At 65.2% G+C, this 56,513-nt stretch carries 53 protein-coding genes, 5 tRNA genes and 1 pseudogene (2 of these 59 cut by a window edge); 20 read left to right on the plus strand and 39 right to left on the minus strand.

All coding sequences use genetic code 11. The features are described from left to right. On the plus strand, positions 1-75 hold the end of the coding sequence (locus GFK26_RS03875) for a four-helix bundle copper-binding protein (protein ID WP_093298992.1). 255 nt of this gene lie to the left of the window's left edge; the window shows 75 of its 330 coding nt (coding positions 256-330); the start codon falls outside the window, past its left edge; the stop codon is at positions 73-75. A 76-nt stretch (positions 76-151) separates the two neighbouring features. On the opposite strand, the gene GFK26_RS03880 is transcribed toward GFK26_RS03875, so the two are convergent. From GFK26_RS03880 to GFK26_RS03890, 3 genes are all read right to left on the minus strand, one after another. Further along, entirely contained in the window at positions 152-1,414 is a 1,263-nt protein-coding gene (locus GFK26_RS03880) for a type II restriction endonuclease (protein WP_093298990.1), read from the minus strand. Between the two features lie 190 nt (positions 1,415-1,604). Then, a complete protein-coding gene (locus tag GFK26_RS03885) occupies positions 1,605-3,020 on the minus strand; it encodes a heavy metal sensor histidine kinase (RefSeq protein WP_228121901.1) in 1,416 nt (471 codons plus the stop codon). Beyond that, positions 3,017-3,700 carry a heavy metal response regulator transcription factor gene (locus GFK26_RS03890; protein WP_093299893.1) on the minus strand — a complete coding sequence of 228 codons (684 nt, stop codon included), beginning with the start codon at positions 3,698-3,700 and terminating at the stop codon, positions 3,017-3,019. Before GFK26_RS03890 ends, GFK26_RS03885 begins: the two co-directional genes overlap by 4 nt. Positions 3,701-3,891: 191 nt before the next feature. On the opposite strand from GFK26_RS03890, the gene GFK26_RS03895 reads away from it, so the two are divergent. The 14 genes from GFK26_RS03895 (at position 3,892) to GFK26_RS03960 (ending at position 14,702) form a co-directional block, all read left to right on the plus strand. Next, positions 3,892-4,287, plus strand: coding sequence for a hypothetical protein (locus GFK26_RS03895; protein ID WP_143042875.1), 396 nt, complete (start codon positions 3,892-3,894; stop codon positions 4,285-4,287). 67 nt (positions 4,288-4,354) lie between these two features. Next, positions 4,355-4,780, plus strand: a complete 426-nt coding sequence (locus GFK26_RS03900) for a hypothetical protein (protein ID WP_228121902.1) — start codon at positions 4,355-4,357, stop codon at positions 4,778-4,780. A 222-nt stretch (positions 4,781-5,002) separates the two neighbouring features. Next, the gene (locus GFK26_RS03905) at positions 5,003-5,266 is read left to right on the plus strand and encodes a hypothetical protein (protein WP_228121903.1); all 264 of its coding nucleotides are present in this window, start codon (positions 5,003-5,005) and stop codon (positions 5,264-5,266) included. Beyond that, entirely contained in the window at positions 5,263-6,687 is a 1,425-nt protein-coding gene (locus GFK26_RS03910) for a TolC family protein (RefSeq protein WP_093298979.1), read from the plus strand. The genes GFK26_RS03905 and GFK26_RS03910 overlap by 4 nt, the downstream gene beginning before the upstream one ends. Positions 6,688-6,723: 36 nt before the next feature. Further along, on the plus strand, positions 6,724-8,139 hold the full coding sequence (locus tag GFK26_RS03915) for a multicopper oxidase family protein (RefSeq protein WP_093298977.1): 1,416 nt from the start codon (positions 6,724-6,726) through the stop codon (positions 8,137-8,139). Between the two features lie 43 nt (positions 8,140-8,182). Beyond that, positions 8,183-8,674: a cupredoxin domain-containing protein gene (locus GFK26_RS03920; RefSeq protein ID WP_093298974.1), complete on the plus strand. Its 492-nt coding sequence runs from the start codon at positions 8,183-8,185 to the stop codon at positions 8,672-8,674. Positions 8,675-8,749: 75 nt separating this feature from the next. Continuing rightward, on the plus strand, positions 8,750-9,124 hold the full coding sequence (locus GFK26_RS03925) for a copper-binding protein (protein ID WP_176947362.1): 375 nt from the start codon (positions 8,750-8,752) through the stop codon (positions 9,122-9,124). A 49-nt stretch (positions 9,125-9,173) separates the two neighbouring features. Further along, positions 9,174-9,986, plus strand: a complete 813-nt coding sequence (locus GFK26_RS03930) for a methyltransferase, TIGR04325 family (RefSeq protein WP_176947361.1) — start codon at positions 9,174-9,176, stop codon at positions 9,984-9,986. Between the two features lie 132 nt (positions 9,987-10,118). Continuing rightward, the gene (locus tag GFK26_RS03935) at positions 10,119-10,457 is read left to right on the plus strand and encodes a hypothetical protein (RefSeq protein WP_093298969.1); all 339 of its coding nucleotides are present in this window, start codon (positions 10,119-10,121) and stop codon (positions 10,455-10,457) included. Between the two features lie 62 nt (positions 10,458-10,519). Continuing rightward, the gene (locus GFK26_RS03940; protein ID WP_093298967.1) at positions 10,520-11,179 is read left to right on the plus strand and encodes a c-type cytochrome; all 660 of its coding nucleotides are present in this window, start codon (positions 10,520-10,522) and stop codon (positions 11,177-11,179) included. A 139-nt stretch (positions 11,180-11,318) separates the two neighbouring features. Then, the gene (locus tag GFK26_RS03945) at positions 11,319-11,639 is read left to right on the plus strand and encodes a hypothetical protein (protein ID WP_228121904.1); all 321 of its coding nucleotides are present in this window, start codon (positions 11,319-11,321) and stop codon (positions 11,637-11,639) included. A 56-nt stretch (positions 11,640-11,695) separates the two neighbouring features. Beyond that, positions 11,696-11,887 (plus strand): heavy-metal-associated domain-containing protein, encoded by a 192-nt coding sequence (locus tag GFK26_RS03950; RefSeq protein WP_093298964.1) that lies wholly within the window; start codon positions 11,696-11,698, stop codon positions 11,885-11,887. Between the two features lie 235 nt (positions 11,888-12,122). Further along, on the plus strand, positions 12,123-14,441 hold the full coding sequence (locus GFK26_RS03955) for a heavy metal translocating P-type ATPase (RefSeq protein ID WP_416222538.1): 2,319 nt from the start codon (positions 12,123-12,125) through the stop codon (positions 14,439-14,441). A 45-nt stretch (positions 14,442-14,486) separates the two neighbouring features. After that, on the plus strand, positions 14,487-14,702 hold the full coding sequence (locus GFK26_RS03960) for a hypothetical protein (protein ID WP_093298959.1): 216 nt from the start codon (positions 14,487-14,489) through the stop codon (positions 14,700-14,702). 10 nt (positions 14,703-14,712) lie between these two features. Here GFK26_RS03960 and GFK26_RS03965 read toward each other — a convergent pair whose 3' ends face one another. Then, the gene (locus tag GFK26_RS03965) at positions 14,713-14,937 is read right to left on the minus strand and encodes a hypothetical protein (protein ID WP_093298956.1); all 225 of its coding nucleotides are present in this window, start codon (positions 14,935-14,937) and stop codon (positions 14,713-14,715) included. Positions 14,938-15,407: 470 nt separating this feature from the next. Between GFK26_RS03965 and GFK26_RS03970 the strand changes: the two are divergent. Then, positions 15,408-15,617, plus strand: a pseudogene (locus GFK26_RS03970) (IS3 family transposase); the annotation flags it as partial. Positions 15,618-15,796: 179 nt separating this feature from the next. Here GFK26_RS03970 and GFK26_RS03975 read toward each other — a convergent pair. The 26 genes from GFK26_RS03975 to trpE all read right to left on the minus strand — a co-directional run bounded on the left by GFK26_RS03975 (position 15,797) and on the right by trpE (position 42,029). Next, a tRNA-Phe gene (locus GFK26_RS03975) sits at positions 15,797-15,872 on the minus strand. Between the two features lie 18 nt (positions 15,873-15,890). After that, positions 15,891-16,592 (minus strand): response regulator, encoded by a 702-nt coding sequence (locus GFK26_RS03980; protein WP_153280864.1) that lies wholly within the window; start codon positions 16,590-16,592, stop codon positions 15,891-15,893. A gap of 77 nt (positions 16,593-16,669) precedes the next feature. Beyond that, a complete protein-coding gene (locus tag GFK26_RS03985; protein ID WP_153280865.1) occupies positions 16,670-19,000 on the minus strand; it encodes a sensor histidine kinase in 2,331 nt (776 codons plus the stop codon). Next, positions 18,997-19,644: a DUF4390 domain-containing protein gene (locus tag GFK26_RS03990; RefSeq protein ID WP_416222539.1), complete on the minus strand. Its 648-nt coding sequence runs from the start codon at positions 19,642-19,644 to the stop codon at positions 18,997-18,999. Before GFK26_RS03990 ends, GFK26_RS03985 begins: the two co-directional genes overlap by 4 nt. Further along, positions 19,622-21,010, minus strand: a complete 1,389-nt coding sequence (gene rsmB / locus GFK26_RS03995) for a 16S rRNA (cytosine(967)-C(5))-methyltransferase RsmB (protein WP_153280867.1) — start codon at positions 21,008-21,010, stop codon at positions 19,622-19,624. Before rsmB ends, GFK26_RS03990 begins: the two co-directional genes overlap by 23 nt. A 94-nt stretch (positions 21,011-21,104) precedes the next feature. Next, on the minus strand, positions 21,105-21,704 hold the full coding sequence (locus GFK26_RS04000) for a lema family protein (protein WP_153280868.1): 600 nt from the start codon (positions 21,702-21,704) through the stop codon (positions 21,105-21,107). Positions 21,705-21,819: 115 nt separating this feature from the next. Then, on the minus strand, positions 21,820-26,055 hold the full coding sequence (gene rpoC / locus GFK26_RS04005) for a DNA-directed RNA polymerase subunit beta' (RefSeq protein ID WP_153280869.1): 4,236 nt from the start codon (positions 26,053-26,055) through the stop codon (positions 21,820-21,822). 21 nt (positions 26,056-26,076) lie between these two features. Then, positions 26,077-30,201 carry a DNA-directed RNA polymerase subunit beta gene (rpoB, locus tag GFK26_RS04010; RefSeq protein ID WP_153280870.1) on the minus strand — a complete coding sequence of 1,375 codons (4,125 nt, stop codon included), beginning with the start codon at positions 30,199-30,201 and terminating at the stop codon, positions 26,077-26,079. Between the two features lie 301 nt (positions 30,202-30,502). Further along, complete coding sequence (gene rplL / locus GFK26_RS04015) at positions 30,503-30,874, minus strand: 50S ribosomal protein L7/L12 (RefSeq protein WP_153280871.1); 372 nt, start codon at positions 30,872-30,874, stop codon at positions 30,503-30,505. 45 nt (positions 30,875-30,919) lie between these two features. Beyond that, complete coding sequence (gene rplJ / locus GFK26_RS04020; protein WP_099794853.1) at positions 30,920-31,462, minus strand: 50S ribosomal protein L10; 543 nt, start codon at positions 31,460-31,462, stop codon at positions 30,920-30,922. A 246-nt stretch (positions 31,463-31,708) separates the two neighbouring features. Then, the gene (rplA, locus tag GFK26_RS04025) at positions 31,709-32,407 is read right to left on the minus strand and encodes a 50S ribosomal protein L1 (protein WP_101488432.1); all 699 of its coding nucleotides are present in this window, start codon (positions 32,405-32,407) and stop codon (positions 31,709-31,711) included. Continuing rightward, positions 32,408-32,839 (minus strand): 50S ribosomal protein L11, encoded by a 432-nt coding sequence (gene rplK / locus GFK26_RS04030; protein WP_056584627.1) that lies wholly within the window; start codon positions 32,837-32,839, stop codon positions 32,408-32,410. Positions 32,840-32,980: 141 nt separating this feature from the next. Then, positions 32,981-33,592, minus strand: coding sequence for a transcription termination/antitermination protein NusG (nusG, locus tag GFK26_RS04035; protein WP_099794852.1), 612 nt, complete (start codon positions 33,590-33,592; stop codon positions 32,981-32,983). Further along, positions 33,592-33,975, minus strand: a complete 384-nt coding sequence (secE, locus tag GFK26_RS04040; protein ID WP_062479313.1) for a preprotein translocase subunit SecE — start codon at positions 33,973-33,975, stop codon at positions 33,592-33,594. Before secE ends, nusG begins: the two co-directional genes overlap by 1 nt. A 102-nt stretch (positions 33,976-34,077) precedes the next feature. Next, positions 34,078-34,153: transfer RNA gene (locus GFK26_RS04045), tRNA-Trp, on the minus strand. Between the two features lie 21 nt (positions 34,154-34,174). Continuing rightward, complete coding sequence (gene tuf, locus GFK26_RS04050) at positions 34,175-35,368, minus strand: elongation factor Tu (protein ID WP_099793527.1); 1,194 nt, start codon at positions 35,366-35,368, stop codon at positions 34,175-34,177. Positions 35,369-35,441: 73 nt separating this feature from the next. Beyond that, positions 35,442-35,516: transfer RNA gene (locus GFK26_RS04055), tRNA-Thr, on the minus strand. A gap of 42 nt (positions 35,517-35,558) precedes the next feature. Continuing rightward, positions 35,559-35,632, minus strand: a tRNA-Gly gene (locus GFK26_RS04060). Positions 35,633-35,697: 65 nt separating this feature from the next. After that, a tRNA-Tyr gene (locus tag GFK26_RS04065) sits at positions 35,698-35,783 on the minus strand. Positions 35,784-35,877: 94 nt separating this feature from the next. Next, on the minus strand, positions 35,878-36,600 hold the full coding sequence (locus GFK26_RS04070) for a uracil-DNA glycosylase (RefSeq protein WP_153280872.1): 723 nt from the start codon (positions 36,598-36,600) through the stop codon (positions 35,878-35,880). Next, complete coding sequence (gene trpC / locus GFK26_RS04075) at positions 36,597-37,397, minus strand: indole-3-glycerol phosphate synthase TrpC (RefSeq protein ID WP_153280873.1); 801 nt, start codon at positions 37,395-37,397, stop codon at positions 36,597-36,599. The genes GFK26_RS04070 and trpC overlap by 4 nt, the downstream gene beginning before the upstream one ends. A 37-nt stretch (positions 37,398-37,434) precedes the next feature. Further along, positions 37,435-38,457: an anthranilate phosphoribosyltransferase gene (trpD, locus tag GFK26_RS04080; RefSeq protein ID WP_153280874.1), complete on the minus strand. Its 1,023-nt coding sequence runs from the start codon at positions 38,455-38,457 to the stop codon at positions 37,435-37,437. A gap of 35 nt (positions 38,458-38,492) precedes the next feature. After that, positions 38,493-39,551 carry a low-specificity L-threonine aldolase gene (gene ltaE / locus GFK26_RS04085; protein WP_153280875.1) on the minus strand — a complete coding sequence of 353 codons (1,059 nt, stop codon included), beginning with the start codon at positions 39,549-39,551 and terminating at the stop codon, positions 38,493-38,495. 5 nt (positions 39,552-39,556) lie between these two features. Continuing rightward, positions 39,557-40,141: an aminodeoxychorismate/anthranilate synthase component II gene (locus GFK26_RS04090; protein WP_153280876.1), complete on the minus strand. Its 585-nt coding sequence runs from the start codon at positions 40,139-40,141 to the stop codon at positions 39,557-39,559. Then, complete coding sequence (locus tag GFK26_RS04095; RefSeq protein WP_153280877.1) at positions 40,138-40,530, minus strand: GxxExxY protein; 393 nt, start codon at positions 40,528-40,530, stop codon at positions 40,138-40,140. Before GFK26_RS04095 ends, GFK26_RS04090 begins: the two co-directional genes overlap by 4 nt. After that, complete coding sequence (gene trpE, locus GFK26_RS04100) at positions 40,527-42,029, minus strand: anthranilate synthase component I (RefSeq protein ID WP_153280878.1); 1,503 nt, start codon at positions 42,027-42,029, stop codon at positions 40,527-40,529. The genes GFK26_RS04095 and trpE overlap by 4 nt, the downstream gene beginning before the upstream one ends. A gap of 329 nt (positions 42,030-42,358) precedes the next feature. On the opposite strand from trpE, the gene GFK26_RS04105 reads away from it, so the two are divergent. After that, positions 42,359-42,964, plus strand: coding sequence for a chalcone isomerase family protein (locus GFK26_RS04105; protein ID WP_153280879.1), 606 nt, complete (start codon positions 42,359-42,361; stop codon positions 42,962-42,964). An 11-nt stretch (positions 42,965-42,975) separates the two neighbouring features. On the opposite strand, the gene gph is transcribed toward GFK26_RS04105, so the two are convergent. From gph to GFK26_RS04135, 6 genes are all read right to left on the minus strand, one after another. Continuing rightward, a complete protein-coding gene (gph, locus tag GFK26_RS04110; protein WP_416222563.1) occupies positions 42,976-43,590 on the minus strand; it encodes a phosphoglycolate phosphatase in 615 nt (204 codons plus the stop codon). A gap of 217 nt (positions 43,591-43,807) precedes the next feature. Then, entirely contained in the window at positions 43,808-44,740 is a 933-nt protein-coding gene (locus GFK26_RS04115; RefSeq protein WP_153280881.1) for a LysR family transcriptional regulator, read from the minus strand. 57 nt (positions 44,741-44,797) lie between these two features. Then, a complete protein-coding gene (locus GFK26_RS04120) occupies positions 44,798-45,604 on the minus strand; it encodes an oxidoreductase (RefSeq protein ID WP_153280882.1) in 807 nt (268 codons plus the stop codon). 40 nt (positions 45,605-45,644) lie between these two features. After that, complete coding sequence (locus GFK26_RS04125) at positions 45,645-48,722, minus strand: efflux RND transporter permease subunit (protein WP_153280883.1); 3,078 nt, start codon at positions 48,720-48,722, stop codon at positions 45,645-45,647. Further along, complete coding sequence (locus GFK26_RS04130) at positions 48,719-49,834, minus strand: efflux RND transporter periplasmic adaptor subunit (protein WP_153280884.1); 1,116 nt, start codon at positions 49,832-49,834, stop codon at positions 48,719-48,721. Before GFK26_RS04130 ends, GFK26_RS04125 begins: the two co-directional genes overlap by 4 nt. Positions 49,835-49,918: 84 nt before the next feature. After that, positions 49,919-50,536 carry a TetR/AcrR family transcriptional regulator gene (locus tag GFK26_RS04135; RefSeq protein WP_153280885.1) on the minus strand — a complete coding sequence of 206 codons (618 nt, stop codon included), beginning with the start codon at positions 50,534-50,536 and terminating at the stop codon, positions 49,919-49,921. 96 nt (positions 50,537-50,632) lie between these two features. Here GFK26_RS04135 and GFK26_RS04140 point away from each other — a divergent pair, with 96 nt between their 5' ends. After that, the gene (locus tag GFK26_RS04140) at positions 50,633-52,102 is read left to right on the plus strand and encodes an efflux transporter outer membrane subunit (RefSeq protein ID WP_153280886.1); all 1,470 of its coding nucleotides are present in this window, start codon (positions 50,633-50,635) and stop codon (positions 52,100-52,102) included. 148 nt (positions 52,103-52,250) lie between these two features. On the opposite strand, the gene GFK26_RS04145 is transcribed toward GFK26_RS04140, so the two are convergent. Beyond that, positions 52,251-52,604 carry a DUF4148 domain-containing protein gene (locus tag GFK26_RS04145; RefSeq protein ID WP_228121905.1) on the minus strand — a complete coding sequence of 118 codons (354 nt, stop codon included), beginning with the start codon at positions 52,602-52,604 and terminating at the stop codon, positions 52,251-52,253. A 166-nt stretch (positions 52,605-52,770) separates the two neighbouring features. Here GFK26_RS04145 and GFK26_RS04150 point away from each other — a divergent pair, with 166 nt between their 5' ends. Next, the gene (locus GFK26_RS04150; protein WP_153280887.1) at positions 52,771-54,003 is read left to right on the plus strand and encodes an NUDIX hydrolase; all 1,233 of its coding nucleotides are present in this window, start codon (positions 52,771-52,773) and stop codon (positions 54,001-54,003) included. A gap of 6 nt (positions 54,004-54,009) precedes the next feature. Here GFK26_RS04150 and GFK26_RS04155 read toward each other — a convergent pair whose 3' ends face one another. Then, entirely contained in the window at positions 54,010-54,714 is a 705-nt protein-coding gene (locus GFK26_RS04155; RefSeq protein WP_153280888.1) for a response regulator transcription factor, read from the minus strand. A gap of 253 nt (positions 54,715-54,967) precedes the next feature. On the opposite strand from GFK26_RS04155, the gene GFK26_RS04160 reads away from it, so the two are divergent. Then, entirely contained in the window at positions 54,968-56,302 is a 1,335-nt protein-coding gene (locus GFK26_RS04160) for a DotU family type IV/VI secretion system protein (protein ID WP_153280889.1), read from the plus strand. 28 nt (positions 56,303-56,330) lie between these two features. On the opposite strand, the gene tssJ is transcribed toward GFK26_RS04160, so the two are convergent. Further along, on the minus strand, positions 56,331-56,513 hold the final stretch of the coding sequence (tssJ, locus tag GFK26_RS04165; protein WP_416222540.1) for a type VI secretion system lipoprotein TssJ. Its footprint extends 231 nt past the window's final position; the window shows 183 of its 414 coding nt (coding positions 232-414); the start codon falls outside the window, past its right edge; the stop codon is at positions 56,331-56,333.

The following is a 56,513-nucleotide window of genomic DNA, read 5'->3' on the forward strand; positions in this document are numbered from 1 at the left end:
CAGATGGCTCACTGCAAGGCGTGCGCCAAGGCCTGCAAGGATTGCGCTGCTGCATGTCGGGCCATGGCGCATTGATGATCGTTGGACTTGCGCAGCGGGCCGCGCTCTTGGCGAAGCGGCGCGCGGCTCTCCTCGTCACCATGGGTTTGGGTCACAGCGAATGAGAGATCTCGCTCAGCGGCTTCAAGCCCGAACCGAACCGTCCAATCGCTTCGCGGTGCGCTCCAAGCTCGCTGTAGGGCAGATAACGGATGCCGAGTTCGGCGACGCGCGAGAATGCCGGGCGGCGCAGCTGCAGCCGGACATCCTCGCGGCGTGCATCAGGTGCCACGAGAAACATCGAGACGCCCTTGCCCAGTTCGGTGCCCAGCGCGAGGTCTAGCATCCGCACGATGCCTGAGTAGATGGAGGTCGAATGCTCCACCTCGAAAGCCGCGGCGATCTTCGAGCCGTCGGACTCCGCCCAGATGACGTCGATCAACCGCACCGAGTCCAGGCCGGGCTGGGCGCCCGCGGGCAATTGCGTCAAGCAACCGTCGCCGAGCCGACCCCCCGCATAGCCGCGTCCCTGGTCGTTCGAAGCGATCCAGACGCCGAAGCCGAGCGACTTGCCCAGATCGCGCAGCCATCCTTGAATTTGCGTGTGGGTCGCCTCGCTCTCTCGATCTGCGGCCCAACGCTTGTGAGCGGCCGCTGAATCTTCGCGAACCTTCTCGAGGTCGGCCTCCCAGCCCTGAATGGCCGCGACATCATCGCTGCGCGGCGGCGGCGCGTACCGGCCCGAGCCGATGTCGAAGAGCAATCCGGCCAGTGCGCCCATGTCGTTGGACAGCAGCCGGCGGTGCTGCGCGTTCAGCCGAAGGCAGCCCTCGCGCATGGAAAGGTAGTGGTCCCACTTGCCAAGCTTGACGTTGCTGCCCGTGACGGCGTTGTAGCCTTTCACGATCGCCGTGTTGAAAGGCATCACGATCGTGGGATGAACGAAGTACAGCAGGTTCGCCACAGCCGGCCCAAGGCCCTTGATCCGATGCGCGTCAATGCGGCGGATGGCCTCGACCACCTCCTCGGCGTTGTCGCAGCAGTCGCAGGCATGCAGCAGTCGGGCAAAGGCACGCTGATTGGCATCGTTCTCGTAGATGTCGGGAATGCGCAGCTTCGGCTTCCAGAGAAACGCGTGGTCGGCGCCCTTGAAGATCTGGCGTTGCTCCGCCACCGAGCCGACGACGGTTTCGAGCGAGGAGCCGCGAAACGCGCTGCCGAATGTCCCTGCATCGATGTCCTTGACCACCTGGGCCAGGCCCCGGCGGATGGAGCGGAAATTCTTTAGCCGCTCGTCCCATAGAAACCAGGAGTTGTAGGTGCTCAATGAATCGGTCTTCCAGTGACCAATGAGAACTTCAAGACCAATGGACATGGGCGCAGAGGATTGAAATGCGCAAGGCGCGACACCGTCGATTGAAGCACGAGTCGATCTGGTCAAGTCAGCGTTTCGCGCAAGAATCCCTGGCGAGCCGACTCGCAGCCGAATCCAGCAATGGGGTCGCATGGGGCATGGCCGGCCCCTTGTCCCTACGCGAAGTGCGCGGCATGCCGAGCAACGCCTATCAAGTTTCCGGCGCTATCGAAAAGCTGATCTCAGTGACACCCGAGCGCGAGGTAGCGCGGGTTTGGCCGCCATGCATTCGTGCGATGGCGGCCACGATCGCCAAGCCCAGCCCATGGTGTTCGGACGAGTCGGTGCGAGACCGCTCTGCCCGGAAGAACCGTTTGAACAGATTGGGAAGGACGTCGTCCGGGACCGGCTCGCCGCGGTTGGCAACCTTGACCCAGACGCCGTCGGGCTGGGTGTCGATCACTACCGCGATCATGGAGCCGGGCGTCGCATAGCGGCTCGCATTACTCAGCAGGTTCGACAGGGCGCGGCGCACCAGCCCGGCATCGATGCCGATGTGCGCATCGCCGCTCACATGCACCTTCAATCCTGCATCTTCCAACGTGGCCTCGTGAAAATCCAGCACCGTTCGCACTTGGTCGACCAGACTGACCGGCGCGGATCGGCGCGCCGCCGTACCGCGGTCCGCCTTCGACAGGAAGAGCATGTCGATCACGATCGCCGAGACGCGTCTCGCCTCTTCCAGCGCCGACAACAACGCGTCTCGCAGTTCCTCGATTGATCGCGGTCGAGCCAACTCGACTTCGACCATTCCGATCAGGTTGGCCAGCGGCGTGCGCAGTTCGTGCGCTACATCCGCGTTGAAAGACTCCAGTTGGTGGTAGGCCTGTTCGGCGCGATCGAGCACCGCATTGAATTGAGCCACCCACGGCGTGATCTCTGAGGCATAGGGGGCGGGATCGATGCGCCGCCCCGGATACTCTGGACCGGTCGCGGCAGTCTGCCGAACGAGCTTCTGCAGCGGTTGCATCCCCCGATGCACCAGCAACGCACCGGTCAGTGAGATGACCACTGAGCCAAGGACGACCGCGCCCACGAGCGTCCAGGCCAGGCGGGCCAGGAGCTTGGCATCCTCCTGGACATCGATGCCGAGCTGCAGATGCATCGCGGCGTCTCCCGACGGCATCGGCTGCTCCTGCGTGGGCATCCACAGCCAACGTCCCGAAGCCCGAGCCGGCGTGGACGAATAGATGATCTCGTTGCCGCGGCGCAACACGAGACTGATCTCCGCGTGGGTCGAGAAGAAGTCATCGAGCTTGTGGCGCAGTCCGTCGCGCCCCGGGTCATCGCGCGACTCCTGGATCAGGTGCTTGATGAGCTCGGACTGGCGCTCGAATTCGCTGGCCTGCTTGACCTGGAAGCTCCACGCGGTGACGGCATAGATCGCCACACACACCAAACTGAGACCGATCAGGGCCTGCGCTGCAAACCAACGCGACAGCGCGGCCTGGATGGACCCTGTGTCCTGCGCATGCGCGGTGACGGGCTGCGCACGTCCCTCTGGGGAGACTGCCGTAACGTCGGCGGCCGTGCCCGGCCCTTTCACAACGGTCTTGGCGGGGCTCACGACATGCCGCCTTGCCGACTCTCCAGCACGTACCCCATGCCGCGCACCGTGTGCAGCAGCTTCTCTTCGAAAGGATCGTCGATCTTGCTGCGCAGCCGCCGGATGGCGACTTCCACGATGTTGGTGTCGCTGTCGAAATTGATGTCCCACACCTGCTCGGCCAACTGGGTGCGTGACAGCACGTTGCCCCGACGGCGCATGAGCAAGGTCAACAGTGCGAACTCCTTGGCGGTGAGATCAAGCCGCTGCCCATTGCGGGAGGCCCTGCGTGCGACCACATCCAGGTGCAAGTCCTTCAGCGCATAGTTGGACACCTCGTGCAGCTTGCCGCGGCGCAACAGCGCCTGGATGCGGGCAAGCAGTTCGGAAAACGCAAAGGGCTTGGCAAGATAGTCGTCCGCACCGCTTTGAAGTCCACGCACGCGATCGGCGACTTCGTCGCGGGCCGTGAGCATCAGCACCGGCACGGACTTGATCTTGCGCACGGCCTCCAGCACGGCGAATCCGTCGATTCCCGGCAGCATCACATCCAGCACCAGCAGATCGTAGTCGCCATCCAAGGCGAGGCTGCGCCCCTCAAGGCCGGAGCGCGCGAGGTCTACCACGAAGCCGCTCTCGGTGAGGCCCTTGACGAGGTAGTCGCCCAATTTGTGTTCGTCTTCGATGACCAGTATGCGCATTGCCAAATGCTACGGCGGTGGGTCGCGGGCGTGGATTACTTCTTTGTAATCCACGTGGCGGGTGATTGGCGGACTGGCTTCCTAGAGTCATTGCATGCCAGACAGTTGACTGGCATCGCCGGCTCGGTGGTCGATGCCGACGCGTCCAGTGCAGCTCGCGAAGTCGAACATTTCGTTGAAGGAGACCTATCATGAAGAACCGTCAAATCCTCTCGCTCGCACTTGCCGTGGGTGCAGGCGCTGCATTCGTTGCGCCGTTTGCAGCTTACGCGGAAGGGCCGTCTCACTTTGCGCCGAACGAAGCCGGCGTGGTCTATCACCCAGGTGAAGCGGGACAGGCTAAATCCCAGGCCCATGTATCAGCTGAACTCGCGGACGCGCAGAAAACCCCTGCCGGGGCCAGCATGCTGCGCTGGGGATCGATGAGCACGCCGAAGGTCGGAGCCGCCAAGTCGCGCGCCGAAGTGGTGGCCGAACTGGAAGCCGCGCAGAGGCAACCCAACTGGGATGCCGCAGCACGGCTCGGTGCGCCCCTGCCGGCGCCCAAAGGTGATGCGAGCAAGGCTCGCGCACAAGCGCAGCCCTGAGAGTCGCGCACAAATCTGGATGTCTATACAGGTCTCCTGACACACTGCTCGACTTAGAATTCGCCGCATGCACCGGGTTCGCCTGTTCGTCCTTTGGATCATGATGTTTGCCGTGCCCTTCCAGGGGTACGCGGCGGCAGCCATGGTCTTTTGCGGACCGGGTCACGCCGGTGAGGCGGGCGAAGTGTCGCTCGCACAGCCCAGCGCACACGACCACGCTCAGCACCCGCATGCGGATGGGCACGGCGATCATGAGCACAAGGCGGCACAGGCTGCCAAGCCTCCCGCAAAGGACAACACCGCCAAGGTAGCGAGTGCCGGGCCCGATGCGATGCACAAGTGCGGTACCTGCGGCGCGTGCCATGCCACAGCGCTGACCAGCACGATGGACTTGGCCGTTTTCCACGACCTTCCCAAAGCCGACTTGGCGGAGCCAGCCATCACGGTGGCCACGCTCGCGCCGCGCGTTCTCGACAAACCTCCTCGCGCTTAACGCGTTCGTGCGCCTGTGACTCGTCACGGGCCGCCGCGAACGCTCATGCATCGCCTGCGTCATGCCTTTTCGGGCAGCTCTGACGCACTCCGTTCATGAACTTGCGAGGACTCCATGTTCCATTCATCGCCGGCCCATTGGCTGGCAGCTTTTCCCGCTTCGGCTGCGTTTGCCGCGTTGGCGACCCTGAGTGCCGCTGTCGCGGTGGCTCAACCCGCGCCCGTGAAATCCGCTGAGGCTGCGGCGCCCACCGTCCTGACCTACAGGTCCGCGCTCGAGGGCTATCAGCCCTTTGCCGACGAAAAGCCCATCCCCTGGAAAGAAGCCAACGAGACGGTCTATCGCCGCGGTGGCTGGCAGGCCTACGCCAAGGAGACATCAGGCTCCAGTGCGGCCGAGGCCGAATCGCCCAAGGGCGCCGCCGCTGCGCCCGCCGCGCAGCCAGGCCATTCGATGCCCATGCCTGCAAAGAAGGAGAAGCCATGAAGCGCGCCCTTCGTTTGACAGCCATTGCCGTCGCGACGGCTGTCCTCGCCGGGTGCGCGTCAGTCAGTATCGACGACGCCCTGAGTGACACAAATACCAATGCCCAGCAGTTCACCGGTGGGAAGCTCGAACTCAGCCGAACTCAGGAGCAGCGTGACCGCCGCGCCGCACTGTCGCAGGAACTGCTCGCCAAACCGCTGTCGCAGAGTGATGCGGTGCAGCTTGCGCTGGCCAACAGTCCTTCCGTCCAAGCGTTAATCGCTCAGAGTTGGGGCGACATTGCCGCGACTAACCAGAGCAGCCGGTTACCCAATCCGATCCTCTCGTTCGCGCGCACGCGCCTGAACAGCGAACTCGAGCTTGAGCGCCTGCTGTCCTTCGGACTGGTGGATCTGATTCTGTTGCCGCAGCGTTTGTCGATCTCCAGAAGCCAGGCCGCCCAGGCCAAAGTCCAACTGACCGGTGCCGTGGTCGACCAGGTCACGCAGGTCAAGCAGGCCTGGGTGCGTGCAGTCGCGGCGCAACAGACGCTGAAGTATGCCGAGCAGGTCAACAGGTCGGCCCAGGCCAGTGCCGAACTTGCGCGCCGGATGCAGCTCATTGGGAATTTCTCCAAGTTGCAGCGTGCACGCCAGCAGGTTTTCTACGCTGATGCGACGACCCAGCTCGCCTCGGCACAGCACGCCACCACCGCTGCACGCGAAGAGTTGGTTCGTGTCCTGGGGTTGAACGATGACCAGGCCACCAGACTGGCGTTGCCCGAACGCCTGCCTGACCTGCCCAAGACTCCTCGCGAAGCGAAGGAGGTCGCAGCGACCGCTACTGAGCAACGCCTGGATGTCCAACTGGCACGTGCCCAGTTGGACGTGGCGGGCAAATCGCAAGGTATCAACTTGCTGTCGACCTTCATCGACGTCGAGGTGGGCGGTCGGCGCGACACGGTGTTCGACAACGCGGAGAACACCAAGAGCACCCGCCGGGGCTTCGAGCTCGATATCCGCCTGCCGCTGTTCGACTGGGGGTCAGCGCAGCGCGACATGTTGAACGCGCAGTCGTTGGCCGCGGCCAACCGCTACGACGCCACCGTGCGTGGCGCTTCCTCTCAGCTGCGAGAGGGCTACTCGGCCTACCGCACTGCCTACGACATCGCACGGCACTACCGCGACGAGATCGTGCCGCTGCGCCAGGCCATGGCCGATGAGAACGTGCTTCGCTACAACGGGATGTTGATCGGCGTTTTCGAACTGTTGGCCGAGGCGCGTGACCAGATCGCCAGCGTGACCAACGCGATCAATGCCCAGCAGCAGTTCTGGCTGGCTGATGCCGCGCTGGCGGCTTCGGTGATGGGCAAGCCCACGTCCGCAGGGGCCTCGATGGCCAGCTCGGGCGGCGAAGGCGCCTCCGCTGGTGCGGCGCACTGAGCCCGCCCTCTGAGTTCTCCAACCGATTTGAACGACATGACAAACAGACGCAATTTCTTGAGCGGTGCGGGTGCCATCACGGGCGCCATCGCCGCGGCCAGCGTGAGCAAGGTGGCCATGGCCGCGCTGCCTGAGCCCGTGCTCCAGACCACGCCCAACACCATGCCGCCCTTGATGCCCTCGAGCGGACGCCCCTACAACCCCGTGGTCACGCTCAACGGCTGGACCTTGCCCTGGCGCATGAACAACGGCGTCAAGGAATTCCACTTGGTGGCCGAACCCGTGGTGCGCGAAATGGCGCCTGGCTTCAAGGCCAACCTGTGGGGCTACAACGGCCAGTCGCCCGGCCCGACCATCGAGGTGGTCGAAGGCGACCGCGTGCGCATCTTCGTGACCAACAAGCTGCCCGAGCACACCAGCGTGCACTGGCACGGCCAGCGCCTGCCCAACGGCATGGACGGCGTCGCCGGACTGAACCAGCCACCGATCCGCCCAGGCAAGACCTTCGTCTACGAGTTCGTAGCGCGCCGCCCCGGCACCTTCATGTACCACCCGCATGCGGACGAAATGACGCAGATGGCCATGGGCATGATGGGCTTTTGGGTGACGCACCCCAAGGCCGAGCATCCGTTGATCGAGAAGGTCGACCGCGACTTCGTGTTCCTGCTCAATGCCTACGACGTGGAGCCCGGCAGCGCCACGCCCAAGATCATGACGATGCTGGACTTCAACCTGTGGTCCTGGAACAGCCGGATCTTTCCGGGTATCGATTCGCTCAATGTCCGGCTCAACGACAAGGTACGCATTCGCATCGGAAACCTGACGATGACCAATCACCCGATGCACCTGCACGGGCACGAGTTCCTCGTCACGGGCACCGATGGCGGTCCGACGCCCAAGTCTTCGCGGCAGTACGAGGTGACGGCCGACGTGGCGGTCGGACAGATGCGCCAGATCGAGTTCCTGGCCGACGAGGAAGGAGACTGGGCCTTCCACTGCCACAAGAGCCATCACACGATGAACGCCATGGGCCACGACGTGCCGACCATGATCGGCCTGGACCACAAGGACGTGGCCAAGCAGATCACAAGCCTGGTGCCCGACTACATGGTCATGGGCGAGCGCGGCATGGCCGACATGGCCGAGATGGAAATGCCGATTCCCGATAACACCGCGCGAATGATGACCGGCGAAGGCCCGTTCGGCTCGGTCGAGATGGGCGGCATGTTCAGCATGGTCAAGGTGCGCAAAAACCAGAAGGCGGGCGACTACTCGAACCCGGGTTGGTTCAAGCATCCGAAGGGCACCGTTGCCTACGAGCTGGATGGACCGCCGCCCGAGACCTCGCGCCAACGCGGCGCCGGCGCCGCAGCGATGCCCGCTCAGAACATGCCCGCCAAGAACATCGAAGTCCAGATTCGAAAGCCCGGCGGCGGCCATTCGAACCACTAGTTCTCCCCCTCCGTTCCAAACTCCAACTCTCAAAGGAAAACCCATGAAACACAACTTCCGCAACACAGCTGTCGCAGCACTTGTGGCCCTGGCCGCCGCCGGCGCTTCGGCATCCGGCACCCACGCAGGCGGCCACGGCCACGATGCCAACGAGGCGATCGGCAAGCCCGGCGTGGCCACCAAGGCCACCCGCACGATCAACGTCGACATGACCGATAGCATGCGCTTCACGCCGGCCGACATCAGCGTCAAACAGGGCGAGACCGTGCGCTTCGTCGTCAAGAACTCCGGCCAGCTCAAGCACGAGCTCGTGATCGGGACGGAGAAGGAGCTCAAGGAGCACTACGAAGTCATGAAGAAGAACCCGGAGATGGAGCACTCCGATCCGAACATGGTGACGCTGGCCGCAGGCAAGAGCGGCGAGATCGTCTGGCAATTCACCAAGGCCGGCAAGGTCGACTTCGCGTGCCTGCAGCCGGGCCACTACGACGCCGGCATGAAGGGCGCCGTGAACGTGACCAAGACCGGAAAGTAAGCGAGGCGCTCCCGCCGCCGGCTTCCATCGGAATGCGGCGGGACTCCAAATTCATTCATATCTCAGGAGATCCTCATGACCAACACCCGTATCGCACTCTTGGCATTCGTTGCCGCACTCTCGTTCGCTGGCGCCGCCGGCGCGCAATCTTCCAAATCCATGTCCGACATGCCGGGCATGTCCGAGAAGGCACCTGCGGCCGGCGGCTCGGATGCGGCCGCAGCGTCGGACCTCAGCGAAGGCGAGATCCGCAAGGTGGACAAGGACAACAAGAAGCTCACGATCAAGCACGGCCCGCTCAAGAACCTCGACATGCCGGGCATGACGATGGTGTTCGGCGTCAAGGACGACGTCATGCTCGACAAGGTCGAGACCGGCGCCAAGGTCCGTTTCCAGGCGGAAAAGATCGACGGCAAGATCGTCGTCACGAAGATCGAATCGGCCCGCTGAGCGCGTAAAGAATCAATGGGCGGCGACTATCGAAAGGATGGAGGAAGGAATGGCTTACTCGAGTGCTTCGCAAGTCGTTCGGCAGATCCTGGAGGGACCGGTTACCCGGCCAGCGTTGCGGCGCTGGCGGCGCCAGCAGTTCTTTTCCGAGGCCGGATTCGGTAGTTACTTCGGACTGTTCAAAAGCTTTTCCGAAGCCCGGGATTGGCTGCCTGACAGTCCGGAATTCGACCACGCGGCCTTGGCGCAAGAGTACGTGAATGTCCGCACGAAGAAGGTGTTTGCCTACGACTACCCCGTGATGTGGTGGCTCGAACGTGCGTTCAGAGATGGTGCCACCAAGCTGCTCGACATCGGTGGCTCGGTGGGGGTTCACTTCTATGCCTATCGCCGCTATTTCGAGATGCCCCAGGGCCTTTCCTGGCGCGTCGTTGAAGTGCCTGCGATCGCGGCCCTGGGGCGAGATATCGCCAGCGGGGCCAACGCCACTGGACTGAGCTTCGCCGAGGATCTTTCGCAGGCGCTGCCCGGCAACGATATCTGGCTGTCTGCCGGCGCCCTGCACTATGTCGAGAATTCGCGTCCCGGTGATCTGCTTCAACGGTGCGACACGCGGCCACGGCACGTCTTGCTGAACAAGCTCCCGCTCTACGACGGCGAGGACTACGTCACGGCACAGAACATCGGTGCCGGCTGCTTTGCGCCCATGCACGTCTACAACCGCGAACGCTTCATCAAGGAAATCGAGGCGCTGGGGTATACCTTGCGCGACCAGTGGCAGGTTCCTGAGCGTTCGTTGTATCTGCCGGGATTTCCCGAGCGCAGCATTCCGACGTTCAGTGGCCTTTACTTCGCCAGTTGAGCAATGCAAGCCAAAGCGTCCACGCGTGCTCGCCAGTCCTTGCGGGCTGCGCGTACGTTGTTCGCAGTGGCAATGGAGAAGAAGCCTCGCATCACCGCGAGGGCATATTCCGCTGCGGGCGGAATCCTCGGTATGGCGCTCTTCGCCGGTCTGACGGGGTGCGCCGATTTCTACCGGCAGTCTCGCGATTTCCAGGACGGCTGGCGCACCGGGGAAATTGTCGAAATCGGCCGCGCAAAAGAGATTCAACGAGGCGGGCGCACGGATTGCAGGAAGACCGCCAGCGCCGACGAACTTGCAGTACGACGCTTCGCCATCCTGGTCGATCGTTCCACGGGGCGGCGACATGCGCACATCGAGATGCTGGATCCTGCGACATCTGTCGCGCTGGGCGACGTCGTGTGGACCAACGTCGACAGGTGCGACACACCCGTTCGCGTGCTGTCGCATGCACGAGCGCTGCGCGGCTGACGCGGCCTTCCCACGATCTGCGGCCATCCTTGCAGCCGGCCCACCACAAACCTCGGCACCTTATGAACTCTTTCGCTTCCTTTCTTCTCCTCACCGTCGGTGGACTTGCTTCAGGTTTTTCATTCGCCGCCGATCCTGCCGTGCCAGCGCCGATCGAAAGGGTCTTGGCCCCTTCGTCGAAACCCGACATTGCGAATGGCGAAGTCGTCTTCAATGGCAAGTCATGCGCCGCGTGCCACAGCGCGGATGGCAACTCGGCCATCCCCGCCAATCCCAAGCTGGCTCAGCAGCATCCCGAGTACCTGGTCAAGCAGCTTCAGGAATTCAAGTCCGGGAAACGCAAGAGCCCGGTCATGAGCGGCATGGCGGCAATGCTGTCCGAGAAGGAAATGCGCGACGTCGCCTGGTTCCTGGGTTCCAAGTCCATCAAGCCGGGGTTTGCGAAGGACAGGGATCTGGTGGCGCTGGGCGAGAAGATCTATCGCGGCGGCATTGGGGAGCGAAGTGTCCTGGCCTGCGCAGGCTGTCACAGCCCCAACGGCGCCGGCATCCCGATCCAGTACCCGCGTCTGGGCGGACAGAACGCCGAGTACATCGCCGCTCAGCTGACCGCGTTTCGCGATGGGGTACGACTCAACAGCGTGCCCATGAGCGGCGTTGCAGCCAAACTCAACGATCGCGAAATCAGGGCCGTTTCCGACTACATCGCGGGGCTGCATTGAACGACGCCATGCCTCCAGAGCTGCTCTCGCCTTAGGAGCTAGGTATGTACGTGACGGGGCGATGGGTTTCAACCAATGTTGTCGGCACGATGTTCATCGCCTGGCTCGTTGGTGTGATCATCTTCGTGGCCGTTCTCGTGTGGCAACTCCGAAAACATCGAAAGGAAAATTCCACTGGCGACAGACGCCCAGGTTCGGCTCGACCGAGTGGCTCGAGGAAAACCAAGCGCCGCCGGCGGGGCAGATGACCGCACCGTCAATGTCGGACCCGGTCAGCGCTTACGACGTGATCTGGAAAGCCTTGCGGCCTGGTAGATGGCTGGTCCACTGCCACATCCCGCGCCAGACGACCAACAACGACCTCGAACAGGACGGGGGCGGCGGCCTGATGATGGTTCTGGAGGTGAAGAGTCGGAATGCGCAGAACCACACCACTGACGGACTGGCGCCGGTCGCTTGACCTTCACACGATGTCAAGCCTGATACTGGAATCACCTTTCAACCAAGGAGCCTCTCATGCAAGAGTTCGTCATCCAATCGATGTCCTGTGGCAGCTGCGCGAGCCGGATCGCTCAGGCCGTGAAGAACCTGGACGCCACGGCGAAGATCGAAGTCGATCTGCCGGCCAAAACGTTGCGCGTCGACAGCGCTGAGGACCGTGAGTCTGTGACTGCCGCCCTGACGGAAGCCGGCTACCCGCCGAAGTGATTCGCCGGCACGGGACAGCGGCCTTCATCGGCTGATGTGTATCGAGCTGGCCTGTGTGGACTGAATGCACCGCCATGTAAGGTGCATTCAGCCAATTTTTCGTTGGAGAACTTGAATGAACCCCACGCCTTCCAACCAGCATGAACACCATCTGGGACATCACGGGGCGCACCCGCCCGCCTCTGGAGAGCCTTCGCAGAAGACCGATGCGATTTTGAAGGATCCCGTTTGTGGCATGGCGGTGACCACGCGGTCCGCGCACGTCCTGCAGCACGAAGGCGGGCCGGTCTATTTCTGTAGTGCGGGGTGCAAAGCCAAATTCGAGGCCAACCCGGCCAAATACGCGAAACGCGGCACGCAGCAGACGGCCCCGCTCGTGCTTGCGCCCGCGCAGCCGGCTCAACCCGGTCCTCCAGGCACGATCTACACCTGTCCCATGCACCCGGAGATCCGGCAAGATCACCCGGGCAACTGCCCCAAGTGCGGCATGACGCTGGAGCCCGAGATGCCGACCCTCGACGAGGGCGAAGACCTCGAGCTGAAAGACTTCAAGCGACGCTTCGTCTGGACCTTGCCCCTCACCGTCATCGTCACAGTGCTCGCCATGGCCGGCCACCGCCTGCAGTGGTTCGAGATGGACACGCAGAGCTGGATCGAACTTGTGCTCACCATGCCGATCGTCCTGTGGGCCGGGTGGCCGTTCTTCGTGCGCGCGGCGCAGTCTGTGGCAAACCGCAGTCCGAACATGTGGACCTTGATCGGCCTGGGCACGGCCGCGGCCTTTGTCTATAGCGTCGTGGCCACGGTGGCGCCCGACGTGTTTCCCGCGTCGTTCGTGTCGATGGGGCGCGTGTCGGTCTACTTCGAAGCGGCCGCGGTGATCATTTCTTTGACCTTGTTGGGTCAGATCCTCGAACTCAAGGCGCGGTCGCAGACCTCCGCAGCCATCAAGTCGCTGCTGGGCCTTGCCCCCAAGACAGCGCGCCGCATCGACCCTGACGGTGCCGAGGAAGACATACCGATTGGCCACGTGCATGTGGGCGACAAGCTGCGCGTGCGCCCCGGAGAGAAGGTGCCCGTGGACGGTGTGGTGATCGAAGGCAACAGCGCCGTCGACGAATCCATGCTGACTGGGGAGCCATTGCCCGTGACCAAGCGGATTGGCGACAAGCTTATCGGCGCAACGCTGAACACCAACGGCGCACTTGTGATGCAGTCCGAGAAAGTCGGCTCGCAGACCGTGCTCGCGAGCATCGTGCAGATGGTCGCGCTGGCGCAACGCTCCAGGGCGCCGATGCAACGAATGGCCGATCACGTTGCCGGCTACTTCGTCATGACCGTCATCGGCATCGCGGTGCTGACCTTCTTCGCCTGGGGATTCTTCGGGCCGCAGCCCAGTTGGGTCTACGGCCTGATCAATGCCGTGGCGGTGCTCATCATTGCCTGCCCCTGTGCACTCGGCCTCGCCACGCCGATGTCGATCATGGTGGCCACGGGCAAGGCGGCCACGCAGGGCGTGCTGTTCCGCGATGCCGCGGCGATCGAGAACTTCCGCAAGGTCGATGCGCTCATCGTCGACAAGACCGGCACCCTGACGGAAGGCCGGCCGCAGTTCGAGCGCGCGGTGCCTGCGCCGGGCTTCACCGCCGACGAGGTGCTGCGACTCGCAGCCAGCCTGGACCAGGGCAGCGAACACCCGCTGGCCGACGCCATCGTGCGGGCGGCGCGCGAGCGCAACCTGGCGCTGGACACGCCCGACGGTTTCGAATCCAGCAGCGGCATCGGCGTGAGCGGCGGCGTGGGCAGCAGGAAGCTGGCGCTCGGCAACACGGCGCTCATGGACCAGCTGCGCGTGCGGGTCGACGACCTCAAGCCGCAGGCCGAGGCCATGCGGGCCGAGGGCGCGAGTGTCATGTTCCTGGCTGTGGACGGCCAGCCTGCCGGCTTGCTTGCGGTCTCGGACCCAATCAAGGCCACCACGATCGAGGCGCTGGCCGCGCTCAAGGCCTCGGGCCTGCGGGTCATCATGGCGACCGGAGACGGGCTGACCACGGCCCGGGCCGTCGCAGCGAAGCTGGGCATCGACGAGGTGCATGGCGAAGTGAAGCCCGCCGACAAGCTCGCGCTGGTGGACAAGCTGCAGCGTGAAGGCCGGATCGTCGCCATGGCGGGGGACGGCATCAACGATGCGCCCGCGCTCGCCAAGGCCGACGTCGGGGTGGCGATGGGCACCGGCACCGATGTCGCGATGAACAGCGCCCAGGTGACGCTGGTCAAGGGCGACCTGCGCGGCATTGCGCAGGCGCGCGTGATCTCCGAGCAGACCATCGCCAACATGAAGCAGAACCTCGGCTTCGCCTTTCTCTACAACGCTCTCGGCGTGCCACTGGCCGCGGGCGTGTTGTTCCCGTTCACGGGCTGGCTGCTGTCGCCGATGATCGCGGCGCTGGCGATGAGCCTGAGCTCGGCGTCGGTCATCACCAATGCCTTGCGCTTGAGGGGAGCAAAAAGCGACACCCACGGGCCACACGCCGACGCAAAGTCGCCCTCCTAGAGGCGCGTTGGATCGAGTGGCGTCACTCCGTGCGAAGGAGTTCCTATGAAGTCCGAACTGTTTGAGCAGCATTTGCTGGACGTCTACCAGGAGGCCATCCGATTTCGCAAGTGGGCGGTCGCGGAGCATCTGTTGTGCGCCATCGAGGCGTGCGCACCAGCGGAAGCACCAATCAGCGCGAGCGTGGCCAGTGCCTACAGTGTTCTGGCCGCCGAGGCGCAAAAGCCCCGGCGATGTGGAACGCGCTCGAAGCGTGATTGAGGCGCGACGGTCAGTCTTTGGCGCGGGGTTTGAGGAGATTGGCGAGGGCCTTCTGGTCTTCGGCCAACTGGATGCGCATGAGCTGGAGCACGCGCAGGGCGAGACCGGACAGGGGCTGCCCAGGGAGAAGCACCAACACACCCGCGAAGGAGACATCCAGGGACAGCGGACGGATGGTCAGGCCGCGTTGAGCGTATTCCATGGCGGTGACCGGATTGACGACGCCGATGCCCATTCCGCTCAGGGCCATTTCTCACACGCTCGCCGCGTAGGGCGTCTCGACCAGCACACTCAACCCGACGTTGCACTCCGCCAATGCCCGCTCCAGGCGCCGCCGAGACGCGTCCTCGGGGTTGAGCGCTAGGAATGGCTCTTCCGCGAGCTGATGCGGTTGGATGGTCCTCGCCTTGGGCCTTGGTCAGCCGGTGCCTCGCATGCATCACCACCACACCTGGGAAGCGCGCGAACTCGGAATGCTCCAGGACTGTCGTCGGCATCTCGTCGCCCATTAGCCCGAAGTCGACCTGCCGTCCCAGTACGGCCTCGTGCACCTCCCGCGAGCTGAGCACCTGCAGCGAAATCTGCGGCCGGGCTTCGTTGTCGCGGCGCTCGACCACCAGCCGCGACAGCACCCCGCAGGCCGAAGGCCGGATAGACCGCCATGCGCAGCGTGTTGACGCCGAAACACCCGCTCGATGTCTCGCATGCTCACCTGATAACGAAGCTTGCGAAGGCTTCTTCGGTCGGCTGAAGAACGAGCTGTTCCATCCTCGAGACTGGAAGAACGCCACCATCGAGCAATTCATCGAGGCGGTCGACTCAGACATCCGCTGGTACAACGAGAAGCGGATCAAGATCTCTCTTGGCTCTCTCAGCCCTATCGAATACCGGGTGAGCCTTGGACTTGCGGCATAAAACCAGTCCAAGTTTTTATCCGCACCCCTAGGGTCAGAGATCAGCGGAATTCAACACCTTGTGGAAAAGCATTGATTTGCGATGATCCTACTTGCCTACATGGTGCCTACACGACACCAGAAAGCAAAAAGCCCAACCTAGCAAGATTGGGCTATCTACTTGATCCTAAAAGGAAAATTTGGTGGCCTGGGGCGGAATCGAACCACCGACACGCGGATTTTCAATCCGCTGCTCTACCAACTGAGCTACCGGGCCATTGTGTGCAGCCTTAAATTATACAGCGCTTCTGCGGCCTCGGGAAAGATCCACACCAAGTTGTTTGAGTTTTCTATAAAGATGGGTGCGCTCGAGGCCGGTTTTCTCGGCCACGCGGGTCATCGAGCCGTTCTCCATCGCGAGGTGGAATTCGAAGTAGGCCTTCTCGAAACCGTCGCGCGCATCGCGCAGCGGGCGGTCGAGGTCGAAGCTCTGGGTCGACTGGGGGCCTGCGTCGGGCACCGGCACGGCCGCGAGCGACGCCATCAACAGGCTGTCGCCCGTGGTCGTGATGGCGGCGGCCTGGTGGGCGCCCGTGGGCGGCGGCACCACGCCGGCGGCGGTGCGGCGGGCGTTCTCGCGCGCCAGCCCCTGCTCCACCGCCTTGAGCAGCTTCTGCAGCGTGATGGGTTTTTCGAGGAACGCGAAAGCGCCGATGCGCGTGGCATCGACCGCGGTGTCGATGGTGGCGTGCCCGCTCATCATGATCACGGGCATGCTCAGCAGACCCGCGGTGGACCACTCCTTGAGCAGCGTGACGCCGTCGGTGTCCGGCATCCAGATGTCGAGCAGAACAAGATCGGGCCGGGCGCGTTGTCGGGCCGCGCGGGCTTCGGCGGCGTTTTCCGCGAGCTCCACGTTGTGGCCTTCGTCATTGAGAATTTCGAAGAGCAGGTCCCTGATGCCCAGCTCGTCATCGACCACGAGAATGTTTGCCATGAGTGCTGCTTGTTGTATGCGCTGGTGTGTATTGATCCGCTCCCGATCCAGCCCACGGGGGCTGGATTCGCCGGTACTCAGGCGGACGAAGATTTCGAATCTTCGGTGTGAGCGACCGCTGCCCGCGGTTCGCCTGCCAGCGCGAATGATAGCGAGACTTGCGCCCCTGCCACAGCCCCGTCCACGACACGGTTGGAAAGCTCGATGCGCGCGCCGTGTTCGTCGGCGATCTTCTTGACGACAGCCAGGCCCAAACCGGTACCTTTTGTTTTCGTCGTGACGTAGGGCTCGAAGGCGCGCTTGAGAATATTTTCGGCAAAGCCGGGCCCGCTGTCCTGCACCGTGAGACGCACGCGCTGGCCCGAATCGCCCAGCCGGGTGCGGATGACGACCTCGCCCACCCGGCCCGTGCCGCTGGCGGCGGCCTCGGCGGCGTCCTGTGCGTTCTGCAGCAGGTTGTGCACGACCTGTCGGATCTGCTGTTCGTCGCCGCGCACGGGCGGGCAGCGCTCGTCGAGCTCCGATCGCAGCGTGATGGGCAGGTTCTCGGTGTGGTACAGCTGCAGCACGTCGGCCAGCAGCGCATTGAGATCCACCGGCTTGAGGTCAGCCGCAGGCAGTCGCGCGTAGTCGCGGAACTCGTTCACCAGCCGCTTCATCGCATCGACCTGGTCGACGATGGTCTTGACCGACTTCACCAGAATGGCCTGCTCGGGCGGCGCCACCTTGCCCGAGAGCTTCATCTCGAGCCGCTCGGCCGACAGCTGGATCGGCGTGAGCGGGTTCTTGATTTCGTGCGCCAGGCGGCGCGCCACCTCGCCCCAGGCCTGCGCACGCTGGGCCGAGACGATTTCGGAGATGTCGTCGAACACCAGCAGCCGCGCCTCGCCCGGCAGTTCGGCGCCGCGCGCGACGATGTTGATGGCGTCGTCCTGCTGCGGCAGGTCGTTGCCGGTGGCGTGCAGCTCGAAGGCGTGCTGCCAGTGATCGAGCCCGTGCTGCATGCGCTCGACCAGGAACTCGTCGAACTGCTGCTGCACCTTGGCACCGAAGTCGGCCAGCCCCGGCACATCGACCAGCGCCTTGCCTTCGTAGGCGGCAAGCGGCGCGCGCAGCACGCGGGTGGCGCCCGGGTTGGTGGACAGCACGGTGCCCTTGGCGTCGAGGACGATCACGCCCGAGGTCAGGTTGTCGAGGATGGTCTGCAGGTTGCCGCGGGCGGCGTCGAGCTGGTCCATGGTTTTTTCGACCGCACCGCGCGCATCGGCCAGCTGCTGGGTCATGACGGCGAACGAACGCGTGAGGCCGCCCAACTCGTCCTTGCCCTGCAGCACGGCGGTGGGCCGCAGGTCGCCGGCGGCCACCTGGCGCACGCCGTCGGCCAGCACGAGCAGCGGGCGCGCCAGCTGGTTGCCGAAGAGCACGGCCAGCAGCACCGCGCCGAACACGGCGAGGAACAGGCTCAGCGTGAGCGTGCCGATGTACATGCGGCGCAGCCCCTCGCGCGCGAGCGCGCGCTCCTGGTATTCGCGGTTGGCCTCCTGCACGGCCAATGCATTGGCGACCACGGCGGGCGGCAACGGCCGCGTGACCTGCAGGTAACGTGGTGCCGTATCGAAATCGAAACCCGGCCGCTGCACCATGGCGAGCGCGCGCACGCTGGCGGTCGGCGGCGTGGCGCTGGGCAGCGCGGTTTCTTCCAGGCCCTCGATGTGCGCGACAGCGCGGTCGGGGCGCACCTGGCGAAACTGCTGCACGGTCGGCCGCTCGGGGTTCAGTTGGAAACGCGACGCGCCGGCGCTGGCCACCAGCTGGCCCGAGCCGGTCCAGAGGATCACGTCGCTGGCTTCGAGCTGGTCCCGGATGCGCTCCAGGAGCAGCCCCGCGCTCGCATCGGGCACCTGCGCCAGCTGGGCGCTGGCGGTGCGGGTTTTCGCGGCGAGGTCGTCGGAGAGCGAATCGAGCGTGGCGCGGCCCAGGTTCAGGCCGGCATCGAGCGCGCCCTCGACCTTGACGTCGAACCAGCTCTCGATCGAGCGCGCGACGAACTGGTAAGACACCACGTAGACCAGCGCCCCAGGCACCACGCCCACGAGCGCGAAGATGGCGGCGAGCTTGATCAGCAGCCGGCTGCCGAACTTGCCCTGCCGCAGCCGGCGCAGGAGGCGAAACGCGACCCAGCCGATCACCAGCACCAGCAGCACGGCCACCACCACGTTGATGCCGAACAGGCGCACGTAGTAGCGCTCGTACAGCGCGCGGTTGTTGGTGGCCTGCGCGAGCAGGAACATCAGCACCAGGCCGATGGCCGTGACCATCGCGGCGCCGACGCCCACCGCCCAGCGCAGCGCGCGCGAGCGGCGGGCGGCCGGCGTGGCCGCGGCGCCGCTGCGCGGCTTGCTGCTCACCGCTGTTTCTCCAGCGGCAGCCGGGCGGTGCGCTCGGCCGCGATGTTCCATTCGGCCTGCCCGACCATGCCGATCTGGAAGGGGCGCGGCAGCTGCGAAGTGTCGAGCCGGAAGCGGAAGGTGACCTGGTGCAGCGGCTCGTCGCCGATCTCGGCGGCGTCGCCCAGGCGCAACCGGCCGATGCGCTTGATGGCCTCGAGCGCGTCGCCGAGGCTGTCGAAGTTCTGGTTCAGCGAGATGCCGAAGCCGGCGGCGCCGGTGATCGGCACCGGCGACACGTTGAGCCGCCAGCGGCGCGTGAGGGGCTGGTAAGCCAGCCGCATGTGGCGCGCCACCTGGGCGACCTTGCGGTCGGTCCAGTACCAGCGCTCCTGGAAGACCTCGGCCTCGGCCACGAAGTAGATGGCGATGCCCTTGTCGAGCACGTCTTCCACCAGCGTGGGCAGCTCGAACTGCACGGCCGCGCTGAGGTACACGCCGTCGTCGGCCTGTTCCAGGCGCATCTGGGTGATGGTGGCGCCGCCGGCGGCCCGGGCCTGGGCGGTGGCGACGGCGGGGAACAGGGCCATCCACAGGGCCCAGACCAGCAGCAAGCCGGCCCACAGGATCGACCGGCGGCCGTCAGTGCGGCGCGGGTTTTTCAAGCAGGGCGTAGAAGAAGCCGTCGTGGTCACCAGAAGGATTGTCCGGGACGCCACGGGCATTCGCCCCACTTTGAGGCAGCAAGTGTCCCGGGGACGGCAGCAATCGGGCGTCGGTGTTGCGTACAAGAAACGCATCAATTTGTTGCGAGCCTTCTTCGCGGAACACGGAACAGGTGCAGTAAAGCAGCCGGCCGCCGGGCCGCACCAGCGGCCAGAGCGCGGCCAGCAGCGTCGCCTGCTGGGTCGCCAACTGGGCGGTGTCGCTCTCGCGGCGCAGCCAGCGCACGTCGGGATGGCGCCGCACGATGCCCGAGGCGGTGCACGGCGCGTCCAGCAGGATGGCGTCGAACAGCACGCCGTCCCACCAGTCGGCGGGGCGGCCGGCATCGGCCACCACGACCTTGGCCTTCAGGCCGAGGCGGGTGAGCGTCTCGTCGATGCGGCGGCTGCGCACGCCATCGACCTCCAGCGCCGTCACTTCGATGGCGTGGGTGCCGGCCCGTTCAATCAGATGCGCGGTCTTGCCACCGGGGGCGGCGCAGGCATCCAGCACACGCAGCGGCGCGGCGCCGGGCGTGGCCGGCAGCAGGCCGTCGAGCAGCAAGGGCGCGGCGAGTTGCGCGGCGGCGTCCTGTACGGAGCAGGCGCCGTCGGCGAAACCGGGCAATTGCTGCACCGGGCGGGCCCGCGTGAGCTGCAAGCCATCGGCGCCGACGCGCGTGGCGCCGAGGCCCACAGCCTCGAGTTCCAGCAGGTAGGCCGCCGGCGTCGATTGCAGCGCGTTGACGCGCAGGGTCATCGGCGCCTGGGCGTTGTCTGCCGACAGCACACGCTGCCAGTCGCGCGGATGGTCGCGCTTCAAGCGTTCGATCCACCAGCGCGGGTGGTTCCACTGCGCGACCGGTTCGCTGTCGGTGGCCGCCACGAGTTCGTCGCGCTCGCGCAGGAAGCGGCGCAGGCAGGCGTTGATGAAGCTGGCCTGCGCCCGCGTCGCCGGGTTGCGCTTGGCAGCCTCAACAGCCTGGTCGACCAGCGTGAAGGGCTCGTAGGGCGCGTGGTCGCTGTGCCAGGCCAGCGCGAGCGCGGTGCACAGCAAGGCGTCGGGCAACGGCGGCGGCGTGCGCTTGGCCAGGTGGCGGCGCAGCGCCTCGGCGCGACCGAGCCAGCGCAGCACCTGGAAGCCCAGGGCCTGCACGCCGGGGCGCAGCGCGGGCTCGACGGCCTCGAACGCGACGGTGCCCGAGGTGCCGGCGCGAATCGACGCCAGCGCCCCTGCGGTCAGTTGCAGTTGGCGCCAGAGCGGCGGTTGTTGCGGCGCCGAGGAGGCGCTGCCCGAAGAGGGGTCGGAGGAAAGATCTGCTGACAAGTTGGAGCCGATGGTAACGGGCGAGAAAGACAGCACGCCGCGCGGTGGAAATGGAAACGAAGGCGTTACCCGCCTGTCGTCGGATCGGGTCAGGTCAAAGCAGCGGGGCCGCGGGCCGCAGTCGCACGATCCAGGCCACCAGCAGCGCCGGGAACTGGGCAATGCCTGCGTTGTACTGCGCCACGGCCTGGTTGAACTGGCCCCGCGCAATTTCCGCTGCCGCCGACGGCTCGGGCCAGGCGATGGGCGCGGCCGGATCGGACGCGCCCCTCATGCCAGGCATCAGCGGCGCCGGCCGCGACAGCGTGCCGTCCGCGTCGAACACGGTGACCGCGCCCGGGTACTGGCGCCGCCACGCGGCAATGAGCACCTGCAGCGCGGTGGCCAGCGCCGCCATGCTGCCCGGGTCGAGCGGGCGCACGCGCGTCGCGCCGAGCAGGGTCGCGAGCTGCGTGGTGGCCGCCTGCAATGGCGCCACGGTGGGCGCGCCTTCGGGCGGCGTCTCGGGCCGCGGTGCGGCGGTGATGCTGGCCTGGACGAAATCGAGCTGCTTGCGCAGTGCCACGTCGAGCACGGCATAGGCCTGGAGCACGGCAGCGCGCAAACGCACGAGCCGGTTGTACGCACCCACGAACCAGAACAGCAGCAGCGCGACAACGAGCCAGCCGGCCAGCGAATCGGGCAGGACGCTCATCGGAAACAGAACCTCTTGGTCATCGGTCAAAACCCAGGAAACACAAAGAAAAACGCCCCCCGACCGGTTCGGTCGGGGGGCGTGGGCTACCGGTCATGCCGGTGATGCTAACCAATTACTCGGTCGCGGCGCCTTCGTTGGCGTCCACCGTGCTGGTCGTCGCATCGCTGTCGCTGGAGCCGGCCAGATCGGCGGCTTCCGACTCGGCGATGGCGCGGCGCTCGGCCTCGTCCATGGCGTCCTTGACCTTGCGGGCCTGGTGGTACGCCATGCCGGTGCCTGCGGGAATCAGGCGACCGACGATGACGTTTTCCTTCAGACCGCGCAGCTCGTCGCGCTTGCCCATGATCGCGGCTTCGGTCAGCACGCGCGTCGTTTCCTGGAACGAAGCCGCCGAGATGAACGAGTCGGTCGACAGCGACGCCTTCGTGATACCCAGCAGCAGGTTGGTGAACGTCGCGGGGATCTTGCCGTCGGCGCGCAGGGCGTCGTTGGTGTTGAGCATTTCGCTGCGTTCGACCTGTTCGCCGGAGATGTAGCTCGTGTCGCCGATGTTGTCGACCACGACGCGACGCAGCATCTGGCGAACGATCACCTCGATGTGCTTGTCGTTGATCTTCACACCCTGCAAACGGTACACGTCCTGCACTTCGTCCACGATGTAGCGCGCGAGTTCTTCCGAACCCAGCAGGCGCAGGATGTCCTGCGGGTCCGCCGGGCCGTCGACCACGCTTTCGCCCTTGTTCACCACTTGGCCTTCGTGCACCAGGATGTTCTTTTCCTTCGGCACGAGGTCTTCGTAGACGCCGCCTTCGGGATCGGTGATCTGCAGGCGAATCTTGCCCTTCGTTTCCTTGCCGAACGACACGGTACCGGTCATTTCGGCCAGCATGCCCTTGTCCTTCGGCGAACGGGCTTCGAACAGCTCGGCCACGCGCGGCAGACCGCCGGTGATGTCTCGGGTCTTCTGACCTTCGACCGGGATGCGTGCCAGCACTTCGCCGGGGCCCACGTCCTGGCCGTCGCGGATCTGCACCAGCGAGCCGATCGGGAAGCCGATCGTCACCGAGTGGTCGGTGCCGGGGATCTTCACCTCGAGGCCTTGGGCGTCGATCAGCTTGACCTGCGGACGCACGACCTTGGCAGCGCCGCGGCGCTTCGGGTCGATCACGACCAGTGTCGACAGACCGGTCACTTCGTCCACCTGCTTGGCGACCGTCAGGCCTTCCTCGACGTTCTCGAACTGCGCCTTGCCGGCGAACTCGGTAATGATCGGGCGGGTCAGCGGGTCCCAGTTGGCGAGCACGTGGCCGGCCTTGATCTGCTGGTCGGCCTTGACGGCCAGGATCGCGCCGTACGGCACCTTGTGACGCTCGCGCTCACGGCCGTGCTCGTCATGGATGACGATCTCGCCCGAACGCGAAATCACGACCAGCTCGCTCTTGCTGTTGGTCACGTAGCGCATCGTGGCGTTGAAGCCGATCGAGCCGTTCGACTTGGCTTCCACGCTCGAAGCGATGGCAGCGCGCGACGCGGCACCGCCGATGTGGAAGGTACGCATCGTCAGCTGCGTGCCGGGCTCACCGATGGACTGGGCAGCGATCACACCGACGGCTTCGCCGATGTTGATCAGGCCGCCGCGGCCCAGGTCGCGGCCGTAGCAGGTCGCGCAGATGCCGAAACGCGTTTCGCAGGTCAGCGCGGTGCGGACCTTGACTTCGTCGACGCCCTGGGCTTCCAGTGCTTCGATGTTGTCTTCGTCGAACATCTCGCCGGCCTTCAGCAGCACCGAACGGTTTTCCGGGTGCAGCACGTCGTCCGCAGCCGAGCGGCCGAGGATTCGGTCGCGCAGCGACTCGATCACTTCACCGCCTTCGACGATGGCGCGCATCAGGTAGCCGCCGTGCGTGCCGCAGTCCTGCTCGGTCACGACCAGGTCTTGCGTCACGTCGACCAGACGACGGGTCAGGTAACCCGAGTTCGCCGTCTTCAGCGCCGTGTCGGCCAGACCCTTACGGGCACCGTGGGTGGAGATGAAGTACTCCAGCACGTTCAGGCCTTCGCGGAAGTTCGCGGTAATGGGCGTCTCGATGATCGAGCCGTCCGGCTTGGCCATCAGGCCCCGCATACCGGCCACCTGGCGAATCTGCGCTGCGGAACCGCGGGCGCCGGAGTCGGCCATCATGTAGATGGAGTTGAACGACTCCTGCTCGACTTCCTTGCCGTGGCGGTCGATGACGCGCTGCTTGGACAGCTTGGCCATCATGACCTTCGACACTTCGTCGCCGGCCTTGCCCCAGATGTCCACCACCTTGTTGTAGCGCTCGCCGGAGGTCACGAGACCGGAGACGTACTGCTGTTCGATCTCCTTCACTTCCTTGGCCGAGCGCTCGATGATGCCGTGCTTTTCAGCGGGCACCAGCATGTCGTCGATCGCGATCGAGATGCCGGCCTTGGTCGCCAGACGGAAGCCGTTTTGCAGCAGCTTGTCGGCGAACACGACGGTCTCTTTCAGGCCGCACTTGCGGAACGAGACGTTGATGAGCTTGGAGATTTCCTTCTTCTTCAGCGCCTTGTTGATGTTCGAGAACGGCAGGCCCTTCGGCAGGATCTCGGACAGCAGGGCACGGCCCACGGTGGTGTCCACGAGCGAGGTCGACGGCGTGAAGACGCCGGTGTCCTTGTCCTTGGTGTACTCCGTGATACGCACTGCCACCTTGGCGGTGAGTTCGACTTCGTTGGCGTCCAGCGCGCGCTGCACTTCACCGATGTCGGAGAAGATCAGGCCCTCGCCCTTGCCGTTGATGCGGTCGCGGGTCGTGTAGTACAGACCCAGCACCACGTCCTGCGAAGGAACGATCGACGGTTCGCCCGACGCCGGGAACAGCACGTTGTTGGAGGCCAGCATCAGCGTGCGGGCTTCCATCTGTGCTTCCACCGACAGCGGCACGTGAACGGCCATCTGGTCGCCGTCGAAGTCGGCGTTGAAGGCCGCGCAAACGAGCGGGTGCAGCTGGATGGCCTTGCCTTCGATCAGGATCGGCTCGAACGCCTGGATGCCCAAACGGTGCAGCGTAGGCGCACGGTTCAGCATGACCGGGTGTTCCTTGATCACTTCTTCCAGGATGTCCCAGACCACCGGCGTGCCCGATTCGACTTCCTTCTTGGCAGCCTTGATCGTCGTCGCGATGCCCATGGCTTCGAGGCGCGAGAAGATGAAGGGCTTGAACAGTTCGAGCGCCATCAGCTTGGGCAGGCCGCACTGGTGCAGCTTGAGCGTCGGGCCCACCACGATGACCGAACGGCCCGAGTAGTCCACGCGCTTGCCCAGCAAGTTCTGGCGGAAACGACCGCTCTTGCCCTTGATCATGTCGGCCAGCGACTTCAGTGCGCGCTTGTTGGCGCCCGTCATGGCCTTGCCGCGACGGCCGTTGTCCAGCAGCGAGTCGACCGCCTCTTGCAGCATCCGCTTTTCATTGCGAGCAATGATTTCCGGAGCCTTCAGCTCCAGCAGGCGGCGCAGACGCGAGTTGCGGTTGATGACGCGGCGGTACAGGTCGTTCAGGTCGGAGGTCGCAAAGCGGCCGCCGTCCAGCGGCACCAGCGGACGCAGGTCCGGCGGCAGCACGGGCAGCACTTCGAGCACCATCCAGTTGGGCTTGATGCCCGACTTGCGGAAGGCCTCAAGCACCTTCAGGCGCTTGGAGTTCTTCTTGACCTTGACTTCGGAGCCGGTCAGGTCGCCGCGCAGGCGTTCGATCTCGCTGTCGAGTTCGATGCCTTCGAGCAGGTCCTTGATGCCTTCGGCGCCCATCTTGGCGATGAACTCGTCACCGTATTCCTTGCGCTTGGCGTCGTAGTCGTCCTCGGACATGATGCCGAACTTCTTCAGCGGGGTCATGCCGGGGTCGGTGATCACGTACGCTTCGAAGTACAGCACGCGTTCGATGTCGCGCAGCGTCATGTCGAGCACGAGGCCCAGACGCGACGGCAGCGACTTCAGGAACCAGATGTGGGCGCAGGGCGCGGCCAGGTCGATGTGACCCATGCGCTCGCGACGCACCTTGGTCTGCGTGACTTCAACGCCGCACTTCTCGCAGATCACGCCGCGGTGCTTCAGGCGCTTGTACTTGCCGCACAGGCACTCGTAGTCCTTGATGGGGCCGAAGATCTTGGCGCAGAACAGACCGTCGCGCTCGGGCTTGAACGTGCGGTAGTTGATCGTCTCAGGCTTCTTCACCTCGCCGAAAGACCACGAACGGATCTTCTCGGGCGAAGCCATGCCGATCTTGATGGCATCGAAATGCTCATCGGGCGTGAATTGCTTGAACAGGTCGAGTAGCGATTTCATAAGACTCTTTCCCTTTTCAACTTAGGAACGCTCGAGCTCGATGTCGAGACCCAGCGAACGAATTTCCTTGACCAGCACGTTGAACGATTCCGGCATGCCGGCTTCGATCGAGTGCTCGCCCTTGACGATGCTTTCGTACACCTTGGTACGGCCTTGCACGTCGTCGGACTTCACGGTCAGCATTTCCTGCAGGACGTAGGCGGCGCCGTAAGCTTCCAGCGCCCACACTTCCATTTCACCGAAACGCTGGCCGCCGAACTGCGCCTTGCCGCCCAGCGGTTGCTGCGTGACGAGCGAGTACGGGCCGGTCGAACGCGCGTGCATCTTGTCGTCCACCAGGTGGTGCAGCTTCAAGAAGTGCATGTAGCCGACGGTGACGGGACGCTCGAACTGGTCGCCGGTGCGGCCGTCGTACAGGTACGCCTGCGTGCGCGTATCCGTCAGGCCCTTGAGCTTGGCGATGTCGTCCGGGTAGGCGAGCTTCAGCATGCCGCGGATTTCTTCTTCCGAGGCGCCGTCGAACACCGGCGTCGCGAAGGTCGCGCCGCTTTGCAGGTTGGCCGCCATATCGAGCAGCTCGGTGTCGCTCAGCTGGCCGAGCTCTTCCTTGCGGCCCGAGCCGTTGTACAGCTGCTCCAGGAACTTGCGCAGCTCGGCCACCTTGGCCTCTTGCTGCAGCATGTCACCGATGCGCTGGCCGATGCCCTTGCCGGCCCAGCCCAAGTGCACTTCAAGCACCTGGCCCACGTTCATCCGCGAAGGCACGCCCAGCGGGTTCAGGCAGATGTCGCACGGCGTGCCGTCGGCCATGTGGGGCATGTCTTCGACCGGAACGATCTTGGACACCACACCCTTGTTGCCGTGGCGGCCGGCCATCTTGTCGCCGGGTTGCAGGCGGCGCTTGACGGCCAGGTAGACCTTGACCATCTTGAGCACGCCCGCGGGCAGCTCGTCGCCCTGCGTGAGCTTCTTGCGCTTTTCTTCGAACGCGAGGTCGAAGCTGTGGCGCGTCTGCTCGAGCGAGTTCTTGATCGACTCGAGCTGCGAAGCCACTTCGTCTTCCGCCGGGCGGATGTCGAACCAGTGGAACTTCTCGACCGACGAAAGGTAGGCCTTGTCGAGCTTGGTGCCCTTGGCCAGCTTGTTCGGGCCGCCGTTGGCGACCTTGCCGGTCAGCAGCTTCTCGATACGGTCGAACGCGTCGGCTTCGACGATGCGCAGCTGGTCGTTCAGGTCGAGGCGGAAGCGCTTCAGCTCATCGTCGATGATCTGCTGGGCGCGCTTGTCGCGCTGGATGCCTTCGCGGGTGAACACCTGCACGTCGATCACGGTGCCTTGCGAGCCCTGGTCCACACGCAGCGAGGTGTCCTTCACGTCGGAAGCCTTCTCGCCGAAGATGGCGCGAAGCAGCTTCTCTTCAGGCGTCAGCGTGGTCTCGCCCTTCGGCGTGACCTTGCCCACCAGCGTGTCGCCCGGCTGCACTTCGGCGCCGACATAAATGATGCCGGATTCGTCGAGGCGGTTGAGCTGCTGCTCGGCCAGGTTCGGGATGTCGCGCGTGATTTCTTCGGCGCCCAGCTTCGTGTCGCGAGCCATCACCACCAGTTCCTCGATGTGGATCGAGGTGTAGCGGTCTTCGGCAACGACGCGTTCGGAGATCAGGATCGAGTCTTCGAAGTTGTAGCCGTTCCAGGGCATGAACGCGATCAGCATGTTCTGGCCGAGGGCCAGTTCGCCGAGGTCGGTCGATGCGCCGTCGGCCACCACGTCGCCCTTGGCGATCTTGTCGCCGCGCTTGACGATGGGACGCTGGTGGATGTTGGTGTTCTGGTTCGAACGCTGATACTTGATCAGGTTGTAGATGTCCACACCGACTTCACCGGCAGCCGCTTCGGCGTCGTTCACGCGCACCACGACACGGGTCGCATCGACGTAGTCGACGATACCGCCGCGGGTGGCCGTGACCACGGTGCCCGAGTCGACCGCGGAAACGCGCTCGATACCGGTACCGACCATCGGCTTTTCGGGACGCAGCACAGGCACGGCCTGACGCTGCATGTTGGCGCCCATCAGCGCGCGGTTCGCATCGTCGTGCTCCAGGAACGGCACGAGCGAGGCAGCCACCGACACGATCTGCGCGGGCGACACGTCCATGTACTGGATGCGCTCGGCACCCACCAGGATCGATTCGCCGGCTTCACGCGCCGAGACCAGATCGCCGGTCAGCTTGCCGTCCTTGTCCAGGACCGCGTTGGCCTGGGCGATGACGTACTTGCCTTCTTCGATGGCCGAGAGGTAGTCGATGTCCATCGTGACCTTGCTGTCGACCACGCGGCGGTACGGCGTCTCGATGAAACCGTATTCGTTCAGGCGGGCGTACAGAGCCAGCGAGTTGATCAGACCGATGTTCGGGCCTTCAGGCGTTTCGATCGGGCACACGCGGCCGTAGTGGGTCACGTGCACGTCGCGCACTTCGAAGCCTGCACGTTCGCGCGTCAGACCACCCGGGCCAAGGGCCGACACGCGGCGCTTGTGAGTGATTTCGGACAGCGGGTTCGTCTGGTCCATGAACTGCGACAGCTGCGACGCACCGAAGAATTCCTTCAGCGCGGCCGAGATCGGCTTGCTGTTGATCAGGTCGTGCGGCATCAGTGGCTCTTGCTCGGCCTGACCCAGACGTTCCTTCACGGCCTTCTCGATACGTGCCAGGCCGGTGCGGTACTGGTTTTCGGCCAGTTCGCCGACGCAACGCACGCGGCGGTTGCCCAGGTGGTCGATGTCGTCGACTTCGCCGTTTCCGTTGCGCAGGTCCACGAGGATCTTGACCACGGCCAGGATGTCTTCGTTGGTCAGCACCATCGGGCCGGTGGATTCGTCGCGGCCGACCTTGGCGTTGAACTTCATGCGGCCCACGCGCGACAGGTCGTACGTGTCCGGGTTGTAGAACAGGCGCTGGAACAGGGCCTGCACGGCGTCTTCCGTCGGCGGCTCGCCGGGGCGCATCATGCGGTAGATGGCCACGCGCGCGGCGAACTCGTCGACGGTTTCGTCGATGCGCAGCGTTTGCGAGATGTACGCGCCCTGGTCCAGTTCGTTCGTGTAGATGACCTGGATGTCCTGCACGCCCGAGGTGCGCAGCTTCTTCAGCAGTGCTTCGGTCAGTTCATCGTTGGCCTTGGCCAGAATTTCACCGGAGTCGGCGTCGACGATGTTGCGGGCGATCACGCGGCCGATCAGGAAGTCTTCCGGCACGCTGATGTGCGTGGTGCCGCCCTGCTCGAGCTCACGCGTGTGGCGCGCGGTGACGCGCTTGTCCTTGGCGACCACGACCTTGCCCGACTTGTCGGTGATGTCGAAGCGCGCGACTTCGCCGCGCAGGCGCTCGGAGACGAACTCCATCTGCGCGCCGCTGTCCATCAGGCGGAAGTTGTCGTTCACGAAGAAGTTCGCGAGGATCGATTCCGGGTTCAGGCCGATGGCCTTCAGCAGGATCGTGACCGGCATCTTGCGGCGACGGTCCACGCGGAAGTACAGCATGTCCTTCGGGTCGAATTCGAAGTCGAGCCACGAACCGCGGTAAGGAATCACGCGGGCCGAGAACAGCAGCTTGCCCGAGCTGTGCGTCTTGCCCTTGTCGTGTTCGAAGAACACGCCGGGCGAACGGTGCAGCTGCGAGACGATCACGCGCTCGGTGCCGTTGATGATGAACGAACCCTTGTCGGTCATGAGCGGCACTTCGCCCATGTAGACCTCTTGTTCCTTCACTTCCTTGACCACCTTCGACTGCGACGTCGACGACTCGCGGTCATAGATGATGAGCTGCACCTTGGCGCGCACGGCCGAGGCGAAGGTCAGACCACGGGTCTGGCACTCACGCACATCGAACGCCGGCTTCGCCAGGTTGTACTCGAGGAACTTCATCTCGACGAAACCGTTGTGCGAGACGATCGGGAAGGCGGCGTCGAATGCGGCCTGCAGGCCTTCGACGGTGCGTTGTTTGGGGGCGATGCCGGCTTGCAGGAACGCGGTGTACGCGTCTTTCTGCATCTGCAGCAGGTAAGGGATTTCGACGACGCTGTCGCGGTTACCGAAACTTTTTCGGATGCGCTTGCGTTCGGTGTAACTGTACGCGGACGATTGGGCCATGAGAGCTCCGGTGCTTGAGATCTTCAGCGACTTGTCAGCGATGCCGGACGAACGGCATCACTGCTTGGCGGCTGGCCACTACCAGCCGTTGGCGGACGGCGATGCATTGCACATCGCCCGAACCAAGGGGTCTTCTGCAGTCGGGTTCAGAAGACACTCAAAAATCGTCTTGGCTTTTGCTTTTCCGTCGACCTTTCGGTCTTCGGGAAAGCCGGAACCAAGCCGCCTTTTGGGTGCGCTCTGAAAGCGGCAAAGGCTGGAGGGCCTTTTCAGGCACCTCCAGCCCTCTAGGGGGTCTGAATTACTTCAGTTCCACCTTGGCGCCGGCATCTTCCAGCTTCTTCTTGGCGGCTTCAGCGTCAGCCTTCGACAGGCCTTCCTTGACAGCCTTGGGAGCGGCTTCCACCAGGTCCTTGGCTTCCTTGAGGCCCAGGCCGGTGATTTCGCGCACGGCCTTGATCGCCGACACCTTGTTCGCGCCAGCATCCATCAGCATGACGTTGAATTCGGTTTGTTCTTCAGCGACTGCAGCGGCAGGGCCGGCAGCTGCGGGGCCTGCCATGGCGGCAGCGCTCACGCCAAACTTCTCTTCGATGGCTTTCACCAGGTCGTTGAGTTCCAGGACCGTCATGCCGTCAAGCGCGGTCAGAAATGCGTCTTTATCGAATGCCATTTTTGTTTCCTAACAATTGGGTTGAATATTTCGAACGCGGGCCGCTTACGCGGGCTGCGCTTCGGCTTCCGCCGGTGCATCGGTTGCGGGTGCTGCTTCGCCTTCGCCACGCTTCGCGGCCAGCGCCGCGAGAACGCGTGCCGTACGGGAAATCGGGGATTGCATCAAGCCCAGCAACTGCGCCAACAGCACTTCCTTCGAAGGGATGCTTGCGAGCTGCTTCACGCCGTTCACGTCCAGGGCCTTGCCGCCAAACGCACCACCGCGAATCACCAACTTGTCGTTGGTCTTCGCGAAGTCGGCCACCACCTTGGCGGCGGCCACTGCGTCTTCGGAAAAGCCGTAGATCAGCGGACCGGTCATCTGGTCGCCAATGACTTCAAATGCGCTACCAGCCACAGCACGGCGTGCCAGGGTGTTCTTCAGAACACTCAGGGTCACACCCTTGCTGCGAGCTTCGGCACGCAGTTTGGTCATGTCGGCAACCGAAATACCACGGTATTCCGCCATCACGAGCGTTTGAGCTTTTGCGGCGAGGCTGGTCACATCACTGATGACCGCTTCTTTCTCACTGCGATTCAGACTCAAGGTCTACTCCTTTTAATGCGACCTTCGGCCGGGGCCTCGGATCGCGCTTCATGCAGCGACCAACTGTTTCGGAACAAAATCAAATTCCTTGCAGTGGGGTCGCCATCTGCGCTGGATACCGGAAGGATCGATCCGGCCATTAAGTGCAGCGCCCTGCACACCAGCGGTCTTGGATGGCTCGCGGCAACCGAAGCTGCCGCGACCCACCACATTCGCCCTGCTCCTTTCGGAGCCGGGCCAATCTCTTCAGCTCGCCGAGATGGTTTGCGTGTCCACGCGGACACCCAGACCCATGGTCGACGACACAGCCACCTTGCGCAGGTACACACCCTTGCTGGTCGCGGGCTTGGCCTTGACCAGAGCGTCGATCAGCGCAGCGAGGTTGCCTTGCAGCTTGTCGTTGTCGAACGAGCGACGGCCGATCGTGCCGTGGATGATGCCGGCCTTGTCGACGCGGAACTGGACCTGGCCAGCCTTGGCGTTCTTGACAGCGGTTGCGACGTCAGGCGTCACGGTGCCAACCTTGGGGTTGGGCATCAGGCCACGCGGGCCGAGGATCTGACCGAGCGTACCGACGACGCGCATGGCGTCAGGGGCAGCGATCACGACGTCGAAAGGCATGTCGCCAGCCTTGACCATCGCAGCCAGGTCGTCCATGCCGACGATGTCGGCGCCGGCGGCCTTGGCTTCTTCAGCCTTGGCGCCTTGGGCGAACACAGCCACGCGCTTGGTCTTGCCGGTGCCGTTCGGCAGCACGACAGCGCCGCGAACCACTTGGTCCGACTTCTTCGCGTCGATGCCGAGCTGCACAGCCACGTCGATCGATTCGTCGAACTTGGCGGTGGCGGCATCCTTGACGATGACGATGGCGTCAGCCAAGGCGTACAGCTTGTTGCTGTCGACCTTGCCTTCGAGCGACTTTTGCTTCTTGGTGATCTTGGACATTTACACGCCCTCCACATTCACGCCCATCGAGCGGGCCGAGCCGGCGATGGTGCGAACTGCTGCGTCGAGGTCGGCGGCAGTCAGGTCCTTCATCTTGGCCTTGGCAATTTCTTCGAGCTGAGCGCGCGTGATCTTGCCGACCTTGTCGGTGTGCGGACGGGCCGAGCCCTTGTCCAGCTTGATGGCCTTCTTGATCAAGGTGATCGCCGGGGGCGTCTTGATGATGAAGGTGAAGCTCTTGTCAGCGAACGCGGTGATGACCACCGGCAGCGGCAGACCCGGCTCGACGCCTTGGGTTTGCGCGTTGAACGCCTTGCAGAACTCCATGATGTTCAAACCACGCTGGCCCAGTGCGGGACCGATGGGTGGTGACGGGTTGGCCTTACCAGCTGGCACTTGCAGCTTGATGAAGCCGACGATTTTTTTCGCCATGCTTTGCTCCTTGCGGGTGATATCGCCTGGGCTTTCGCCGCGGCTCCCCGGGGTTAAACGACTCTTCGATCAAGGCCGCGCGCCGAGTCGGACAACGCGCAGCCGGAAACTGGCAGGCCCACCCGAAGGCAGGCCAGGGGATCAGGTCTTCTCGACCTGACCGAATTCGAGCTCCACAGGGGTGGCGCGGCCAAAAATCATGACCGACACGCTGACCTTGCTCTTCTCGTAGTTGACGTCTTCCACCGTGCCATTGAAGTCGGTGAACGGGCCTTCCTTGACGCGCACGAACTCACCCACCGTGAACTCGACCTTGTGGCGCGGCTTCTCGGTGCCCTGCTGCATCTGGTTGACGATGTCCTCGACTTCCTTCTGCGAGATCGGGGCCGGACGGTTCTTGGCGCCGCCCACGAAACCCGTCACCTTGTTGGTGTGCTTCACCAGGTGCCAGCTCTCGTCGTCCATGATCATTTCGACCAGCACGTAGCCCGGGAAGAAACGGCGCTCGGTGGTGCGCTTCTGGCCGTTCTTGATCTCGACCACTTCTTCGGTCGGAACGAGGATGCGGCCGAACTTGTCTTGCATGCCGGCGCGGGTGATGCGCTCGGTGATGTTGCGCTCGACAGCCTTCTCCATGCCCGAATAGGCATGCACCACGTACCAACGCAGATCAGGGTTGGCAGCAGGCATCAGAAGGGGGTTTTTCTCCTCTTCCGGCGTGCTCGGCGTGGTTTCAACTGCGTCGTCGGTCATTATTTTCTCCAGCCCAGAATGAGGTCAAAGAACACCCATTCGAGCGTCTTGTCGGTGAGCCAGAGGAAGACGGACATGATCGCCACGAAGGCGAACACATAGGCCGTCATCTGCATCGATTCCTTGCGGGTCGGCCAGACAACCTTCTTGACCTCGCGCCACGAGTCACGACCGAAAGCCCACAGCTGACGGCCATTCTCGGAGCTGCCGAAGGCGCCCACGGCCGCGGCCAAGCCGACCAGCAGAGCAGCCCATTGCACCAGCGAGCCTTGGCGCGACAGCAGGTAGAACGCCACGATGGCGCCCACTGCCAGCACCACCGCCGCAGCCAGCTTGGCTTTGTCGGCGCCCGTGCTCACGGTTTCGATTTGAGAAGTGGCCATGTTCGGCTGGTTTCCTGTGGCCTTTCGGCCTTCAATTCAATGCATCCCTTGAGACGCCGAAGCCCATCGGATCGCGATGGGCTTGTCGGGGCGCCACCTAGGTGGCAGGGGCAGTAGGAATCGAACCTACAACCTTCGGTTTTGGAGACCGACGCTCTGCCAATTGAGCTATACCCCTCCGGTACTCTTTACGCTTGGCTTAGATGTCGAGGATCTTGGCCACGACGCCCGAACCCACGGTACGGCCGCCTTCACGGATGGCGAAGCGCAGGCCTTCTTCCATCGCGATCGGGTTGATCAGCTTGACGGTGATGCTGACGTTGTCGCCGGGCATGACCATTTCCTTGTCCGCGGGCAGCTCGATCGCGCCGGTCACGTCCGTCGTGCGGAAGTAGAACTGCGGACGGTAGTTGTTGAAGAACGGCGTGTGACGGCCGCCTTCGTCCTTGGACAGGACATACACCTCGGCGGTGAAATGCACGTGCGGCTTGATCGAGCCGGGCTTGCACAGCACTTGGCCGCGCTCGACTTCTTCGCGCTTCGTGCCGCGCAGCAGCACGCCGACGTTGTCGCCAGCCTGACCTTGGTCCAGCAGCTTGCGGAACATTTCCACGCCGGTGCAGGTGGTCTTGACGGTCGGGCGGATGCCGACGATTTCGATTTCTTCGCCGACCTTGATCACGCCGCGCTCGACAGCGCCGGTCACCACGGTGCCGCGACCCGAGATCGAGAACACGTCTTCGACGGGCATCAGGAACGTGCCGTCCACAGCGCGCTCAGGCGTGGGGATGTACGTGTCCAGCGCTTCGGCCAGCTTCAGGATGGCTTCTTCGCCCAGCTTGCCCTTGTCGCCTTCGAGGGCGAGCTTGGCCGAGCCGTGGATGATGGGGGTGTCGTCGCCAGGGAACTCGTACTTGTCGAGCAGCTCGCGCACTTCCATTTCGACCAGCTCGAGCAGCTCGGCGTCGTCGACCATGTCGCACTTGTTCAGGAAAACGATGATGTAGCCCACGCCCACCTGGCGAGCCAGCAGGATGTGTTCACGGGTCTGGGGCATCGGGCCGTCAGCGGCCGAGCACACCAGGATGGCGCCGTCCATCTGAGCGGCGCCCGTGATCATGTTCTTCACGTAGTCGGCGTGGCCGGGGCAGTCGACGTGTGCGTAGTGGCGGTTGGCCGTTTCGTACTCGACGTGCGCGGTGTTGATCGTGATGCCGCGGGCCTTTTCTTCGGGCGCTGCGTCGATCTGGTCGTAAGCCTTGGCTTCGCCGCCGAACTTGGACGACAGAACGGTTGCGATCGCAGCCGTCAGCGTGGTCTTGCCGTGGTCAACGTGACCGATCGTGCCCACGTTCACGTGCGGCTTGGTGCGGGTGAATTTACCTTTTGCCATTTTTCGACTCCGAAAAAAACGATTTCAACGCATGCAGATGGGTCGCAAGCCTGTCGTTGCAACCCCAGAAAACTGGTGCCCTTTGCGGGAATCGGACCCGCGACCTCTCCCTTACCAAGGGAGTGCTCTACCACTGAGCCAAAAGGGCTTTTGTTCTAACCAAATCGCTTCCGGCGCCGAACCGGGTCTCTGGAGCGGGAGACGGGAATCGAACCCGCGTCATCAGCTTGGAAGGCTGGGGTTCTACCATTGAACTACTCCCGCATCGGGGGCACTTCAAGGCACCCAAAGCGCTAGATCCAATCGCTCTTAGAAACCAAATTCATCGCTGGTGGAGAGGGCTGGATTCGAACCAGCGTACTCGTAAGAGGGCAGATTTACAGTCTGCTGCCATTAACCACTCGGCCACCTCTCCGGCGAACCTCGAAATATAGCACGATTTTGTGACTACACAGGATTCCCAGCAAAAGATGAAGCTTGGAAACCTGCTCGAGGTGTGTAGCCCCCGATTATGAGCGAAGTTCGGAGCCTCCTGGCTGCTGCGCCTCGCGCCATGCACGGGCTTGGCCAAAATGACCGCAGCCGATGAACGGGACGGGCGGCCGGAGCGCAGAAAGCGGCGAGGGATGATTCGACATCAGTACCTTATGGCGCTCTACGTCAATCAACGCGCGCTTACTTTGCGCGTGCGAGCCCCATAGCATAAAAACAACAGGCCGTTCGCCCTGCGCCACGTGGCGAATCACGGCGTCGGTGAGCACCTCCCAACCGCGGCCTGCATGGCTGGCCGGCTGGGCTTCTTCAACCGTGAGACAGGTGTTGAGCAGCAGCACGCCGTGCGTCGCCCACTTCACGAGACTGCCGCCCGGGTTCGGAAATGCCGGCGGCGGCGTGCCCAGGTCGCGCTGGAGTTCCTTGAAGATGTTGCGCAGCGACGGCGGCAGGGCCACGCCCGACGCTACCGAGAAGGCCAGCCCTTCGGCCTGCCCTCGCCCGTGGTACGGGTCCTGGCCCAGGATCACGACCCGCACGTCTTCCGGCGGCGTGAGTTCCAGCGCCCGCAACGGCTGCGGCGGAAAGATCACCGCCCCGGCGTCGAGCCGCTCGCGCAGAAAACCCTGCAGCTTCTGGCCGACTGCGCCCGCAAAGAAATCGTCGACCAGCGGCTGCCAGCCCGTCGCCACCGGCCAGTCGGCAGGATCGCTGCTCGACAGCTGATCCGGCCGGGTCATTTGAACAACGCAGCGAGGGCCTCGCCGGGTTCCTTGGCGCGCATGAACGCTTCGCCGACCAGGAAGGCGTTGACGCCCGCGGCGCGCAGCGTGGCGACGTCCTCGCGCGTGGCAATGCCCGACTCGGTCACCGGTAGACGGTCCGCCGGCAGCCTGGGCAACAAATCGATCGTCGCCTGGATCGACACCTCGAAGTTGCGCAGGTTGCGGTTGTTCACGCCGATGAGCGCCGTCTTGAGCTTCAGCGCGCGCTCCAACTCGGCCGCGTCGTGCACCTCGACCAGCACCGCCATGCCCAATCCACGCGCGATGGCTTCGTAGTCCTTCATCTGCGCGTCGTCGAGGCAGGCGGCGATCAGCAGGATCGCGTCGGCGCCCATCGCGCGCGACTCGTACACCTGGTAGGCGTCGATGATGAAGTCCTTGCGCAGCACGGGCAGGTCGCACGAGGCGCGCGCCTGCTTGAGGTAGTCGACGCCGCCTTGGAAGAACTGCTTGTCGGTCAGCACTGAGAGGCAGGCCGCGCTGACCACGCCGTCGCCCTCGGCATAGCTTTGCGCGATGTCGGCCGGAATGAAGTCTTCGCGCAGCACGCCCTTGCTCGGGCTGGCCTTCTTGACTTCGGCGATCACCGCCGCCTGGCCGGCCGCGATCTTGGCGCGCAAGGCGGCTTCGAAGTCGCGCGTGAGCACGCGGCTCTCGGCGTCGAAGCGCACGGCTTCGAGCGAGGCGCGCTTCAGCGCAGCGGCGACTTCCTGGCGTTTGACGGCGACGATCTTGTCGAGAATGTCTGACATGGCTTGCTCTGCTTTCGATGGCACGACGGCCTGATTCTCAGAAGGAAGTGGAGGCCTTGACCAGCTCTGCGAGCTTGGCCTTCGCCGCACCGGACGCGATGGCCTGGCGCGAGCGCTCCACGCCCGCCGGCACCGAGTCGACCACGTTGGCTGCGTACAGCGCCGCGCCTGCATTGAGGAGCACGATATCCAGCGCCGGGCCGGCCTGGTTGTCCAGCACGCCGATCAGCATGGTCTTCGACTGCTCGGGCGTCTCGACGCGCAGCGAACGGTTGCTCGCCATCTGGAAGCCGAAGTCTTCCGGGTGCAACTCGTACTCGCGGATTTCGCCGTCCTTGAGCTCGCCGATCATGGTGGCGGCGCCCAGCGAGATCTCGTCCATGCCGTCGCGGCCGTAGACCACCAGCGCATGCTCTGCGCCGAGGCGTTGCAGCGCGCGCACCTGGATGCCCACGAGGTCGGGGTGGAACACGCCCATCAGGATGTTCGGTGCGCCGGCCGGGTTGGTCAGCGGGCCGAGGATGTTGAAGATCGTCTTGATGCCGAGTTCCTTGCGCACCGGCGCGACGTTCTTCATCGCGGGATGGTGGTTCGGCGCAAACATGAAGCCGATGCCGACCTGCGCGATGCACTGCGCGATCTGCTCGGGCTTGAGGTTGATGTTAACGCCCAGCGACTCCAGCACGTCGGCACTGCCCGACTTGCTCGACACGCTGCGCCCGCCGTGCTTGCTGACCTTGGCGCCGGCCGCGGCCGCCACGAACATCGAGCAGGTCGAGATGTTGAAGGTGTGCGAGCCGTCGCCGCCGGTGCCGACGATGTCCACGAGGTTCGTGGTGTCGGCCACGGGCACCTTGGTCGACACCTCGCGCATCACCTCTGCCGCGGCGGTGATCTCGCCGATGGTTTCCTTCTTGACGCGCAGGCCGGTGATCAGCGCGGCCATCATCACGGGCGAACACTCGCCGCTCATGATGAGTCGCACGATGTGCAGCATCTCGTCGTGGAAGACTTCGCGGTGTTCGATGGTGCGCTGCAGCGCTTCCTGGGGGGTGATCATGAAGAGTCTCCTCGGTGTGTGCGTGTAGCCAGGCCTCAGGCCTTGAAGAAGCCGCGGATCGCCGCGACAGCGCGGTCGACGCCCGCGGCATCGACATCCAGGTGCGTCACGAAGCGCAGGCGATACAGCCCGGTCGCAAGGATGCCCTGCTGGTTGAGGCTGGCGAGCAGCTCCGAAGAACGCGCCTGCGCCGCGCCCGTGAGATCGACGAACACGATGTTCGTGTGCGGCGCCTCGACGGTCAGGCCTTCAATGCCTTCGAGCCCCTGTGCGAGCCGTTGCGCCAGCGCATGGTCGTCGGCGAGGCGGTCGATGTGGTGATCGAGCGCATGCGACGCGGCTGCAGCCAGCAACCCCGCCTGCCGCATGCCGCCGCCCGCCATCTTGCGGATGCGGTGCGCGCGCGCGATGAAGTCACGCGAGCCGACCAGTGCCGAGCCGATCGGTGCGCCCAGGCCCTTGCTGAAGCACACCGACACGCTGTCGAAGCACTGCGCGATGCGGCGGGCTTCGGCGCGGATATCGGTTCGCTGGTTCAGCGCCGCCTGCGCGGTGGCCGCATTGAAGAGCCGCGCGCCATCGAGGTGCCGCTGCAGTCCCTTGCGCTTGGCCAGATCGGTCGCGGCCTGCACGTAGTCGAACGGCAGCAGCTTGCCGCCCAGCGTGTTCTCCAGCGCCAGCAGCTTCGTGCGCGCAAAGTGGGCGTCGTCGGGCTTGATGGCCGCCTCGATCTGCGCGAGCGGCAGCGTGCCGTCGGGCGCATGGTCCAGCGGCTGCGGCTGCACGCTGCCGAACACCGCAGCGCCGCCGCCTTCCCAGCGATAGGCATGCGCCTGCTGGCCGACGATGTACTCGTCGCCACGGCCGCAGTGCGACAGGATCGCGCACAGGTTGCTCTGCGTGCCCGTGGGCACGAAGAGCGCCGCCTCGAAGCCCAGCAGCGCGGCGATCTTCTCCTGCAGCGCGTTCACGCTCGGGTCGGCGCTGAAGACGTCGTCGCCCAGCGGCGCGGCCGCCATGGCTTCGCGCATCGCGGGCGTGGGCTGCGTGACGGTGTCGCTGCGCAGGTCGACAAGGGAAGAGCGGTCGGTCATGGGGATCAGTCCAGGAAGTTCTTGAGCATGGCGTGGCCGTGCTCGGTGAGGATCGATTCGGGATGGAACTGCACACCTTCGATGCGCACGTCGTGCGTGAAGCCGGTGTGCCGCACGCCCATGATCTCGCCGTCGTCGGTCCAGGCGGTGACAGCCAGCGCCTTCGGGCAGCTCTCGCGCTCGATCGAGAGCGAGTGGTAGCGGTTGACGATGAACTTCTCGGGCAGCCCCGCGAACACGCCTTCTTGCGTGGTCGTGATCTCGCTGGTCTTGCCGTGCATGAGCTGCTGCGCCCGCACGATCTTGCCGCCGAAGGCCGCGCCGATGGCCTGGTGACCGAGGCACACGCCCAGGATGGGCAGCTTGCCCGCGAAGGCCTCGATGGCCGCCACCGACACCCCCGCCTCGGCCGGCGAACACGGCCCGGGTGATACCACCAGCCGCGTCACGCCCGAAGCGATCAGCTCGCCGAGCTGCTCAATGGTGATCTCGTCGTTGCGATGCACCTGCACGTCCGCGCCCAGCTCGCCGAAGTACTGGACGATGTTGTAGGTGAACGAATCGTAGTTGTCGATCATCAGCAGTTTCATGGCTTGCTCACAATCCGGTGCACGCCCTTCACGACAGGGAACACGTTGAAGTTGATGAGAAGGCCCAGCTTGAGGCCCGACAGGCGCAATGCGGCCAGCACCTGCGCACGGTGCAAATCGGTCAGCACATCGACCGCCTTGAGTTCGACGATGACCGACTGCTCGATCACGAAGCCTGCGCGGTACACCTCGCCGAGCGAACGGCCCTTGTAGGTGGCCGACAGCACCACGTCGCGCGTGAAGCCGATCTCGCGTTCGGCGAGTTCGATGGCCAGCGCCGCGGCGTAAGCCCCTTCATCGAGCCCCGTTCCGAGCACGCGCTGCACCTCGACGGCGGCGCCGATGATCTCGTGCGAGAAATCGTTCTGAATGTCCGGTGCGTTGCTCATTCCAGGCCTTCCTCGACCAGTTCGGCGGCACGCAACAGTGCGCGCGCCTTGGCTTCTGTTTCTTTCCACTCCAGCTCGGGCACCGAGTCGGCCACGACGCCGGCTGCGGCCTGCACGTGCAGCATCTGGTCCTTCACGATGCCGGTGCGGATCGCGATCGCCACGTCCATATCGCCGGCATAGCTGATGTAGCCGCAGGCGCCGCCGTAGAGCCCGCGCTTGGTGGGCTCGAGCTGGTCGATCAGTTCCATCGCATGCACCTTCGGCGCGCCGGTCAGCGTGCCGGCGGGGAACGTGGCCTTGAGCACGTCGATGGCGGTCATGCCGTCCTTCAGCGTGCCTTCGACGTTGCTCACGATGTGCATCACGTGGCTGTAGCGTTCCACCGCGAAGGCCTCGGTCACCTTCACGGTGCCGGTCTTGGCGATGCGGCCGATGTCGTTGCGCGCCAAGTCGATCAGCATCACGTGCTCGGCGCGTTCCTTCGGATCGTTGATGAGTTCCACCTCGGCCGCCTTGTCGAGCTCGAGCGAGGCACCGCGCGGGCGCGTGCCGGCCAGCGGGCGGATGGTGATCTTCTGCTCGCCGTCGCCGGTGTTCTCCTGGCGCACCAGGATCTCGGGCGAGGCGCCCACCACGTGAAAGTCGCCCAGGTTGTAGTAGTACATGTAGGGCGACGGGTTCAGCGAACGCAGCGCGCGGTACAGCGACAGCGGCGACTCGGTGTAGCGCTTGCTGATGCGCTGGCCCACCTGCACCTGCATGAAGTCGCCGGCGGCGATCATCTCTTTCGCGCGCTCGACAGCGGCGATGTAGTCGGCCTTGGCAAAGCTGCGCTCGGGCGGATGCGCCTGCGTGGGCTTCACGACGGGCGCGCTCACCGAGTACTTGAGCTTGTCCTTCAGCTCGCGCAGGCGGCGCTTGCCCACGGCATAGGCCTCGGGCTGCTTCGGGTCGGCGTAGACGATGAGGTAGAGCTTGCCCGACAGGTTGTCGATGACCGCGAGTTCTTCGCACTGCAGCAGCAGGATGTCGGGGCAGCCCAGCGTGTCGGGCGGGCAGCTTTTTTCGAGCTTGCGCTCGATGTGGCGCACGGTGTCGTAGCCGAAGTAGCCGGCCAGGCCGCCACAGAAGCGCGGCAGGCCGGGCCGCAGCGCAACCTTGAATCGCTTCTGGTAGTCGGCCACGAAGTCCAGCGGATTGCCCTTGGCGGTCTCGACGACCTGGCCGTCGGTCACCACTTCGGTGACGGCCTCTGCGCCGAAGCCCGAAGCACGCAGCAGCGTACGCGCGGGCAATCCGATGAAGCTGTAGCGCCCGAAGCGCTCGCCGCCGACGACCGATTCGAGCAGGAAGCTGTGCTTGCCGCCGCCCTGCGAGTGGGCGAGTTTCAGGTAAAGGGAAAGAGGGGTTTCGAGGTCGGCAAAGGCCTCGGCCATCAGCGGGATGCGGTTGTAGCCCTGGGCGCTGAGGCTCTTGAATTCAAGTTCGGTGATCACGGATCGTTCTCCAGTTGCCGGCCGACGCTCCTTCGGTCGGTGGCAAGGTCATTCACTGGTGGCCCGGAGTCGAGGGGATCGATCCGGCGCCGCGGGCGCACGGCGTGCGCCGTGCAATCAAACAGTCAGCGATGTATGGCGACGCCAGGGCCAGGCTCCCCGGCTGCCTTCACCTGTTTGAATGATGTGATGAACGAACATGGAGCGCCGAGTTTAGCCCACGAAAACGGCGCCTTGTGCAACGGCTGGCTTCAGGGTTCCCCCGGGCCCTGCGCGATAAAACAAAAAGATACATTCGCACGACCGTTCGCAAATTCAAGGAGACTCACTTGTTCGCCCTCCCGCTCCCGGCCGTGTTCTCCCGCCTCGCGGCGCTCGTTTTTCTTTCCGCCGCGCTCTGCGGTGGCGCCTTCGCGGCGCAGGTCGACGTGGCCGGCATCAAGCTCGAAGACCAGATGGACTTGCGCGGCGCCCCGCTGCAGCTCAATGGCGCAGGCATCCGCTACAAGACCATCATCAAGGTCTACACGGCCGGCCTGTACCTGGGCAAGAAGGCCTCGACCCCCGAAGAGGCGCTGGCCGTGCCGGGCCCCAAGCGCGTGGCGATCACGATGCTGCGCGACATCGACGCCAACGAGCTCGGCAAGCTGTTCGTGAAGGGCGTGGAAGACAACTCGCCCAAGAGCGAGATGGTCAATCTGATCCCCGGCCTGCTGCGCATGGGCCAGATGTTCGCGGACCAGAAGCAGCTCAAGGCGGGCGACACCTTCACCATCGACTGGCTGCCCGGCACGGGCACGCTGATCACGGTGCGCGGCGTGCCGCAGCCCGATCCGGTGAAGGAGGTGGCGTTCTTCAATGCGCTGATGCGCATCTGGCTCGGCCCGAACCCGGCCGACTGGAAGCTGAAGGACGCGCTGCTCGGAAAGCAGTAAAGAGGCAGCCCTCAGGCCGCCGCGAACTCGGCCAGCGAATCCACGAACCCGTCCGCATCCACGCCGCGCACCGGCTCGCCGTGGTTGTAGCCGTAGGTCACGAGCACGACGGGGCAGCCGGCGGCGCGTGCCGCACGCGCGTCGTTGCTCGAGTCGCCGACCATCAGCGTGCGCGACGGCACCGTGCCCAGCGCTTCGCAGGTCTTCAGCAGCGGCAGCGGATCGGGCTTCTTGCGCTCGAAGGCATCGCCGCCGAACACCTGCTCGAAGAAGCCGTCGAGCCCCTTCGCGGCCAGCAGCGGCTTGGCGAAAGCCGTCGGCTTGTTCGTGAGGCAGGCCAGCCGCAGCCCGCGCGCGCGCAGCGCCTTCAGGCCTTCGACCACACCGGGGTACGCGGCCGAATGGCGGCCGTTGATCTCCAGATAGTGGTGCTGGTAGCGCTCCCACGCGCGATCGAAAAGCGCCGCCGGGGCCGGCGCCCCCACATGCGCCAGCGCCGACAGGATCAGGTGCTCCGAGCCCTTGCCCACCATGCGTTCGATGGCGGCGGGCTGCACCGGCGGCAGGTCGAGGTCGCGCAGCATGCGGTTCAGGGCCTCGGCAAAGTCGCCGAGCGTGTCGACCATGGTGCCGTCGAGGTCGACGATGGCAGCGTCGAAGAGGGAGTGGTCGAAGTTGATGGCGTTCAAAGCAGGCAAATAGAGTTCGAAAAACTGCTTGGTACTTTACCGGGCATGAAGAAAGAGAGCGCCAGACATTTCAAAGATCCTGGAAAAGAGGCGAAGTCGCAAGCCGTGTTCACAGGAGAGTTCGGAACGGTCGATACCAACGAGCGCCGATCTTTCATCTCGATGCGACGCCTCCGGCCGAGTCGATGTTGATCTTCGACCCTGAAGGCTTCAACCGGCTTGCCAGAAAATCCAGCAGTGCGCGGTGCACCGCCGTACTGTGCCGGCGCTCCAGGTACACGGCGGACAGCCACATGTCGCTGCGAACGAACTGCGACAGCACGGGCACCAGGCGCCCGCTCTCGACGTAGGGCTCGAGCATCACCGAGGGCAGGTAGACGACGCCTGCGCCAAGCAGGGCCGCCTGGATCAGCGGGCTGGCTTCCGTCGCGTCCAACGGTCCACGGACGGCGACCTCGAGCGGCTGACCGTCGACTTCGAAACGCCACTTGGGCAGCGGATTCAGATGGCTGCTGAACAGCGCGATGTGATGCGCAAGCTCGCCCGGATGGGCAGGCACACCATGCGTGCGCCAGTAGGCAGGCGCCGCGCAGACAGTGAGCTGCATCGACACCAGTTTTCGAACGATCAGGTTCTTGTTGGCCAAGACGCCGAAGCGAAGCGCGATGTCGATGCCCTCCTCCGCAAGATCGACCATGCGGTTCGTGAGCACGAGACTGATGCTGACCTCCGGATAGTGGCCAAGAAAGGCGTTGATCAGTGCCGGCAGTTCCGTCAGCTCCATGCCGTAAGGCGCCGAGATGCGCACGCGCCCGCTGGGAATCCGCGCGCGATCCTGGAGCTCGGCTTGCGTAACGTCGGCCAGTTCGAGCATGGGCCTGCTTCTTTCGAGCAGCAAGGCGCCGGCGTCGGTCAGGCTGACGGCATGGCTGGTCCGGTTCAGCAATCTGACACCGAAGCGGCTCTCGAGGGCCGCGATGTATTTGCTGACGGTGCCCTTGGACAGCGAAAGATGCTTGGCCGTGCGGGAGAAGCTCCCCGAAGTGGCGACCTCGCTGAATGTGCGCAGGAGATCCAGGCTGTCCACGATGTTCTCCTTCTTGTTGGTCAGGGCGATGCTGGTGCGAGCATCTCGGACAGGTGCTCAGGCGAGTCCCAGCTTTTTTCTCAGGCTCGCATCCACCGGTCCTGCCGGCATGAAGCGGCGCAATTTCGTCAGCAACGACGCCTCCCCCGGCGGCGTGCAACGCATGCGCCAGGGGCCGAGCGCCGCCTCGACGATGGTGCTCGCCACGCCGTGCGGCTCGGGCGCACTGCTCACGCTGTCGGCCACGGAAAGCGACACCAGGTCGCGCTCGCGGTCATAGCCCGCGATCCGCGCCTTGACACGGGGCGCATTGGCATCGAGGTGGGTCCGGGTGAAGGCCGGCTGCACCAGCGTGGCGCGAATGCCGAACTGGCGCACTTCGTGATCCAGCGACTCCGACAGCCCCTCCACCGCATGCTTGCTGGCCGCATACAGGCCCATGTACGGCGCCGGAAGCACACCGAGCACGGAACTCACGTTGACGATGCGCCCACGGCGTTTCTCACGCATGTGGGCGAGCACCGCGCGCGTCACGCGCAGCATGCCGAAGACGTTGGTGTCGAACAATTCCGCGGCCTCCGCTGTCGCGGTTTCCTCGGCCGCACCGATCATCATCATCCCCGCGTTGTTGACCAGCACGTCGATGCGCGTGGCACGGTCGATGACGGATGCGATGCCCCGCTGAACCGAGCCTTCGTCCCGGACGTCCATCTCGACGAATTCGACACCGGGCAGCGAAGGTGCCTTGCGCAGGTCGCGCACGGTGCCGAACACGCGGCAGCCTCGCGCCACGAAAATTTCCGCGGCGGCGCGTCCGATGCCGGAGGACGCGCCCGTCACGACAACGACTGATGAACTCGACATGACTGGCTCCTTCGATCTTGATGAATGGTGATGAAGCGCATCAGTGCGCGGCCTGGGTCGCATTGCCGGGTTTGATCCGGAACCAGATCGCGTACATCGCCGGCAGGAACACCAGCGTCAGGATCGTTCCCGCGAAGGTGCCGCCGATCAGCGTGTACGCCAATGCGCCCCAGAACACCGAATGCGTCAGCGGAATGAACGCGAGGATCGCCGCCAGCGCCGTCAGGATCACAGGCCGGGCGCGCTGCACGGTCGCCTCGACAACCGCATGGAACGGATCGAGCCCCTCCTGCTGGTTGTGGTGGATCTGACCGAGCAGGATCAGTGTGTTGCGCATCAGGATGCCCGACAGCGCGACAAGCCCCACGAGCGCATTGATGCCGAAGGGCTGCTGGAACAGCAGCAAGGTCGGCACCACGCCGATCAGCCCGAGCGGACTCGTGAGGAACACCATGACCATCGCGGAGATCGAGCGCACCTGAAAGATGATGATGAGCAGCGTGATCGCCAGCATGATGGGGAACAACGGCAGCATCGCCGCGGTCGCCTTCTCCGACTCCTCGATGGAGCCCGCCTGGACGATGCGGTAGCCAGCCGGCAGCTTCTGCATCAGGGGCTGCAATTGCGCAGTGATCGCTGTCGATACGTCGGGCGGCTGCAGCCCGTCGGCGATGTCGCCCTGCACCGTGATCGTGGGCATGCGGTCACGTCGCCGCATGACCGGTTCTTCCATGCGCACTTCGACCTCGCCGACCTGCGACAGCGGAATGCGCTGGCCGCCCGCACCGGCGAGCGTGAAGTCCACGAGCTTCGCGGGATCGAGCCGGGTGCTGCCGGCCGAACGGGCCACCACCTGCACGGTGCGGATGTCCTCGCGCACGGTCGTCACAGGCACGCCGCTCAGGAGAAATTGCAGTTGCTGCGCCACGGCGCTGGAGCTCAGCCCCACGGCCTGCAGGCGGTCCTGTTTCAGGGTGAAGTGCAGCGTGGGCGTGCGGGTGCCCCAGTCGGTGCTGACGGTGCGCATCATCGGGCTGGCGTCCATCACCTGCCGCACCTCTGCCGCAATCCTTCGCAGTTCGTTCGCATCGGGCCCGGAGACACGGTAGGCCACGGGGAACGGCGAGTACGGCCCGAACACGAGCTGGGTCACGCGCACCCGCGCCCCGGACGCAAGGCCATCGGCAATGGCCTGGCGCAACCGGTGCTTCAGGGCCTCACGCTCCTCCTGGCTGGCCGTGCGCACCACGATCTTGGCGAACGACGGATCGGGCAGTTCAGGCCCCATCGCGAAGTAGAAGCGGGGCGCGCCCTGTCCGATGTAGGCCGTGACGATCTGGGCCTCCGGCTGCGTGGAGAGCCAGGCCTCGACCTTGGCCGTCGCGTCGCTGGTCTGCGTGATCGACGTGCCGTAGGGCATCTGCACTTCGACCAGGACCTCAGGGCGGTCGGAGATCGGGAAAAACTGCTTCTTGACCACACCCATACCGAGGATCGACACCACAAAGAGTGCGACGACGGCGCCCGCCACCCACCACTTGCGCGCGATGACACGCGCCAGCACATGACGCAGCCGGTTGTAGCGCGGCGTGCCGTAGATCGCGGCATGGCCACCTTCGATCTTCTTGAAGTTCGGCAGCAGCTTCACGCCCAGGTAAGGCGTGAACACCACGGCGACCACCCAGGATGCGATCAGCGCGATGCCGACGATCCAGAACATGTTGCTGGTGTACTCGCCCGCTGTCGATGGCGCGAAGCCGTTGGGCATGAAACCGACGGCGGTGACCAGCGTGCCCGAGAGCATCGGCGCCGCGGTGTGGCTCCATGCGTAGGCCGACGCGGCCACATGGCTGTAGCCCTCCTCGATCTTCACGACCATCATCTCGATGGCGATGATGGCGTCGTCCACCAGCAAGCCCAGCGCGAGGATCAATGAGCCGAGCGTGATGCGGTCGAAGTTCTTGCCGGTCGCGGCCATCACCACGAAGACCACGGCCAGCGTCAGCGGCACTGCGGCGGCCACCACGAGCCCCGCACGCCAGCCCATGCTCAGGAAGCTCACCAGCATGACGACCAGCAAGGCCGCGAAGAACTTGACCATGAACTCGTCGACCGAAGCGGCAATGTTCACCGACTGGTCGGTGACCTTGGTCAGGCTCAGGCCCAGGGGCAGTTCGGCGTTGATGGCACGGGCTTCCACGTCCAGGGCCTTGCCCAGGTCGAGCCCGTTCCATCCCTCCCGCATGACCACGCCGATCAGCAGTGCCGGCTCGCCACCGTTGCGGATCATGAAGGTGGCCGGGTCCTCGTAGCCGCGCTTGATGGTAGCCACATCCGACAGCTTCAAGGTGCGGCCCTGCGCGACCACGGGCGTGTCGCGGATCTTCTGCAGCGTGTCGAACGCGCCGTCCAGCCGGATGAAGACCTGCGGGCCCTTGGTTTCCACGGACCCGGCCGGGCTCAACGCGTTCTGGCTGTTGAGCGCGGCGAACACGTCCTGCGGCCCGATGCCCAAGGTGGCCAGCCGGTCGTGCGCGAACTCGACGTAGATGCGCTCGGACTGCTCTCCGGCGATGTTGACCTTCTTCACGCCCGGCACATGCAGCAGTCGCTGGCGCAGCGTCTCGGCGTCGCGCACCAGCACGCGCTGCGGTTCTCCCTTGGCCTTGAGCGCGAACAGGGCGAAGGTGACGTCCGCGTACTCGTCGTTGATCATCGGCCCGATCACGCCAGCCGGCAGACTGCCCGTCTCATCGCCGAGCTTCTTGCGCGCCTGATAGAACTGTTCCTGCACCAATGCCGGCGGCGTGCTGTCGAGCAGCGTCAGGGTCGTGAATGCCAGGCCGGGTCGCGTGTAGGTCTCTGCGCGGTCGTAGTAGCGCAGCTCCTGCAGGCGCTTCTCGAGCTTTTCGGCGACCTGGTCCTGCATCTCCTGCGCCGTGGCGCCGGGCCAGGCCGTGATGATGGTCATCACCTTGACGGTGAAGGCGGGATCTTCCGCGCGGCCCAGCTTTAAGAATGCGACCAGCCCCGCCAGCGAGATCAGGCAGATCAGGAACAACGTGATGGATCGCTCACGGACGGCCAGCGCCGACAGGTTGAAGCGGCCTTCGCTCATGGGTGGGCTCCGCCCACCGCTGGCGTTGCGGCCGATGTCGCGACACGCACCTTCTCGCCTTCGCGCAGCAGGTGCGCGCCGAGCGCGACCACCTGGTCTCCCTGCTTGAGCGGGCCGGTGATCCGGGCGCGGTCGTCGTCCAGATGCTCGACGACCACCGGCTGCCAGCGCACCGTCGACGGATCGCCACCGATGACCCAGACGCCCGTCGCCTTGCCCGTATCGAACAGGGCTGCGATGGGCACCTGGACGCCCCCTGCCCTGGCGGACTTGCCGTCCGCGATGTCAACCGTGACCGTGGCGCCCAGGGGCGCGTTGGCGAGCTCGCCATCGAGCACGTAGCGCGCCTCGAAGGTGCGCGTGAGCTTGTCGGCTGCATCGGAGAGTTGCCTGAGCTTGACGGCCACCGCAACACCTTCCCTGCCGAACAGCGTGGCCTGTCCGCCGGACCCGACGGCCGGGCGCAGCGTTTCGGGTAGCTGGACCACGGCCTCCCTGCGCCCGGCCTGCGCCACGCGGACCACCGGCTGCCCGGCGTTGACGACCTGGCCGGGCTCGGCCAGCGTCTCGAGCACCGTGCCGTCCGCATCGGCCGTGAGTTCCGAATAGCGATTGGAATTGCGCGCCACCTCGGACTGCGCTTCGGCCGCACCGAGCTGGGCCTGGGCCGCATCCGCCGCCGCCTTGACCTGGTCGTACGCCGAGGCGGAAATGGCGCCGGTGCCGCGCAGGTCGCGGTAGCGCGCTTCTTCGTCGCTCGCCTGCTTCGCACGCGCCCGCGCAGCGCTGACAGTCTCCTGCTGGGCACGCGCCGCCAACCTCAGGTCGACCGGGTCGATGCGCATGAGCAACTGCCCGCGCTTGACCGTCTGACCCGCGTCCACGAAGCGCTCCAGCACCTTTCCGGCGACGCGAAAACCCAGGTCGCTTTGAACCCGCGCGGCCACGGTGCCGGTGAACGAGCGCGATGCCGACGCGGCCGCCTGGACGGTGGCGGCGCGCACCAGCGGTGTCTGGGTGCGCGGATCGGGCGGAGCCTTGTCGTCGCAGGCAACCAGCGCGAGCGGCAAGGCGCAGACGAGAGCGGATGTGAGGAAGCGGCGCGAGTGCATGAGGGGCCCATAGACGAATCGATCAGGGCCTCGATTCTGATAACAGTGACCATTTTAGTCAATGGTCACAATCAATTTAGATTTTCAAGGCGACAAACTGCGCAGCACCAGACCCGACAGCTGGGCCGGCGCCTGGTCCGTGTAATGAGCGCTGAGCTGCAGGATCACGGGGTTGATGTAGGGGTGCATGACCAGGTAAATGGCCGCCGCCGTCTCGTCGATCGGCGTCTTGCGCTCGAAGTCGCCCGACTCGCGGCCCTGCTTGAGCAGCTCGATGAGCATCTGCCGGATGCACTCCTCATGGGCAATGGCCGACGGCCAGCGCTCGGCGGCCGCCGAGATCGCGATCTCGTAGAGCTTGCGGTCCTGAAAAAACAGCCGAAGGCCCGAATCCACAATGGCCTTGAACATGCGGCGCAGCTTCTCGGGCGGGCTTTCGACCCCGTCGACCGCCGCGCGGATGCCCTCCTGGATCTCGCGCAGGCAGTTCGTGCAGATCATTTCGCCGATCGCCTGCTTGGACTCGAAGAACTTGTAGATGTACGCCTTGGAGAAGCCGATGGCCTTGGCCAGGTCGGAAACCGTGGTCTTCTCGTACCCGTACTGGCTGAAGTGCTCGGTGGCCGCAACGACGATCTGCGCGCGCACGTCGTGATCGGCCGGCCCCCGCGCGGCAGGCGGAGAAGAAGTTGCATTGCTCATGACCAGAGCTTACCGCCGGGACAAACAAACGACAACAAGTGACCGAATTGAATTATAGTCACACACCTTTTCCCGTCCGCCGTCCCGGAGCAACCCATGTCCCAACGTACGCTTGCGCTGCCCCTGCTGCTCAGCCTCCTCGCAGGCTGCGCTGCCGGGCCTGACTATGTCCGACCTGCCCCGACCTTGCCGGACCGATTCATCGGCGAGACAGCCCTCGGCCAGCGATCCGCCACCGCCACCGCCAATGCCGAGCTGGTGGCGTGGTGGACCGGCTTCGGCGATGCACAGCTGGCCCGCTATGTCGAACTCGCGCTGACACAGAATCTCGACCTTGCGCAGGCATCCGCCCGCGTGGCGCAGGCCCGCGCCGGGCTCGGTGCGGCGAATGCGGCGCTGCTGCCTTCGGGCACTCTCAACGGACAAGCCGCCCGGGCCTACCAGTCGGTGGAGACGCCGCTGGGCCAGGTCCTGAACTCGCAGCCAGGTTTCGATCGCTACGGCAACGCCAACGAAGCAAACCTCGGCGCCAGCTGGGAGCTGGACCTCTTCGGCGGCCTGCGCCGGGGACGCGAGGCTGCCCTGGCCGACTACCAGGCATCGGAGGCCGGCGCGGCCGCCACGCGCCTGGCCGTTGCTGCGCAGACCGCGGACATCTACATCACGCTGCGCGGTCTGCAGGCCCGCCTCGACGTGGCACGGCGGCAAGTCGCCACGCAGCAGGACCTGCTGTCGAAGATCAACCTCCTCTACGGCAAGGGGCTGGCCGCCGAACTCCAACTGAGGCAAGCCGAAGGTGCCCTGGCGCAGGTCCGTGCATCCGTGCCCGTGCTGGAGGCGGGTGAGGCCGCGGCCATGAACGCGCTCGACGTGATGCTGGGCGCGGCGCCGGGCGCGCACCGCGCCGAACTGGCGGCGGCGGGTGTCATTCCTGTCGCACCGCGCATCGGCGCCACCGGATCACCCGGCGATTTGCTGCGGCGGCGGCCCGACCTGATCGCTGCCGAGCGGCGCCTTGCGGCATCGAACGCACGCATCGGTGTGGCCATGGCCGAGTACTACCCGAAACTCTCGCTGGGGGGAACGATCGGCAGCGCCACGTCCGTGGCCAGCGGCCATCTGTTCACCGGCGGCGCCAGCCAGGCTGCGGCCCTGCTCGGCCTGCGCTGGCGGCTGTTCGACTTCGGACGCATCGACGCGCAGATTGCACTCGCCAAGGGGCAGGATGCGGAGCTGCTCGCGGCCTACCGGCTCGCGGCGCTGCGTGCGACCGAAGACGTGGAGAACGCGTTCTCCGCCCTGGTCAAGCGTGAAGAACAAGCCGCCTTGCTCGCACAGGGCGAGGCATCGCTCGGTCGTGCGCGAGGGGCCTCGTTCGCGGCGTATCAGCGAGGTGTCGTCAGCCTGATCGCAGTGTTGCAGGCCGACGAAAGCCTGCTGCGCGTGGCCGATGCGAGAGTGCAGGCGCAAACGGAGTCGGCGCGCGCGGCGGTCAGTGCATTCAAGGCGCTGGGCGGCGGCTGGCAGGCCGGGCCCGTCGAAGCGGTGGCCATCCGCTCGCAGTGAGACGCTGAATACGCCCCGGCAACCCGGGTGGTTGCTCGGGCGAAGCCCCACACCGTCAGTGGGGCACCGAGGATGGCGCCGCCGACAACTCTGGCGCTCCTGCCGGCCGTTTTTTCTTACCTCACGCGGAGCGTGAAGCAGTCGTTGCTCAATTTGCCTTGGCGCGCAGATCGGCCGGGTGCGGCATCGTCGAAATGACTTTGCTGTGCACACGGGAGCCGGAGCCGACATTCTGGTCGGGCCGCAAGTTGTAGTGAATGGCTTCGGCTTCAACGAGAGAACGCTCCGTCGAAACCGCCATGGTCTCGGGACCGCGAGAACCGCGAACCACGTTCTGGTCCGGCGCCGCGGCGGTGCGCACGGCTTCGGCATTCACCTCATCGCGCGTCTTGCTGGAGAAGGCCTTGTGCACGCCGTCGTACGCCTCTGCGTGGGCGCCGGCCGCGACCAGGAGGGTCAGAACAGGGACCGATACGAGCTTCATGGCTGTCGCGAGTTTCATGGAAGTTCCAAAAGAAGAAGGTGGGAGCAAAACGCTTGCGGGTCTCGTCTCGAGAACCTGCCGATCAAGTCTTGCGCCAAATTCGGCGTCGGCGGCCATGCGATCAAGACACGCCACGTTTCCGTCGCCGAAACCTTCTGCGGTGCAGCCTTCAAAATAGGCGCCCATGACCCCCACGACGCCACCGCCCTCCGCCCCTCGCCCCATCCGCACCGCCGCCACGCTGGTCGTGTTGCGCGACGGCCCCGTCGGCCTCGAAGTGCTGATGCTGCGGCGGGCCGAAAAAGCCAACGACCAGAACAGCGGCGCCAGCGTCTTTCCGGGCGGCATGGTCGATGCGCACGACCGCCTGCTGCATCCGCTGTGCGCCGGCCTGGACGACGCCGCCGCGAGCGCGCGCCTCGGCCTGCCCGAAGGCGGCCTCGACTTCCACGCCGCCGCCATCCGCGAATGCTTCGAAGAGGCCGGCCTGCTGCTGGCGAACGATGCGCAGGGCCGGCCGGTCGAGCTGCTCACGCTCACCTCCGGCGAACTCGACACCATGCGCGCCGCCGCCGAGCGCAGCACCGACGCCCTGCTCGCGCTGTGCGCGCAACGCGGCTGGTGCCTCGCCGTCGATCGCGTCGCGTACTTCAGCCACTGGCTGACCCCGCCCGGCATGCCGCGCCGCTTCGACACGCGCTTCTTCGCCGCGGCGATGCCCGCCGGCCAGGACGTGCGCCCCGACGGCCGCGAGACCGTCGAACATATGTGGCTGAAGCCCGCCGATGCGGTCAGCCCCGCGCGCGGCCTCAAGCTGATGAACGTGACGCGGCGCGTGCTCGAGCACCTGGGCACCTTCGCCAACGTCGGCGACTTCATGGCGCATGCGCACGCGCTGCGCCGCATTCCGCTGACCATGCCGCGGCTGGCCGATGGCCCCGCGGGCCGCCGGCCGGTAAACATGGAAGAGCCTGCCTACGACGAGATCGGTCACCTCGACCCCGACGGCCAGGGCGGCGGTCGCTATGCGCTCGAAGCAGGGCTCGTCACGCCGCTGTCGGCGCGCGTGGTGCGCGTCGTGCACGACAGCGGCCTCAACAGCTTTCTCGTCGGCGGCACCGAAGGCTGGGCACTCATCAATCGTGTGCCCGGCGATGCGGCGCACGAGGCCGCGCTGCGGGCGGCGGCGCCCGGGCCGGTGCGATGGGAGTTGTCGGCTGACGCTGCGCCGCAGTCGCTGGACCTGGGCGGCGCCACGCTCCATGCGCTGGGCGCACAGCACTACCTGCTGGCAGAGGAGCGCATGCTGTTCACGGACGACGCAGCAAGCAACGCCGTGCAGACGGATCACCTCGTCGAATGGATCGTGCCCTCGCGCGGCTTCATGCGCCGCCCGGTGTCGGCTGCCGCCGACTGAGCGGCCTCAGGCCTGCTGCGCTTCCGTCAGCGCCTGCGCCGCCACCACCGCCTCGGTGCGGTTGCGCACGTTCAGCGCACGGAAGATCGCTGCAAGGTGGATCTTCACCGTGCCTTCGCTGATGCCCAGGCTGCGCCCGATCAGCTTGTTCGGCTTGCCTTGCGACAGCAGCTGCAGCACCTCGACCTGCCGCTCGGTGAGCACGTTGCGCAGGTGTTCGAGGGTCTGGCCGCCGGCGCCATTGCCGCCACCGCCGCGCGCAAAGGGCTCGCCCGCCGCGGCGGACGAGGCCGACACGCCGGCCACGATGCCCGGCGGCAGCGCCGTGAGCATCATCGGCGGCACATACACGCCGCCCGCCAGCACCAGGCGCACGGCCGACAGCATGACTTCGGGGGAGTAGGCCTTGGGAATGAAGCCGAGCACGCCGCGTTCGAGCGCGCTGCGCATGATGGCCGGGTCTTCGTAGCCCGACAGCACGATCACGGGCACGGCCGGGTGTCGTCGCCGGATCTCGTCGATGTGGGCCTGCCCGTCCGCGCCGGGCATGTTGAGGTCGATCAGGGCCAGGTCGAGATCGTCGGTGGCGCCGGCAAGCAGTTCGTCGACGCTCAGCGCCAGGACGAACTCGATGCCCGCGCCCAGCTCCGACAACTTGGCTTTGACCGCCTCGATGACGAGCCGGTGGTCGTCGGCGATCAGAATTTTCATGGCATACCCCGGTGTCCCAACGTCAATGTGCATTGGATTCTTCTGCGACTGCGAAGATAACGGCGATTGCCCCGCCCCACAAGGCCGCCGCGCCCTACCAACGGCATAGACCCCAAGCGGTATGGCGGCCCCACGGGCCCGTTGAAAAAATGAACGTCCACTCGAACCACCGGGGACATGGGCATGTGCGATCGCTGCAGACGCCGGTGCAAGGCACGCTTCGCGATGCACGCCTGAGAAGCGGGCATCCCTCATGGCCCGCCTGCTCGACTGCTTCTCTCCCTTCATTGCCTTCGGTCTCGGCCTGGACGCATCGATCGCCGCCGGCCGCCCCACCCTCCCCCACGACGACGCCCAGCGCGAAGCCTTGCGCCTGCTCGACATCGCGCGCGCCGACGCTCACGACGGAGGCGCCAATGCCACGCAGATCGAGTCGGCCGCCTTCGCCATGGTCGCGTGGCTCGACGAAATCCTCGCGCGCCACCCCGACGCGGTGGACGGCGCCGCGCCGCTGCAGGTGCAGCTGTTCAACTCCAACAACGCGCACAGCGAGTTCTTCCACCACCTCGCGGCCCTCGGCGCCCACGATCACGAAGTGCGCGAGGTCTACTGGCACGCGCTGGCGCACGGCTTCAAGGGCCAGTACTACTTCGAGTCGGGCGACGAAGGCGAACTCGGCAAGCTGAAGGACCTGCACGGCCGGCAGCTGCAACCGCCGCCGCTCGAACTCGGCAGCCTCGCGCAGGACCGCATCGCGACCCAGACCCACGGCGTGCCCGACCCACGCGACCCACGCGGCCCGGCCGGCATGCGGCGGCCGGGCCGCACGCTGCTGCGCACCGGCATCGCGCTCGCCGTGCTGGTGCCCGCGCTCGTCCTGCTGTGGCTCTGGCAGGCCGGCCCGCCGGCGGCCGACACCGCGCTCACGCAGCGCATCGACCAGCAGCTCGCGAGCTACGCCTGCGCCGACCTCGAGGCGTCGATCGATCCCGACGGCCGGCCGCGCGTGACCGGCTTCGTCTCGCAGCGCGACGACCTGCTGAAAGTGGCGGACGACGTGGCGGCCATTCCCGGCGTGCGCGCGCCCCACTTCAACATCGGGCTGCGCGTGTGGCCGCACTGCGAGGTGTTCGCCATCCTCAAGCCCTCGCAGGCGCGCAATCGCCAGAAGAACCACGGGCTGAGCGTGACCGCCCCGTCGGCCATCGACGGCCGGCTGCGCGAGGGCGACCCGGTGCGCGTGCAGGTGGTGGCGCCGCGCCACGAGAGCTACATCTGGGTCGACTACTACACCGCCGACGGCTCCGTGATGCACCTGAACACCGGCGCGGCCCCGACGCGGTTGCGCGCGGGCGAGTCGCTGGAGCTGGGCCGCGACATTCCGTCGAGCTGGCTCGTGAGCCCGCCCTTCGGCAACGTGCTGATCACCGTGCTGTCGGCGCCGATGCCGTTCAGCGAAACCTCCGATCGCCCGCCGTACGAGATGGCCTCGGCCTACCTGCTGCGCCTGCGCGAGGCGCTGGCGGCCAGCAGGAACAGCGAGCGGCTCATCGCCGATTTCATCTCGCTGGACACCGTGGCGCGCTGAACGTTGTCAGCGCGCGCAGCCGCTGAAGCTACTTGGCCGCGTCCACGCGGATCTGCCGCGCGCCGAAGGTCACGTTGAGCACCTGCGCCTGGCCCGGCGTGACCGCGCGCACCTCGCGCCAGCGCGCGCGGTCGAGGTCGCGAAACGCAGCCATCACGCCGATCGCCTTGGCATCGGCCGGCAGGGTGAGGTCGAGCTTCTTGCTCTCGCC

The organism is Variovorax paradoxus (assembly GCF_009498455.1).
Lineage (GTDB): Bacteria > Pseudomonadota > Gammaproteobacteria > Burkholderiales > Burkholderiaceae_C > Variovorax > Variovorax paradoxus_H.

What these genes read in the sequence shown, in the direction of transcription:
- GFK26_RS03880 (WP_093298990.1), bottom strand. Translation starts at nt 1,414, where the DNA reads ATGTCCATTGGTCTTGAAGTTCTCATTGGTCACTGGAAGACCGATTCA.
- GFK26_RS03890 (WP_093299893.1), bottom strand. Translation starts at nt 3,700, where the DNA reads ATGCGCATACTGGTCATCGAAGACGAACACAAATTGGGCGACTACCTC.
- GFK26_RS03895 (WP_143042875.1), top strand. Translation starts at nt 3,892, where the DNA reads ATGAAGAACCGTCAAATCCTCTCGCTCGCACTTGCCGTGGGTGCAGGC.
- GFK26_RS03900 (WP_228121902.1), top strand. Translation starts at nt 4,355, where the DNA reads ATGCACCGGGTTCGCCTGTTCGTCCTTTGGATCATGATGTTTGCCGTG.
- GFK26_RS03910 (WP_093298979.1), top strand. Translation starts at nt 5,263, where the DNA reads ATGAAGCGCGCCCTTCGTTTGACAGCCATTGCCGTCGCGACGGCTGTC.
- GFK26_RS03915 (WP_093298977.1), top strand. Translation starts at nt 6,724, where the DNA reads ATGACAAACAGACGCAATTTCTTGAGCGGTGCGGGTGCCATCACGGGC.
- GFK26_RS03920 (WP_093298974.1), top strand. Translation starts at nt 8,183, where the DNA reads ATGAAACACAACTTCCGCAACACAGCTGTCGCAGCACTTGTGGCCCTG.
- GFK26_RS03925 (WP_176947362.1), top strand. Translation starts at nt 8,750, where the DNA reads ATGACCAACACCCGTATCGCACTCTTGGCATTCGTTGCCGCACTCTCG.
- GFK26_RS03930 (WP_176947361.1), top strand. Translation starts at nt 9,174, where the DNA reads ATGGCTTACTCGAGTGCTTCGCAAGTCGTTCGGCAGATCCTGGAGGGA.
- GFK26_RS03935 (WP_093298969.1), top strand. Translation starts at nt 10,119, where the DNA reads ATGGCGCTCTTCGCCGGTCTGACGGGGTGCGCCGATTTCTACCGGCAG.
- GFK26_RS03940 (WP_093298967.1), top strand. Translation starts at nt 10,520, where the DNA reads ATGAACTCTTTCGCTTCCTTTCTTCTCCTCACCGTCGGTGGACTTGCT.
- GFK26_RS03950 (WP_093298964.1), top strand. Translation starts at nt 11,696, where the DNA reads ATGCAAGAGTTCGTCATCCAATCGATGTCCTGTGGCAGCTGCGCGAGC.
- GFK26_RS03955 (WP_416222538.1), top strand. Translation starts at nt 12,123, where the DNA reads ATGGCGGTGACCACGCGGTCCGCGCACGTCCTGCAGCACGAAGGCGGG.
- GFK26_RS03960 (WP_093298959.1), top strand. Translation starts at nt 14,487, where the DNA reads ATGAAGTCCGAACTGTTTGAGCAGCATTTGCTGGACGTCTACCAGGAG.
- GFK26_RS03965 (WP_093298956.1), bottom strand. Translation starts at nt 14,937, where the DNA reads ATGGGCATCGGCGTCGTCAATCCGGTCACCGCCATGGAATACGCTCAA.
- GFK26_RS03980 (WP_153280864.1), bottom strand. Translation starts at nt 16,592, where the DNA reads ATGGCAAACATTCTCGTGGTCGATGACGAGCTGGGCATCAGGGACCTG.
- GFK26_RS04000 (WP_153280868.1), bottom strand. Translation starts at nt 21,704, where the DNA reads ATGAGCGTCCTGCCCGATTCGCTGGCCGGCTGGCTCGTTGTCGCGCTG.
- rpoC (WP_153280869.1), bottom strand. Translation starts at nt 26,055, where the DNA reads ATGAAATCGCTACTCGACCTGTTCAAGCAATTCACGCCCGATGAGCAT.
- rpoB (WP_153280870.1), bottom strand. Translation starts at nt 30,201, where the DNA reads ATGGCCCAATCGTCCGCGTACAGTTACACCGAACGCAAGCGCATCCGA.
- rplL (WP_153280871.1), bottom strand. Translation starts at nt 30,874, where the DNA reads ATGGCATTCGATAAAGACGCATTTCTGACCGCGCTTGACGGCATGACG.
- rplA (WP_101488432.1), bottom strand. Translation starts at nt 32,407, where the DNA reads ATGTCCAAGATCACCAAGAAGCAAAAGTCGCTCGAAGGCAAGGTCGAC.
- rplK (WP_056584627.1), bottom strand. Translation starts at nt 32,839, where the DNA reads ATGGCGAAAAAAATCGTCGGCTTCATCAAGCTGCAAGTGCCAGCTGGT.
- nusG (WP_099794852.1), bottom strand. Translation starts at nt 33,592, where the DNA reads ATGACCGACGACGCAGTTGAAACCACGCCGAGCACGCCGGAAGAGGAG.
- secE (WP_062479313.1), bottom strand. Translation starts at nt 33,975, where the DNA reads ATGGCCACTTCTCAAATCGAAACCGTGAGCACGGGCGCCGACAAAGCC.
- tuf (WP_099793527.1), bottom strand. Translation starts at nt 35,368, where the DNA reads ATGGCAAAAGGTAAATTCACCCGCACCAAGCCGCACGTGAACGTGGGC.
- GFK26_RS04070 (WP_153280872.1), bottom strand. Translation starts at nt 36,600, where the DNA reads ATGACCCGGCCGGATCAGCTGTCGAGCAGCGATCCTGCCGACTGGCCG.
- trpC (WP_153280873.1), bottom strand. Translation starts at nt 37,397, where the DNA reads ATGTCAGACATTCTCGACAAGATCGTCGCCGTCAAACGCCAGGAAGTC.
- trpD (WP_153280874.1), bottom strand. Translation starts at nt 38,457, where the DNA reads ATGATCACCCCCCAGGAAGCGCTGCAGCGCACCATCGAACACCGCGAA.
- ltaE (WP_153280875.1), bottom strand. Translation starts at nt 39,551, where the DNA reads ATGACCGACCGCTCTTCCCTTGTCGACCTGCGCAGCGACACCGTCACG.
- GFK26_RS04090 (WP_153280876.1), bottom strand. Translation starts at nt 40,141, where the DNA reads ATGAAACTGCTGATGATCGACAACTACGATTCGTTCACCTACAACATC.
- GFK26_RS04095 (WP_153280877.1), bottom strand. Translation starts at nt 40,530, where the DNA reads ATGAGCAACGCACCGGACATTCAGAACGATTTCTCGCACGAGATCATC.
- gph (WP_416222563.1), bottom strand. Translation starts at nt 43,590, where the DNA reads ATGGTCGACACGCTCGGCGACTTTGCCGAGGCCCTGAACCGCATGCTG.
- GFK26_RS04120 (WP_153280882.1), bottom strand. Translation starts at nt 45,604, where the DNA reads ATGTCGAGTTCATCAGTCGTTGTCGTGACGGGCGCGTCCTCCGGCATC.
- GFK26_RS04125 (WP_153280883.1), bottom strand. Translation starts at nt 48,722, where the DNA reads ATGAGCGAAGGCCGCTTCAACCTGTCGGCGCTGGCCGTCCGTGAGCGA.
- GFK26_RS04130 (WP_153280884.1), bottom strand. Translation starts at nt 49,834, where the DNA reads ATGCACTCGCGCCGCTTCCTCACATCCGCTCTCGTCTGCGCCTTGCCG.
- GFK26_RS04135 (WP_153280885.1), bottom strand. Translation starts at nt 50,536, where the DNA reads ATGAGCAATGCAACTTCTTCTCCGCCTGCCGCGCGGGGGCCGGCCGAT.
- GFK26_RS04140 (WP_153280886.1), top strand. Translation starts at nt 50,633, where the DNA reads ATGTCCCAACGTACGCTTGCGCTGCCCCTGCTGCTCAGCCTCCTCGCA.
- GFK26_RS04145 (WP_228121905.1), bottom strand. Translation starts at nt 52,604, where the DNA reads ATGAAACTCGCGACAGCCATGAAGCTCGTATCGGTCCCTGTTCTGACC.
- GFK26_RS04150 (WP_153280887.1), top strand. Translation starts at nt 52,771, where the DNA reads ATGACCCCCACGACGCCACCGCCCTCCGCCCCTCGCCCCATCCGCACC.
- GFK26_RS04155 (WP_153280888.1), bottom strand. Translation starts at nt 54,714, where the DNA reads ATGAAAATTCTGATCGCCGACGACCACCGGCTCGTCATCGAGGCGGTC.
- GFK26_RS04160 (WP_153280889.1), top strand. Translation starts at nt 54,968, where the DNA reads ATGGCCCGCCTGCTCGACTGCTTCTCTCCCTTCATTGCCTTCGGTCTC.